Genomic DNA, 45,505 nt, shown 5'->3' on the forward strand with positions numbered 1-45,505 from the left:
GGGGGAGCATCGTTGTTGATGCGGGAGCCCAGCCGGATGGTGTTCGGCGCAAAGGCCGAGGAATCATCGTCGAAGGTACTAGTGGGGAAAGCTCCGGGGTTAAAGCTGGCATCGCCAAAGCCACCGGCCCCATCAAGGTCAGCAAACTTGGTGAAGCGCCCGATAAACTTGAGCTGTACGGTTTCCAGGGAGCCGTTACGGTGCTTGGCAATAATTACCTCGCCGGTACCTGGGTGGGGTTGCCCATTTCATCCTCCGTAATCTTGTAGTACTCGGGGCGGTAGAGGAAGATTACCATATCGGCATCCTGCTCGATAGAACCCGATTCACGCAGGTCACTCAACTGGGGCTTCTTGTCGCCACCGCGGGTTTCCACCGAGCGGGAAAGCTGGGACAGAGCCAGCACCGGCACATTCAACTCCTTGGCAATGCCTTTCAGCGCCCGCGAAATCGAGGCAATTTCTTGTTCGCGGTTGCCGCCCCCCTTGCCGTCCGTGTTGCCCGTCATCAACTGCAGGTAGTCAATGATAATCATCTGGATATCGTGGTGGGCCTTGAGGCGGCGGCACTTGGTGCGCAACTCCCGGATGCTGAGTCCCGGCGTATCGTCGATGTAAATAGGCGCCGACGACAAAGCCGAAATTTTGTGGTTGAGCTGGGCCCACTCGTAGTCGGCCAGGTTGCCCTTCTTAATCTTCTCGGAATCTAGCTCGGCTTCAGCCGAAATCAAACGATTCACGAGCTGGAGCGAGGACATTTCCAAGGAGAAGATGGCCACCGGCTTCTTGAACTCCACCGCTGCGTTGCGCATGGCCGACACCACGAAGGCCGTTTTACCCATACCTGGGCGGGCTGCAATAATAACCAAGTCGGATGGCTGCCAGCCGCTGGTTACGCGGTCGAGGGCCGAGAAGCCCGAGGGCACGCCCGTGAGGCCGTCTTTCTGATCTTTCTTTTCTTCCAGCTCCTTGATGGCCTTTCCCATCAGGCTGCGCATGTCGTCGAAGTTCTTGCGGATGTTCGACTCCGACACTTCAAAAAGCGACTGCTCCGTGCTGTCTAGCAGGTTAAATACATCGGTAGTATCCTCGAAGGCGTCGCGCTGAATGTCGCTGGCAATGCGAATCAACTCGCGCTTAATGGCATTTTCGGTGATAATGCGGGCGTGGTACTCAATATTGGCCGCCGAGTTTACCTTAAACGTCAGGTTGGCTACATAATGAGCCCCACCGGCGGCTTCCAACTCGCCCATTTCCCGCAGCTCGTGCGTAACGGTCAGAATATCAATTGGCTCCGACTTGTCAAACAAATTCAGGATGCCCTTGAAGATGCGCTGATGCCCATCCTTGTAGAAGCTCTGGGGCTTGAGAATATCGATTACGGTGGTAAGAGCGTCCTTCTCGAGCATAAGGGCGCCCAGTACGGCAGCTTCCAGTTCCAGCGCCTGCGGGGGCAGTTTGCCGGCGGGGCCGCCCATGGGTATAGCAGGCGTGGGCCGACTATTCCAGGCAGCTTTGGCCCGCGAGGCCGAAAGTTTCAGGCGGTCATCCATCCGGTCGTTCATCAGCAGGTAAGCACTACAAGGTAAGCAGGTTTGAGCGGTTTGCCGTTTGGGCTAGGTAGGTTTCTTTCCACCTACTGTCCGGTTTTTCGGCAAAGGGGTACAAAGCTAACGGGTGAGGTTTACAATCCGCAGGTGGCACAAAAGGTTTCTTTTTTGTATGCTAATAAGGTGAAGAAACTGCACACAAAAAGGAAGAAATTAGATTCGGAACCTATACGCCGGTCTTCGGAAGCTCGTGTACGGCAGCTCTCACCCAATCAGCTTACCTTTGCCGCCCCGCATACCATCCTACCTGAATGGCCTCCACTCCTTCTTCGCTCCAACGTCTGCACCTGATTGCCATCGGGGGTAGCATCATGCATAACCTGGCCCTGGCCCTGCACAAGCGCGGCGCCCACGTAACGGGCTCCGACGACGAAATATTTGAGCCGGCTAAAAGCCGACTGGCGGCGGCTGGGCTCCTCCCCGTTCAGGAAGGCTGGTTTCCGGAGAAAGTATCCACTGACCTCGACGCTGTAATTGTGGGTATGCATGCCCGCCCTGATAACCCCGAGCTGCTGAAGGCCCAGGAGTTGGGGCTGCGCGTATATTCTTTCCCGGAATTTATTTACGAGGCCTCCAAGAATAAGCAGCGCGTAGTTATTGGCGGTTCGCACGGCAAGACCAGCATCACCTCGCTTATTCTGCACGTGCTACGCTACCATGGCCGCAAGTTCGACTACGCCGTGGGAGCTCAGCTGGAAGGCTTCGACCTGATGGTGCAGCTCACGGAAGATGCACCCATTATCATCATCGAAGGCGACGAGTATCTATCATCACCCATCGACCGGCGCCCGAAGTTCCACCTGTACCAGCACCACATTGGGGTGATTTCGGGCATCAGTTGGGACCACATCAATGTGTTCCCAACCGAGGAAATTTACCGGGAGCAGTTCAAGACTTTTGCCGACATGACGCCCAAGGCCGGCACGCTCATCTACGACCGGGACGACGAGCAAGTGCAGCTTGTAACGGTACCTTCCAGCCCCGATGTGAAGTACATCGGCTACGGTCCGCACGAGCACGTCATTCGCCAGGGTAAAACATTCTTGCTCAATAAGAAGGACGAGGAAGTACCCGTGCAGGTATTCGGAGAGCACAACCTGCGCAATATTTCGGCCGCCAAAGAGGTGTGCAAGTGCTTGGGCATTAAGGGCAAGGATTTCTACGAAGCTTTGGGCTCGTTTAAAGGTGCTGCCCGCCGCCTAGAGCTCGTGCGCGAAGGCCAGGAGTCCGTTGTGTACAAAGACTTTGCCCACGCGCCTAGCAAGCTCAAGGCCACTGCCACGGCGTTTAAAAAGCAGTATCCTCAGCGCAAATTGGTTGCCTGCTTGGAGCTACATACATTCAGCTCCCTGAATCCAGCCTTCCTGCCCCAGTACGCCCATACTTTCGATGCGCCCGACGTGGCCGTGGTGTACTTTAACCCGCACGTGCTGGAACACAAGCGCCTACCGCCGCTGCCCCCTGAGGCGGTACAGCAAGCCTTCCAGCGCCCCAACCTGCAGGTGTTCACGGACAGCCGGCAGCTAGCAGAATTTCTACGTAACCAAAACTGGCAGAACGCGAACCTGTTGATGATGACATCGGGCACGTTCGATGGGTTGGATCTGGTGCAGCTTGCAACGGACATTACCAAGTAGGAGCCCGGCACCTATCCCCTTTTTACCGGCGGATGCGGGTCTCGCGTCACTACTTTGCTATGAAACACACCATTCTCCTGTTGCACGGCGCGCTGGCCACGGAGGCGCAGTTAAAATTCCTGACGCGGGAGCTTCCCCCGTTCTATGAGGTGCACTCATTCTCGTTCGGCGGGCATGGCGGGCGTCCCCTGGTAGCATCAGAATTCACGATGAGACAGTTTGCCCAGGAGGTTAAGCAGTTCATCATGAAGAATGACTTGGCACCCGTGCACGCCTTCGGCTACAGCTTGGGAGGCTACGCGGCCCTTACGGCTGCCCTTACGGCCCCTGAGCTGTTCAGTAGCATCACGACCCTAGGCACCAAGCTCGACTGGTCGCCGGCACTGGCCGCCCTTGAAACGCGCTGGCTGAACCTGGAGAAAATGCAGGAAAAAGTACCCGAGTTCGTAGCAAAGCTAGAGCAACTGCACGCCCCTACCCCACTACCGGACCTGCTGGCCGCAACCGCCGCACTGCTGCGCAGCCTTGGCGAGTCACCTTTACTGACGCCCGAAACGCTGGGCACGCTGGAGGTGCCCGTGCAAGTGCTAGTAGGTGAACTAGACAAAACGGCCGACGTGGATGCTTCCCGCTACTTCGCCGACCACTTGCCTCGGGCTACGTTTGAAATCATCATGAACACCCCGCACCCCATAGAGAAAGTAAACCCCGATTTGCTAACAAACCGCATTGCCCGGTTTGTGGAAGCAGTGCAGGAAGACATGGTATAGCTTCCTTTCTCTTTGCTATCCAACACGCATAAAAAAGGGTCCGCCATACGGCGGACCCTTTTTTATGCGTGTTAATTGTCCTCGGGTTTCTTAGCGGGCGGGGCCGGCGTGGGCCGGCGCCGGTCGGTAGTGACCAGAAGGGCCAGGGCCGTGAGGGAAAGGCGAAGAATCCATTTGCGGCTGAGCATGGCTAGCGGCGGGGAAAAAAGGTATTGTGGTCTTCTACGCGCAAATCGCACCGGCTGCCCCCCGTATTTTCCTCGCATGTGGTGCCTACAATCTCGTTTTTCTCGAAGTTGAAGAAGCAGAACGTGCAGCCCACGCCCGTAATGATGTAGCGTGCAGCGGCCGAGCTTAGGTACAAGCTGTTATCGGAGGAGGTTTGCAAGGGCAAGGCCATGCCTCGGAACATGCCGTGGTGCAGGCCCAGGCCCACGAGGTAGTACACGGCCTTGTCTTTCGACGTTTCCTGCACTTTCCGAATCATAGTTTTATCGATAACGGTACCATCTCCGAATTGGCGAGTGAAGCCGCTGGCCAACTGCTCGCGGGGGATGATGTACTGAATTTTTCCATCCGACACCTGAGCAATCTGCTTACTGGTAGCTTCCAGCGTCCGCCGGGTTACCACATCGGGGTCATTGGTGGGCGAACTCATCTCGGGGAAGCCCCGCTTGGTAGTTTCGCAGGCTGCTAGCCCAACCAAGGTCAGCAGGCCACTCACAACCAGTGGAGAAAATACAGAACGCAGAGAATACTTCATTTAGGAATTGATAGTCACCTACTCTTAGCGAGCGGTATAGTATTTACGAGCCTCAGGCAGCTCTTTCTGAATGGCCGCAATGCGTGTACCATTGGAGGGGTGAGTAGAAAGAAACTCGGGTGGCGAAGCCGTGTTTTCGCGGGCATCCATCCGCTGCCAAAATGCCACCGCCCCGTCTGGATTGTAGCCAGCCATGGCCATAAAGATAAGGCCTAGGTGGTCAGCTTCCGACTCTTGGCTGCGACCGTACTTTAGTAGTCCTAGCTGCGAGCCAAGGCCTACGGCTTGCAGAAATACGTTTTGCGTAAGGGTGGGCGTTTGTCCTACGGCCGTTGAAACGGCTGCCCCTACCCCTTGCGCGGCATATTGCTGGCTGGCCCGCTCCGAGCTATGTTTGGCTACGGCGTGAGCTATTTCATGGCCCATTACTACGGCCAGGCCATTTTCATCCTGCGTGATGGGTAGGATGCCGCTGTATACGGCCACTTTGCCGCCGGGCATGCACCACGCATTTTCCTGTTTGTCTTCAATCAGATTAAACTCCCAGGCGTAGCCCTCCAACTGGCTGGATTGGTTTTGCTGCCGAAAATACGTTTCCACAGCTTGCTGAATACGCTGGCCTACCCGCTTCACCATGGCCGCTTGGGCGCCACTAGTAACAACTCGACTGGAATCCAGCACGGCGCGGTATTGGGTGGCAGCCATCTGGTTCATTTCCGTATCGGAAACGAGGCTGAGCTGACGGCGGCCCGTAATGGGAACGGTGGAGCAGGCGGCCGCCGTAAACAGGCAGCTGGCCAGAGCTAATTTCTTAAGCATCGGCAAGAGAGGGTTGAGGAAAGCGACGTAAACAGAACGGAACGACGCCGGCCAAGGCACCATGCCAGATGCCAGCCAACGTCGCGTTGCTATACGTGAGGCAGTAGGCAAAATGTTTGGCCGATCAGCGTAAGCTGCAAAAAGCCCCCTCGTTTGCGTTTCGGCCCGCGAATTAAACGCTATTTTTGGCCTTCACCCCCTCTAGCGGTCATCGTAAGAGGCTTTTTCCTAGAATCTACGCCTCTTGGCCTTTCAACTTCTTGAGCATGAAAATTCTTTGCATCGGCCGCAACTACGCCGAACATATTGCTGAACTCCAGAACGAAACGCCCGACGCTCCCGTCATTTTCTCCAAGCCGGACACGGCCCTGCTGCAACGCAACCAGCCCTTTTTCCTGCCCGATTTCTCCCAGGATATCCACCACGAGATTGAGCTGGTGCTGCGCATCTGCAAGAACGGCAAGAACATCGAAGAGAAGTTTGCTCCTACCTACTTCGACGCCATCGGCTTAGGTATCGACTTCACGGCCCGCGACCTGCAAAGCAAGCTTAAGAGCAAGGGCCTACCCTGGGAGCTGGCTAAAGGGTTTGACGGCTCGGCGCCCATTTCTCAAGAGTTTAAGCCCGTGGCCGATTTTGCCGATCTGAAGAACATCGACTTCCACCTGGAAGTAAATGGCGAGGTGCGCCAGCAGGGCAACTCTAGCATGATGCTCCACGATTTCAACAAGATCATCAGCTACATCTCGCAGTTCATCACCCTCAAGATGGGCGACCTCATTTTTACGGGTACTCCCAGCGGGGTGGGCCCTGTGCAAGTGGGCGACCAACTCACGGGATACCTAGCCGGCGAAAAGCTTCTGGACTTGGCCATAAAGTAAGCCTCAGCCCTTCCTACCGGTAGTAGCCCTGCCGGTAGGAGGCCATATTTCACCATAATCCATCTGGCCCTGGAGGCACGATAATGGCTTGTGCAGGCGTTGCAGTGGTGCCGCCTTCTTTTTCTTGCTGCTGATTCTCCTTTTTTGAATGTCCTTTTTTGCACAACACCAGCCCTGGCGGCTGCTTGGCGTAGCGTTGCCCTTTGGGTTGCTACTGGGGTTGCAGCCCGCTGCTTGCGGCGGGCAGGAGCCTGATTCTACTGAGCCCGCCCGGTCTACTCTTCCTACCCCAACGGCCAATTCCCGGCCTGAGGTACCCAACGGCTACTTCTTGTTTCCTATTAAGCCCGGCCAGCAAAATTTTCTAGCGGCCAGCATGGGCGAGCTGCGTCCCAATCACTTCCACGGAGGCCTCGATATTAAAACCGATGGCCGCGTTGACTTGCCGGTACACGCTTCTCAGGATGGCTACATCTCGCGCCTCAAGCAAAGCAGCTTTGGCTACGGCAACGTGCTCTATATCACCCACCCCAACGGGCTAACGACGGTATATGGGCACTTAAACCACTTTAAAGGTCCCGTGGCCGAGGAGTTGCGGCGACGTCAATACGAAAAGCAAACCTATGAGCTAGAGTTGTTCTTCAAACCCGGCCAGTTTCCCGTGAAGCGCGGCGACATTGTGGCGTTGTCGGGCAATACGGGTGGGTCGGCGGGCCCCCACGTGCACTGGGAAGTCCGCGACCAGCAGGACAACCAGCTCAATCCTTTGCAGTGGGGTGGCTTCCAAGAGATTCAGGACCACGTGGCCCCCTCCTTGCAGGCCTTTGCGGTGGAGGCCCTCAGCATTGACGCCCGCGTGCAAAACCGCTTCGGTAAGGCGGTGTTTGTTCCCAAAACGCCACCTCTCCTCAACGGCGGAGGCTACGTGTGGGCTGATACCATTGCCGCTAACGGCACGGTGGGCCTGCTGGTGCAAGGTTTCGACCGGTTCGACCAGGCGTGGAATAAAAACGGCTTTCAGAAGGTAGACGTGCTAGTGAATGGGCAGCCCCTGTACTCGCACGTGGTTGACAATATTCCGTTTCCGGAGGCTCCCGCCAGGTAAACCAGCACATGGACTACGAGTGGCGCGCCACCCAAGGCAGGCAACTGGAAAAGCTGTTTGTAGACGATGGCAATGAGCTCAGCATCTATACCACGGGCGCAGCAAGGGCCGGTTGCGCGTGGTGCCGGGCCGCATCTACAGCGTAGAAATTCGGATGGCCGACTCTTACGGCAACATGACGCCGCTGCGCTTTGTGCTGCGCGGTGAGGAAGCGGGCTACTACAAAACGCGCTCGGCCGCCGTCAAAACACCCAGCCTGCGGTTCGATGTAAGCCGCAACCTACTGGTAGCCACGGCCGCCGACCCCGACACGGCCGCAGTAGGCGGTAATCTGACCTTGTTTAGCGGCAACCGCCGCCTGACGCTTAAGCCCAGCTACACGGCCCAGAGCCAGAACACCTACCTCTACGATTTGCGAGCTGGCCTACCCGATTCCATGCAGTTTGGGCGCATCACTAAGCGGTTCGACCGGCAGGCCATGATACCGGCGGGCCGGGAGTTCGGTTTCTCGACGGCCAGCATGAGTTTGGGGTTCAATCCCAAAACCTTGTTTGACACTCTGTACGTGCAGACCACCTACAAGCAAGGCCTCTGGACGGTACACTCGCCCCGCACGCCACTCTACCAGCCCCTGCGCCTCACCCTACGACCCGGTGGCCCTGTAGCAGACCCGCGCCGCACGGCCATCTACAGCGTTTCGGCGAAGGAGGGCGCGCCTACGTGGGTGGCAAATGGGATGCTACGGGCACCAGCGTTTCGGCCCCTATTAAAACCTTTGGTCAGTTTCGCCTCCTGACGGATACAATACCCCCCTCAGCCCGCCTTATTAGCCGGGGTGCAGGAGGCCTGGTGTTCAAAGTTGGCGACGACCTTTCGGGGGTAGCTAGCTATAAACTATTGGTAAACGGGCAATTCCGCCTGTTGCGCCACGAGTATAAAAATGCCACCCTGTTTACAGAGCACGACGACACGCTGGGCCCGGCCTTGCACGGTCCGGCTACCCTATACCTCACGGACCAAGCTGGTAACGAGAAAGTCATTAACCTGACTTTGTAGCACGCCCAGCAGCACCCACAACAAAAAGGCCCTCTTCCGTGGAAGAGGGCCTTTTTGTTGGCAGAATGAAGAACAGCGGGAAGCTTAATTGGCCGGTTGTCGGACAAATACTTCCCCCATTTTATCTTCCTCCTTGATTAAAGGCCGCACAATAATGCGGGCACCGCGCTGGTAGGTGAACAGGCGGTATACCCAGTTGGCCAACACAATCAGCTTGCTGCGGAAACCAATGAGGTAGTACACGTGTACAAACAACCACGCCACCCAGGCAATAAACCCGCGGAGAGTTTTGTTGCCGGGCAAATCGGCTACGGCCCGGGCCCGGCCTACAATGGCCAGGGAGCCTTTGTCGAAGTAGCTGAAGGGCTGCCACGCTTGGTTGCGGAGCTGGCGCACCAGGTTTTTACCGAGGTGAGCCCCCTGCTGCAAGGCGGGCTGCGCTACCTGTGGGTGGCCCTTGGGCCACTTATCGGTTTTCATCACGGCCACGTCGCCAATGGCGAAAATGTCTTCGTAGCCTTGCACTTGGTTGAAGGTGTTGACCAAATAGCGCCCGCGCTCTACTACCTCGGCGGGAAGTCCTTCAATGATGGCACCGGCTACGCCAGCGGCCCACACCATGGTCTGGCTGCGGATCTGTTCGCCATCCTTGAACTTCACCGTATGTCCGTCGTACGAATCGACCAGCTTGTTGAGCTTGATGATGACGCCTAGCTCCTCCAAGTACTCGTGGGTATTCTTGCTCGACTCTGGTGACAAAGGCGGCAGAACCCTATCCAAGCCATCTACCAGGTAGATGTTCATTTGCTTGAAGTCCAGCCCAGGGTAGTCTCGGGGCAGAATGTGGCGGCGCATTTCAGCCAGGGAGCCAGCCAGCTCCACGCCCGTGGGGCCCGCCCCCGCAATAACAATGTTGAGCAGGGCCTGACGCGTTTCGGGGTCGCGCGTCATGCTGGCTTGCTCAAAGCTTTGCAGCAGCTGGCTTCGCAGGTTTACGGCATCATCCAAGGTCTTTAGACCAAAAGCATGCTGCTTAATCTGCTGATTGCCAAAGTAGTTAGACGTAGTACCCGTAGCAATTACCAGGTAATCGTAGCGGATAGACCCAATAAGGGTAGTCACCGTTTTGGCGGCTGGGTCAATGTTGGTCACCCGCACAAAGCGGAAGTGGAAGTCCTTGCGGTCGTCAAAAATTTTCCGAACAGGTTCGGCAATGGATTCGGGCTCCAAGCCGGCCGTGGCCACCTGATACAACAGGGGCCAGAAGCCGTAGTAGTTCAGCTTACTTAGCATCACTACCTGAAAGTCCTTATCAGGCAGATCTTTTGTCAGATTAACCGCCCCAAAGCCGCCGCCAATAATGACCACGCGGGGTTTGTTCGTATCTGGTATGTTAAGCGAGAGATGTTCCAGGTGCAGCATGAGCAGAAAGGAATGAGAAGTAGTACCTATACGAGCAACAATAAAAAACCGGCCGAAACTGCTTACTACCTGCGGTTGAGCTTGTTAGCTCACGGCTTATAAGTTAGCAGCTTCAGCCGGCCCACCGCGTTATTTAGTCGCGTGGTCAGGCCGTTGAATTTCTAGCGCGCCAGGTAGCCCCCATCTATTGGATAGTAAGAACCCGTCACAAAGGAGGCCTTATCCGAGCTGAGCCATAGCACCAACTCGGCAATTTCCTCAGCCCGTCCTAGTCGCCCAAGAGGATGCAAAGCTACTAATTGTTGCTTTTGTGTGACAGGAAGATCTTTAAGTAAAGGCGTTTCAATGTAGCCCGGCCCTACCGCATTGATCCTAATGCCCTGGGTAGCATACTCCAACGCGGCTGATTGCGTGAGCCCTACAACAGCATGTTTGGCCGCCGCATAGGCTGCCGAATTGGGCGTACCTACCTGCCCGAGGATGGAAGCCATGTTGATAATGCTACCTCCCGCCTGCATTACAGCCAGCTCGTACTTCAGGCAAAAGAACACACTGTTGAGGTTAACGTCGATAACCTTTTTCCAGCCTTCTAGGCTGTACTTACCCACTGGGTTTAGCTCGCCCCCAATACCGGCATTGTTGCAGGCAATATCCAACTGCCCGAAAGCTGAAACTGCTTTTTGCACTAGGGCTTCGCACTGGGTGGGGTCACTCACGTCGGTGCGCTGAAACTGAGCCTGTCCGCCAGCCTGGGTTATTTCGGCCACCAGTTGCTGCCCCTTCTCAGCATCCACATCCGATACCAGCACGCTGGCTCCTTGTTGGGCGTAGAGTTCGGCAATAGCTTTACCAATACCGGATGCGGCGCCCGTTACGAGGGCTACTTTGCCTGCAAGTTGCTTTTCCATACTACATGTGGTTTTTGAGTACGCTGAGGTATCTACTCACACCCTTGATACATATACCTACATTCGTTAGCTTAACCAAGGCAGGCTACTTTCTTTTCTACTAGCCCCTGAGCACCAACTGGCAACTAGGGTATATCCTGGCACGCCGATACCGCGTACAGGTAGCATCCTTTCTTCTCCTCGACCATGTCCAACGACTTACTTAAACGCCGCCGGCCCGTTTTGTTTACGGCTATTGCTGCTACTGTTGCCACGGGCGTAGCAGCTTATTCGTACGCGCGCCGCAAGCTGCAGGCGCCCTTGGCTACGGTAGCCCACGTTGATCTGCACAAGTATGCGGGCCTTTGGTACGAAGTTGCCCGGCTACCTACGCGGTATGAAAAGGGATGCCAGCACGTTACGGCGCACTACAAGCTGCAGCCCGACGGCAAAGTGAAGGTGCTCAACACCTGCCACAAGAATGGACTGGAAGGCCCCGTAGAAACGGCTACGGGCACGGCACGGGTAGTAGACCCAGTGACGAATGCCAAGCTGAAAGTCAGCTTTTTCTGGCCTTTCGAGGGCGACTACTGGATCCTGGAGCTAGACCACGCCGACTACCGCTACGCGCTGGTGGGCGAGCCTAGCCGCAAAAGCCTGTGGATCTTAAGCCGCACGCCACACCTAGAGCGCAGCATCCGCGACCGGCTAGTGGCTTATGGCCGTGGCCTGGGTTTCCCCGTGGAAAAGCTAGTCTACACTCCCCAACCCATAGAGGAAGCAGGCGCATAGCCGTTCCCACGCTTGGGGCGGCTTGCTAGGCGCCAAGGGGGTAGCAGGCTGCCCTCCGTTGGGAGAAGCCGTACTTCCGTTCTACCTTCGTGGCATGTCTATTCCTCAATCTGGCGAGCTGGCACCGGCTTTTGAAGCCCACGACCAAGATGGTAACCTGCTCCGCCTCTCCGACTTTCAGGGCCGCAAAGTAGCCCTCTACTTCTACCCCAAAGACGATACCAGCGGCTGCACGGCCCAGGCCTGCGACCTGCGCGACAACTACCAGCAGTTGCTGGGCGCCGGTATTCAAGTGCTTGGCGTCAGCATCGACTCTGAGAAGTCGCACAAGAAGTTTGCAACCAAGCACGAGCTGCCCTTTCCGCTGCTAGTAGACGAGGACAAGAAGATTGTGCAAGACTACGGCGTATGGCAGGAAAAATCCATGTACGGCCGCAAGTACATGGGCACTATGCGCTACACCTTCCTCATCGACGAGGAGGGCAAGATTGAAAAGGTCATCACCAAAGTGGATACCAAAAACCACGCGGCTCAGCTGCTATAATTTTCAAGAGCCCTGCCCCTCTGGCAGGGCTTTTTTGCTTGCGGCGGGAGCTTCTGCAACGCATTCAGCGGAGAGGCCGGTCTTTTTTTACTAGTACGGTTTCCTCTACCTTCCCCTCTCGCCCAACTTTCTACCTTTGCTTTCCCATCAACCCTAACTGTTATTATGGCCCAGGAAACGTCATTCGCCGCTTCTTCCGAGACGCACGCGCCCAAGCCAACCCGCTCGGTAGCGGAGTTGAAACAGATTGCCGCCCAAGTGCGGCGCGACATCGTGCGCATGGTGCACGGGGTAAACTCGGGCCACCCCGGCGGCTCGTTGGGTTGCACCGATTTGCTGGTGGCGCTCTACTTCAAAGTAATGGAGCACACGCCCGAGCCCTTCGATATGAACGGCACGGGGCAGGACTTGTTTTTCCTTTCCAATGGTCACATTTCGCCGGTATTTTACTCAGTGCTAGCGCGCTCGGGCTACTTTCCGGTAGCTGAACTGGCTACTTTCCGTAAGCTGAACTCGCGCTTGCAGGGCCACCCCGCTACGCACGAGCACCTGCCCGGCATTCGTATTGCTTCGGGCTCGTTGGGCCAGGGCTTGAGCGTGGCCATTGGGGCCGCCCAGGCGAAGAAATTAAACGGCGACGCTCGGCAGGTATTTGTGCTGATGGGCGACGGGGAGCTAGAGGAAGGCCAGATTTGGGAAGCCGCCATGTACGCCCCCCACCACAAAGTAGACAACCTGATTGCTTTCGTAGACCGCAACGGCCAGCAGATTGATGGCCCCACCGAGAAAATTGGTGGCCTAGGCGACCTGCGCGCCAAGTTTGAATCGTTCAACTGGCGCGTACTGGAAACCGACGGCAACGACCTCGAAAAGCTACTTCCCACCATCGAAGAAGCTCAGCGCCTCAGCGGGCAGGGCCAGCCCATTATGGTGCTGATGGATACGCAAATGGGCTTCGGCGTTGATTTCATGATGGGCTCGCATAAGTGGCACGGCGTGGCTCCGAACGACGAGCAGCTCGAGAAAGCCCTGCAGCAACTGCTGGTAGAAGAAGCCGGCGACTACTAACCCCGCACCGCAGGAAGATGGGCGCCACGTTTTGGGTACGCTACGCACTGTTACTAGCTATACTCTGGCTGGCGCTGCCGTGTCGTGCTCAAAATGTGGCCCCGGCTTCTACCCGCACCACGCGCATCCTGTTCGTGCTGGATGCGTCGGGCTCTATGCGGGCGCCTTGGGAAGGACAGCAACGCTGGGATGTAGCCAAGAATCTACTTTCCAAGATGGTAGACTCACTGAATGCGTATCCGCACTTGGAGTTGGCGCTACGGGCCTACGGGCACCAGCACGAAAACAAGGAGCAGAACTGCGAGGACTCCAAGCTGGAAGTACCCTTTGCGCCCAAAAACGCGGGGGCTATTAAAGCTCGCCTCAAAACCATTCAGCCCAAGGGAAACACGCCCATTACCTATTCCTTGCTGCAATCGGCCAATGACTTTCCGGCGGATAAATCGGCGCGCAACGTGTTGATTTTAATTACCGATGGCCTGGAATCCTGCAAGGGAGACCCGTGCGCCACGGCGGTAGCTTTGCAGCGAAAACGGGTGTTTCTCAAGCCCTTCGTGATTGGCATCGGAGCCGAGCGGGAGTTTGGGAAGCAGCTGGAGTGCCTGGGCCAGTACTACAACGCGGCCGATGTGCAAACCTTTCGTACCATCCTCAACGATGTAGTAGCCCAAACCCTGGCTAAGACCACCGTTGCAGTGAACCTCACCGACGAGCAGGGCCGCCCCGTGGAATCGAACGTGAACATGACGTTTCAGAACAACGTGACGGACCAGCCGGAGTACAACTACGTGCACTACCGCGACGCCCAGGGCAAACCCGACGTGCTCGACATTGACGCCTTGCAGAGCTACGACTTGGTGATTAACACGGTGCCGCCCGTGCGCCAGCAGAACCTGCCCATCCGCCCCGGTCGGGCCAACGTGCTAACGTACAAAACGCCCCAGGGTACGCTCTGGCTTCAGAACCCCAACCTGTCGCCGAATCCCTATGGCACGGTGCAGGCGGTAGTACGGGCCCAGGGCAGCCCCGCCACGGTGGTAGCTTTATCCTTTGGCGCACGGCAGAAACTACTGGCCGGCAACTACGAAGTGGAGCTCCTGACCCTACCCCGCCAGGTGCGCCGCATCGCGGTGAAGCAGGGCCAGGAAACGGCCGTAACCTACGAAGCGCCCGGCATCCTGAACATTGTGACGGACTTGAAAGGGTACGGCAGCATTTACAAGCTCAACAACGACGAGTCGCAGACCTGGGTGCACAACTTGCCCGATGGCGGGAGCAGCAAAGTGAATGTAACCATGCAGCCCGGAGTATACCGGCTGGTGTTTCGCACCAAAACGGCTACCGGCAGCAAGTTTACTGACGTACGCAACTTCACTATCCGGCCGGGTCAAACCACTTCGGTGAGCATTTTCGGCCGATGAAGAGCACAACCGGTAGGCAGCACCGCCAGCCCATACCCCTATACCTCATGTCCTCTTCTGTTTTGCAAAACCTTATAAGCCAGAGCGCAACCGCCCTAGCCCAAAACGGTTACGCCATCCTAGCGGGCATCTACACTCCCGAAGAACTAGCAGGCTTGCTTCGCACTATCGAAAGAGCCGAAACTTCCTCGCCTAATTTTCGACGGAGCCAGGACGTATTTGCCATCCGCAACCTGCTGGGCGAGATTCCGGCCTTGCGTGAGCAGCTACTGACGCCCCGGCTGCGGGAAGTGCTGTCCGGGCTCTTTCCCGATAGCCAACCCTACTTGGTGAAGGCTATCTACTTCGACAAGCCCGCTGGCTCCAACTGGCTGGTGGCGTGGCATCAGGATGTGATGATACGGGTAAACCACCGGGCCGATTTGCCGGATTATGGTCCCTGGACCAGCAAAGGCGACGAGGTAACTGTACTACCGCCGCCTTCCGTTCTGGAAAGCATCATTACGGTGCGCCTCCACCTAGACGACTGTGACGAAACTAATGGTGCGTTGCGTGTAGTACCCGGTTCTCATCGTCACGGCGTCATTGCCAATGATCAGCATCCCCACTACACGCCGCGGGCCGTACGTTGCCCGGTGCCGGCCGGGGGCCTGATGCTTATGCAGCCGCTTACGCTGCACGCTTCTAACCGCAGCACTAGTAGCCGCCCGCGCCGCGTGATTCACTTGGAGTTTAGCGCCGCTGAGCTGCCCGGTGACTTACAGTGGCGAGAGCTGCTAGCAGTGACAACTGAGGGACTGTCTTGCTGAACGTGCAACTGCAGAACGACTAACTAACACCACAAACCTCTCTAAGAACCCTACATCTTCACATATGAAAGACTTTCCCTACACCGAATCAAAAGACACCCGCAGCGGCTTTGGCGCGGGCTTGCACGAGCTGGGCAAAACCAACCCGAACGTTGTAGCCTTATGCGCCGACCTTATTGGCTCGCTCAAGATGGATGCTTTCATCAAAGACAATCCCGAGCGGTTTTTCCAAGTAGGTATTGCCGAGGCCAACATGATGGGCCTGGCCGCGGGCCTTACTATTGGGGGTAAAATTCCATTCACGGGTACCTTCGCGAACTTCAGCACAGGCCGCGTGTACGACCAGATTCGGCAGAGCATTGCCTACTCCAACAAAAACGTAAAAATCTGCGCTTCGCACGCGGGCCTCACGCTGGGCGAGGATGGTGCTACCCACCAGATTCTGGAAGACATCGGGATGATGAAGATGCTCCCGCACATGACGGTCATTAACCCCTGCGACTTCAACCAAACCAAAGCCGCTACCCTGGCCATTGCCGACTACGAAGGCCCCGTGTACCTGCGCTTTGGCCGCCCGGTAGTGCCCAATTTCACCCCCGCCGACCAGAAGTTTGAAATCGGCAAGGGCATTGTGCTGAACGAAGGTACCGATGTGAGCATCTTCGCTACCGGCCATTTGGTATGGAAAGCTATTCTGGCGGGTAAGCTATTGGCTGATAAAGGCATCAACGCGGAAATCATCAACATCCACACCATTAAGCCGCTGGACGCGGAGTTGGTGCTGGCCTCGGCACGCAAAACGCGCTGCGTGGTAACGGCGGAGGAACACCAGATGAACGGCGGCTTGGGCGACTCCATTGCCCAACTGCTGATCCGCGAGGAGCCCCTACCCCTGGAAATGGTAGCCGTAAACGACTCTTTCGGCGAGTCTGGCACCCCCGACCAGTTGATGGAGAAATATGGCCTCAATGAGCAAGCCATTGTGGCGGCCGTAGAGAAAGTAATGGCCCGCCGCAAGTAAGCTCACGTCATCAAACTGCACAAAAACTCCTGCTACCCCAGTGTAGCGGGAGTTTTTTTGTTTACTGGTAATCCGTTGGCTCCTAGCATTTATCCTCACGTTAGCTGTGTAGGTTGGCCAAGCGTTGCTCTAGCGCCGCATCCAGATATAGCCACTCGGCGCGGTTGGCAAAAGTATAGTCGTGGTAGCACGCCAGAAAGGCTTCCGTTTCGCGGTACACGTCCCGCAGCGCCTCCGCCGACTCCTGGGAGCTATGCTCGTAGTCAGCAGCCAGCCCGTATATCCAGCCAATTTCCCGGTCGGAAGTAACCAGCAGGCGGAGGCGGTACAGGGCGCTTATGGTTTGCCCCAAAGACCAGGAGCCCGCACTTAGGTGTTGCTGCAGCCAAGCCAGCGCCGGACGCACCGAAAAGCTTTCGGGCGGAAAAGCCAAGCTTAGGTACGCGAGTACCTCGTCTTTGCCGGTGCGCAGATAGCGGTAGAGCTCTAGATAAAACAGCTCCGGCTCTGGCTCCTGCAACAGCACGTCATCAACCCACTCGCTTACGTCGGCCAAGGTTGCTACCCCTAATTGCAGGCCCAACCTTGCGTAGAAGGCTGCCTCCGACGCCGACAACTGGTGCAGTTCCTCTCGTAAGTTCGTGGCCATGCCGTGCGGGTTCAGTAGCCTACGCTTGCTTGGTTCCGCAATCGGCGCAAAAGTGTTGCCCGGGCTTGAGCGAGGCGCCGCAGCTGGTGCAAAACTTTTCCTTCGCCTGAGCCGCGACGCTAGGGGTACCGCACTGCGGGCAAAACTTTTGGCTTGGCTCTAGCTTGTTCTGGCAGCTTTTGCAGTGCACAATGGTCCCGGTACCCAAGAAATCAAGTTGGCTTGTATAGTCGTGCTGGCGGGTTTTGGTTTGAATTTGCTCCCGCGCTGCTTGCCGCTGCTGGGCCGCTAGCTCCTCGTGCTCATCGGGGGCGCAGCTTTCGCAAAGACCGGCCGTGTGGTTCCAGCATACAGTAGGGCACACCCAGTGCCCACAGCGGGTACACTGCTTGAAGTATTCTTTACCCTCCTGCACTGCTTTTTCCAAGGCGGCATCGTGGGCTTTGCCCCCAATGGCCCGCTGCACGTGGTAGGCGGCATTTCCGGCATCGTAGAAGCTGCCCCCGAACAGGCTACCTGCTGCCCGCATCAGTTCCCCAGCAATACCGATGCTGTTGGGATGAAACCGCGACATGTGCCCGTTTCGGCATTTGTCGCAGTAGAATTTGAATTGAAAGCCTTTGTCAGTAGATAAATCGTCGTGGTTGGCCACAAACTGAATTAGGTTGCTCATAGCAGGCAAGTCGGTCAGGTGAACGGCTAAAAGTAGTTATATCCGAATAGTACTCTACTCCTGCTCAGGGCCAGCCGAAAAAAATCTGCCCGTATACTTGCACACACTCTGGGGCTTGCGGCCCCGCTATTTATGCGCTTACTCTACTTTCTTCTCTGCTGCTTTTTGGTTGTGGGTGCTGCACCTGCTTTGCACGCGCAAAACCAGCAGCAGCGCGACACCACCCTCATCGTATATAGCGGGCAGCTAACGGGCGCCTACAGCCGCGGCGGCGTGAGCCGGGCCTTGCTTTCCACTTCCCACTCCCTCACATTTACGCGGGGCCAGCACTACGGCCTACCTCTGAGCGGAAGCTTTATTTACGGCAAGCAAGATGGGTTTCTGAAGGAGCGGGAGCTGCTGCTCAATGCTACCCCCTACTACTACAAGGGCAGGTTTAGGGCCTACGCGCTGGGCGGATTCGAAATCAGTAACCTGCGCGGCATTACGAGCCGGGTGCAGTTGGGAGCCGGGCCCGGGTGGGCCTTCTACTCCGACACGCTGGGACGGGAAGTTTCGGTGAGCAACCTGCTGATCCGGGAGAAAACAAACTTTCGCGACGGCACTTCCCGTCTTACTACCCGCAACTCTGCCCGCCTGAAAGTATCCTACTCGCGGAGCGTTGTAACGCTGAGCTCCATTACGTTCTACCAGCCTTCCGTACTAGATTTCGGCGACTACCGCTTCAGCAACCTGACCACGCTGGCGCTCAAGCTTCCGCGTAAATTTTCCGTCAACTTCAGCTACAACTACACCCACGAAAGCCGTGTTATCGAGGGCCGCTTCCCGGATAACACCAACGTAACCGTGGGAGTAGCGTACAGCACCACCCGTTAGGTAGGGCCCGCGCTTACTGCGTGGTGAACGTGGCTACGTAGGCCAGCCCGGCGGAAGCACTAGTGATAGAGGAGCCCGCGAGGTAGCTCAGAAGTGGGTACAGCGGCTGCTTTAACACACTAAGTTCCGCATGCTGTCCTTGCAGAATTTCTCGGATAGTAGTGGAGCCCTGAGTCATGAGTTGCTGCGCATACTGGCGCGGCACTTTGTGCTCGTAGAGAAAGGCGGACAGTCCTGCCACCATAGTTGGGTCGGGGGCGTTGAGCGCCTGCACGTAGTCGGGTAGTACCTGGGGCCAGTCCTGGAGGGCAATGGGGTGGTAGCGAAAAAAACCCTGAACGAGTTGCAGGGTAGCTATGCCTAGATTAGGGTCGCGTAGGAAAGGCAGCAGTTGGTACACTTCCGTGGCGGTGTGCGCCCGGGAACCCGCCTGCACCAGCGCCTTTTCACGCACTGAGTCGGGCGCGGCGCTATGCAGCACAGCTACGCACTGCGCCACCGTAAGCGGGCTGGGCGCCTGAAGCAGCCGCAGAGACGCTGCGTAGCGGGCTGCTTGGTGGCGTGGGTATTTGCGCCGGATGGCCGCAACCGCCGCCGTATCCTGAGCCCGGACGGCAAACAGCATCTTCCTGGCCATCTGAAACTCTGGGTTATGTAGCTGCTGTATGTGCATGGCTGCATTAAGCTGAGCAACTACGCTGGGCGCGGGAGCTGCTGTGGTCCGGTAGGGCTTGCCTGTGTCGGAGCGTAGCGTCACAAGCCACTGATCATCGGCCAGCCATATTACCTGCGCGTCCTTGTAGCCCATGGGCCGGATAGCGGCCATGCATACCGTGGCTTTCTTCTCGTTGAGGGCTGCTACGAAGCTTTCCCGGGTGAGGCCAGTAGGCAGGCCCCATATCTCCACCTCGCTCGATTTGATTTGGGCGGCTGCAGGCGTTATCTGGCTGAAAAGACCAACCAACAGCGCAAGAAAATACTTCTTCATAAGGCACGCGTATATAGTTGACTAGTTGCTCTTTCACTTCTTTTCTACCCCATCAGTCAAGATAGTCGTTCAAGTGAAATTAAACTAATAGCCAGCGTATCATTCTAAGGCTTACACCCGCCGCCCTAACCCGCTCCCCTGCGCTTGGAAGACCAGGAGATACTCGTCAAGTTTGATGACCCCGCCACCCGCAATGTGGCTTTCAACCAGCTGGTGCGCAAGTACCAGCAGAAGGTGTATTGGCACGTACGCAAAATGGTTATCGACCACGATGACGCCGACGACCTCACGCAAGACGTGTTTGTGAAGGTGTGGAACCACTTAGCTTCCTTTCGGCGCGATGCTTCGCTCTACACGTGGATTTACCGCATTGCTACCAATGAGTGCCTGAGCTTTCTGGCCAGCAAGCGACGGAAGTTCTTTCTACCTCTGCATGATGTGGGAGCAGAACTGACCGCTAAAGTAGAAGCTGATGCCAGCCTGGCCGGCGACGAGGTGGAGCGCACGTTGCAGAAAGCCATTCTGCGCCTTCCCGACAAACAGCGCTTGGTGTTTAACCTGCGCTACTACGATGAAATGCCCTATGAGCAAATGGCCGAGGTAACGGGCACCTCCGTGGGTGCCCTCAAAGCCTCCTACCACCATGCCGTGAAAAAAATTGAGCAGTACGTTACGGAAGCGTCCCTAAATAATTAAACCCGAGAGCTTCGACCACTTCTAAGCAGTATGAATACTCCCTTTCGTTTGGACAACCACCCGCGCCGCTCGCAGCCTCCGCTGGCTTCCCCGCCAGACCGCTACTTCGAGCAACTCCCTACGCGGGTGATGGAGCGCGTGACTAGCGAGGTGAACAGCCCGGTGCGCTGGCTTGGGTTGCTACCCGCACCCTTGCGTACGGCACTGGCATCAGTGGTACTGCTAGGTGGGTTTGCTACTACCTATGTCCTTATTCAGCATCCCCCCACCCCACCAGCCGATAGTTTAGCCTCGGTGCCCCAACAAGAGCTGGTAGACTACCTCCTAGCCAGCGACCAACGCGTGACGCTCACTGACCTGGCAGAGCTACCAGCCACGGCCCAGCCCCTTCCTGAAACGTACCTGCAAGCTTCTCCTAGCGAAGTGCAGGATGTGCTAGACGCTCAGCCTTTGGAGGATACCTACCTCTAGGGTGTATGTTTACTTTCCCATGTTGCCCTTCTTCTTATGAATCATCTTCTTCGTAGTCTACTGGTGCTTATGCTGCTAGCGGTAGTACCGGCTGCTTCTTTTGCCCAAGCCGATCGGCAGGCCCGGCTGAATCAGTTGGAAAACGCCAAGATTGCCTACATCACCGATAAGATTTCGCTTACCCAGGACCAGGCTCAGAAATTCTGGCCCGTTTACAACGACTTCACCAACAAGCGCCGCGACATCAACCGCCGCATGCGCCTGCTGCGTTCTACCAACCCCGATGCCCTCACCGACCAGCAAATCAAGGACAACTTAACCCAGGCCATGGACCTGCGCCAACAGGAGGTGAAGCTGGAAAAGGAGTATTTCGAACGGTTTCAGAAGTTGCTCAGCATCCGGCAGGTAGGAAAGCTGTACACGGCCGAGCGAGATTTCACTCGTGAAGTCATCAAGCGCGTTGCCGACCGGCGCGGGCCACGCGGTTCCCACGCCACAGACCAACCAAACAACTAACCCATTCGGCGCACACATTACTCGATGTGCGTCAGTCAATTGAGTATTATGCTACTATAGAAAAGCGGCTGGTCAACCAGCCGCTTTTTTATGGCCTTCTCGCAGGCGTACATGCGCTAGTGAAAATTTGGCGACCCTTCCGCCGTACTTTTGCGGCCCGAATTTGTTTTGCCTAGTATGCTTACGCCCCGCCAGCTTTTCCTGCGCCATCAGGCCCAGACTTCCGATTTTCCCCTTCTGCTTGAGATTGAGCGCGCCGAGGGCGTGTACATGTACAGTCCGGAGGGCCACCGCTACCTCGATTTGATTTCGGGTATTGGTGTGAGCAACGTGGGGCACCGCCACCCCCGGGTGCTAGCTGCTATTCAGGATCAGCTAGACAAGTACCTGCACCTGATGGTTTATGGTGAGGTAGTGCAGGCCCCCCCTGCCCGGCTTGCCCAAGCCCTGCACGAAACCCTACCGAGCCACCTCGACAATGTATATTTCACAAACTCGGGTGCCGAAGCGGTGGAAGGGGCCCTCAAGCTGGCGAAGCGCCACACGGGCCGCACGGGCTTGCTATCCAGCTTCAATGCCTACCACGGCTCTACGCACGGGGCCCTTAGCATTACAGGTTCCGAGGGTTTCAAAAACGCCTTCCGGCCCTTGCTCCCCGATGTACGCCACTTCCGGCACAACAATTTCGAGGACCTAGAGCTGATTGATGAGCACACAGCCGCCGTAGTGATTGAAACTGTGCAGGGCGAAGCGGGCGTGCGGGTGCCGGCCCCGGGCTACCTACCCGCCCTACGCCAACGCTGCACGGAAGTAGGCGCCCTGCTCATCCTCGATGAAATTCAGTGCGGATTTGGCCGAACCGGTACTTTCTGGGCTTTCCAGCAGTTTGGCATTGAACCTGATATTCTGCTTACGGCCAAGGGCATGGGCGGCGGTATGCCCATCGGGGCCTTTATCTCATCTCAGGAAATCATGGCCGGATTTAAAACCAATCCCATTCTTGGCCATTGCACCACGTTTGGGGGCCATCCGGTATCCTGCGCGGCGGCGCTGGCTACGCTACGCGTCATTCAAGAGGAAAACTTGCTGGCCGGCGTGGCCGAGAAAGGGGCGCGCTTCCGGCGGCAGCTTGTGCACCCGGCCATTCGCGACGTGCGGGGCTGTGGCCTGCTACTAGCCGTGGAGTTCGACTCTTTCGACGTGCTTAAGCCCATCATCGACCGGGCCCTGTGGCATGAGCACCTGCTAACCGACTGGTTTCTGTTCTGCGACAACTCCTTGCGGATTGCTCCGCCCCTCACCATCACCGACGAGCAAATTGATGCAGCCTGTGCGGCACTGCTGCGCGCCATAGAAGAAACAGCAGGGCACTAAAATACCACGGCCGCCTCGCACAGTAGTGCAGGCGGCCCGTAGTGGCTTGCTTGTAGCAGTGTTTACTGTTTACCTTGCAAGTCGTTGTAGTTTAGAAAAGCTTGGGTTTCCTCCTTGATTTGTTCACGAGGCAGGCCGTCTTTCACGCCCATAGAGATCTTGCGGACGAGTACACCTACAATGGCTTTGCGGAAGCCGAGTTTTTCGGCCATATCAATGCAGAAATCCATTTCGTGGTCGTCTACTACGCCATCGGCCAGCATCATGTCCACAAGGTCGAATATCTGGTCGAAGCGCTCCGAGTCGTTTTCGGGGAGCACCATTGCTACTCGCCCAGCGTTGCCTACTATGGTGCGCACCTCATCGGCACGCATGCCATTTTTCTTTCCTACGGCTACAATGAAGTTCATTTCCCGTTCGTCAATATGACCATCGGCTTTGGCCAGTGCTGCTAGGTTGATGAGGTGGCTTTTGACTTTCTTGGTCTGCTCGTTTTCAAAAAAACCAAACATACTGGCGGGGCTTAAGTAGACGGTGGGTTGGAGGAGTGTGGAGCGCGTGCCGCCGGGTTAGAGAATTACCCAAGAGGCAGGTGGGTAATATACCGGAAAGGGCACGCAGTTGCAACAGCTCTGTTTACGAGGTTGGGAAAAAAAAGGCTGTTTGGGTGCTTCATTTTGAGATTACATCACTAGAAGGCTTTACTTTCCCGTAGGATTTGCCACCTTTGCCGGCTCCGGCCTTCGGGCTTTTGTTTGAGTACTGAGAGTTATGATGAAACGAATAGCGGTTTTCACCAGCGGAGGCGACGCCCCAGGCATGAATGCCTGCATCCGGGCAGTAGTACGTACGGCCGTTTACCACGGCATCGAAGTATATGGCATCATGCGCGGCTACAGCGGCATGATCAAGGGCGAGTTTGTGAAGCTAGATTCTGCATCTGTGGCCAACACGATTCAGAAGGGCGGCACCATTCTTAAATCTGCTCGCAGCCAGAAGTTTCTCACCAAGGAAGGCCGACAGGAAGCCTTCGATCAGCTCGTCAACCACGGCATTGATGGCCTGGTAGCTATTGGTGGCAACGGTACGTTTACGGGTGCTACCATCTTCGAGCAGGAATTTGGTATTCCCACGGTGGGCGCCCTGGTACCATCGACAATGACCTCTACGGCACCGATTATACCATTGGCTACGACACGGCCGTAAACACCGCCCTAGAGGCTATCGACAAAATTCGGGATACGGCTGATTCCCACGACCGGTGCTTCTTCGTGGAAGTGATGGGCCGCGACTCGGGCTATATTGCCATTCCGTGCGCTATTGGCGGCGGGGCCGAAATCGTGATGATCCCGGAAACGCAAATGTCAACGGAGGCAGTAATTGCGAACCTGAAAACCAGCTGGGAACGGTCTAAAACCTCTTTCCTAGTAGTCATAGCAGAAGGTGAGGAAGAAGGCAATGTACACGCCGTGGCCCAGCAGGTAAAGGCCGCTATTCCGCAGCTTGATACCCGCGTAACCATCATTGGGCACATCCAGCGCGGGGGCTCCCCTTCCGCCTCCGACCGGATGCTAGCCTCGCAAATCGGTATTGCCGCGGTAGAAGGTTTGATGAACGGCATGCGCAACGTGATGGCCGGTATCGTAGACCGCAAGCTGGTTTATACCCCCTTCGCCGACACTATTCATAAAAAGAAAATGATCAACCAAAGCTTCATGCGCATGGTTGAAATCTTGAGTGTGTAGCTTTTAGGCAAGCTCAACAAAAGAGGCGGCAACTTACCCAAGTGGTAATTGTCGCCTCTTTTGCTATTATAGCCCTCCGAAAGCCATCTTTATAATCCCTTAGTCCGTCTTGATAGCCTTATTATGAAACACTTGTATCAAAGAATCCTTTTTTCCACGCTGCTGGCTCCCCTTGCCCTTCCCGTACTAGCGCAGTCTGCCACCGAAGCCCCCTCTACTCGCGCCAGCTGGCACTTGGGGGTTGGGTCAGCAGGCGTAGGTACTGGTGATTACATGGCCCTGAAAGCCACCTAGAGTACGCACCGCTACTGGGCCGGCACTTGGCACGGGCACCCGGCTCGCTTTTATCGGAGGCAGCCGCGAATCTTACAGCACCGTGTTTAACCCAGATGTAGTAGCGGGTACCGGCGTGACAGTGCCCTACGCCATGTCGTACGAGGCCGTGAATCTAGAGCAGGAGGTATACATCTACCCCTTCGGCAACGACAAACAGGTGTTGTTTGCGCTGGGTGGCGGCGGCTATGTGGGCTACTCCAACCGCTACGGCGCTCCGGCAACACGCCTTGACTTCACTACGGGCGTCAAAACGCTTACCCTCGACCACGAAAATGGCTTGCACGCAGGCTATATGTTTTCTCTTAACCTCGATGTAGCACTCGGGGCTTCTCGCAACTGGCTGGCCGGCGGCAAGGCTTCATTTCAAAATGACACCTTTGGTAACTCCCTGGCTACCCTTCAACTGAAAGTGGGCCGCCGGTTTTAGCTAAGCGCGCAGTCTCTGGTCAAATATGACTACTTATTCCAAGCCCCGCCTCCCTTGTCCGGAAGCGGGGCTTTTTGGCATTATTGCGCTACTTATGGCGGTGCTAGTACCCCATACCTTACCACTTCACTTCGTCCGGATGAAACCACTGGTAGGCGGGGTCCCGGCGGAGCCAAGTGAGTTGGCGCTTGGCATAGCGCCGAGAATTGCGCTTGAGTAAGCGCACTGCCTCATTGTAATCGTACTGGCCCTCGAAATAGCTAAATAGCTCCTGGTAACCTACTGTTTGGAGGGCATTGTGGTGGCGAAACGGATATAGGCGCCGGGCTTCATCCTCCAGGCCAGCCGCCAGCATCTGGTCCATGCGCTGATCAATGCGCTGGTAAAGTTCTTCCCGCTCCCGGGTCAGGGCTATTTTGACGATGCGAAAAGGCCGCTCGGTTGTTTTGCGGGTGCCGTGGAAGGAGCTAAAAGGCTGCCCCGTGGCACGCGTGATTTCCAGGGCCCGCAGAACCCGCTGCGGGTTCTGGCGGTCGATGCGGGCGTACGTGACGGGGTCAAGCCGCTCGAGCTCTTGTGATAGCACATGTAGCCCTTGCGCCATTAGTTCTTGCTGCAACTGCTCACGCACGGCGGGCGGAGCCGCAGGCAGGTCGTCGAACCCTTCCGTAACGGCTTGCAGGTACAGCCCCGAGCCGCCCGTAAGGAGCACCACCTGATGCCGCTGGAACAACTCGGCCAGTAAAGCCAAGGCATCTTGCTCAAAGCGGCCTGCGTTATATTCCTCCCGAATGCTATGCGAGTCAATAAAATGATGCGGCACGCCTTGCATTTCGGCGAGCGTGGGCTTGGCCGTACCAATGGTTAGTTCCCGAAAGAACTGCCGTGAGTCGGCCGACACGACTTCGGTGTGCAGGTGTTGAGCCAAGCGTACGCACAGGTCGGTTTTGCCTACCGCAGTGGGGCCTGTAACAACGAGTAGCGTGGGCTCAGTAGTAGCAATCAGGTCAGAAATCAACTTCATAGGGAAGCAGCAACAGGAACAGAAACGGGTAGAGCACACCCTGGCAGGGTGGCGTACAGGGCGAGCAGGCGAGCTTCTTCACTCTGCCAGTTCAGTGCTTGCCGGGCGTGGCGGCAGTTTCGGCGAAGCTGCTGATACCGGGCCACATTACCACCGGGCAAAAGGCGGTTGAGAGCCGCCGCCACTGCCGCTGAGCTAAGCGGGGCAGCTACCAGCTCTGCTACCTCATACTGGTCGTTGAGGGCGCGGTACTCAGGAAAGTCCACTACTACTTGCGGAATACCGGCGTGTAAGTAGTCGAAGAACTTGTTGGCTAGGGAGTAATAGTAGCTCAGTCCTTGATTTTCGAGTAGCATGACGCCTACCGCGGCCCGGCGTGTAATGGCCCTAAGCTCGAGTGGCAGCACAAAGCCACGAAATTCTACCTGCCCACTGGCTAGCAAGCCCAGCCGTTCGGCCTGCGCCCGCAACGCCCCGGATAAGTCGCCCTCCCCGCATACTACTAAGCGCCCGTGCACGTGGGGCATGGCATCCAACAGCACTTCCATGCCCCGGCCGGCATTCAGAGCGCCTTGGTACAGGATGTAGCCTTCGGTAGGCTCCTCCGCATGTGGCTCCAAACGGCTGATATTGCGAATCACGTGAAAGGGACAGCCGTAGCGCTGCGCAAATACGTGGGCCAGCGCCGGGCCTACTGTATAGGCAAGGTGGGCACGAGGCACCACAAAGGCTTCTACTCGTCGCCAGAGGCGCTGCACGGCAGGACGGGCGACTACCTCGGGTACCTCCGTAAATAGCTCGTGGGCATCGTACACAAACGGCTGCCCGCCCAAACGGGCGCGCAGCCACACCGGCAGGGCCGTATCCAAATCGATAGCGCACCAGGCGGATGCCCTCTTGCGCAACAGAAATAGCAGCAGCCGCAGATTGTACTCCAGGTAAAATAATTTTCCCCGGGTATTCCAGCACCGCAGCCGATGTTGCTGGTAGGGCTGCGCCGTGAGCGGACGTGAGGTGGGCCACTCCCGCCCTATCAGCAATACGGCGTAGCCGGCAGCCGCAAGGGAGCCACAAATGCGCTGCATCCGCTGGTCGTAGTTGAGGTCGGTAGTGACGGTGAAGACGAGGCGGGGCGGCATGAGGACACAACAGACAACGGGGTCTGGGATATTTTCTTCAAATTTAGGAAGTAAAACGTGTGCAGACTGCCTTCCCACTACTTGGGAGCCCGTAGTCAGCCCTTCTTCTACCGAGAATGTCTATTCGTCCTCATCTCACGCCAGAATCAACGCCACCCGCGGCGGCTGGCCCTGATCTATTCCGCGCTTTTTTTGATCAGGCCTACGATGCCCAGTTGTTATATGATGAACATGGTGCCCTTATTGAATGTAACCAAACAGCCCTAAAGCTGTTGGGCATCTCCCGGGAGATGCTACTGGCCTCGGGGCTCATGTCCTTCACAGTACCCTCCGAAAAGGAATGGCCCGAACACTGGGAGTCAGAAACCCAGCTGCGCGAGGCGGTACTGCACACGGCACGCACCGGGGAAGGGTACTCCCGCTGGTGGAACGGCCAGCGCGTGGACCGCACCCCGCTGCATGGGTGGGTGACCCTGCACCGGGTAGATACCCCCGTTGGCACGCGCGTGCAGCTTACCTTACGCGACGTAACCCGCGGCCAGCGCAAGCACGAAGAGCCGATGCTGCAAGGCATGGTGGAGCGTACCCAAACGCAGATTCGGGACCTGCTCTCGCGCACTAACATGAGCTACGTGCTCATGGACCGGGAAGGCGTGATTCAAGATGTCAACGAGTACTTCCTGGATTTCACGGAGTACCGCCGCGAGGAAGTGGTAGGACAAAGCTACCACGAGCTATTTGCCTCGCCCCTGGAGGTGCAGTCCCAGCGCATGACCTACCGCCGGGCCATTGAGGATAACCATCTGCATGACTTCTACGAGCGCGCTTTACTTACAAAGTCGGGGCAGCACCGCTTGGTGCACTGGCACGCCGAGTTCATGCGCAACTTCGACGGAGCCATTACGGGTATATTCGTGGTAGGCCGCGACCTAACGGACCGCCACGTGACGGCCCGCGCCCTCACCGACAACCGGAACCGGCTCCAGGACTTTCTCGACAATGCCCACGACCTCATTCAGAACCTGAGCATTGACAACCGCTTCCTGTTCGTGAATAAGGCGTGGAAGGAAAAGCTAGGGTACGAGGACGAGGATCTGCCCCACCTTACCCTATCCGATGTGGTGCACCCCTACTACAAGGCCAAGCTTCTCTACCAACTGCGCAACCTGTACAAGGGCGAGAAAGTGAATAAGCTGGAAACGGTGTTTCTCACTAAAACTGGCAAGCCCGTTCACCTCATTGGCTCCATCTCCTGCTCCTGGCAAGACGACGAGCCCGTGAGCACGCGCGCCATTCTGCACGACATTACGGACCGCATCAAGGCCGAGCGCCTGCAGAAAGTTTACTACAGCATTGCCAACCTGGCTATCAGTTCCAAAGATTTGCATTCCCTGTACGGGGCCATTCATCGGGAGCTGAGCAAGATTATTGAAACCAACAACTTCTACATCGCCCTCTGCGATGAAGCCCGCACCCAGTTGCAGTTTGCGTATTACGTAGACCAAAACAGCCAAAGCGACCAGCCGATGATGGCCCGCCCGTTTTCGTCGGGAGTATCAGAATATATTATCCGGACCGGGCGGCCGCAGTTTCTACTGCGCCAAGAGCTGCAGGACCTCATTAGCAGTGGCACCATCACGGCATATGGACTAATGCCAGAAGTAATGCTGTGCTCACCCCTGAGCATTGGCGAACGGATCATTGGCGTAATTGCCGTGCAGGACTACCAAAAGGCCGATGCCTACGCGGCAGCCGATATTGAGATTCTGCACTTTATCTCGAACCAGGTGGCCTTGGCCATTGAGCGTAAGCGCAATGAAGTTCAGATTCAAAAGCAAAACGCCCGTCTGAACGCAATTTTCGAGAGTGGCTCCCACTTGATGTGGTCCGTAGATACTCACTCCCGTTTATCATCCTTCAACCGCAATTACGCGGCCTATTTCCTGCGCCGCAACGGGGTATACCCTGCTCTCAACATCAACCTCTGGCAGGCCGACTTGGCCTTGATGGAGAAAGAAGCGCGCGATGCTTTCGTAGAAAACTACCGGCGGGCCTTCCAGGGTCATCCGCAACGCTTTGAGGTGCGCCTGCGCGACGCGCGGGGTCAGGATAGCTGGCGCGAGATTTATCTTAACCCCATTTACCTCGACGATGGCTCATTCGAGGAAATATCGGGCATTGCGCACGACGTGACCGATAAGAAACGCTCCCAGCTGGAGCTGGCGGCGCAAGAAGAGAAGTTCCGGGCCATCTTTGAGTCGTTCCAGGATGTGTACTACCGCACCGATGAAAAGGGCCTGCTAACCTTGGTGAGCCCGTCGGTACAGGAAATGCTAGGCTACGAGCCCGACGAAATTACGGGCACCGCCATTACCGACTACTACCTCTACCCGCATGAGCTGAACGCTTTGCTGGAGAGCTTACAAAATACCCGGGAGGCGCGCAACTTTGAGCTAGCCATGCGCCACAAAGACGGGCACGCGGTAAGTGTGCTGGTAAATGCCCGGCATGTGAAAAACGGCGGCGGTACCGAAGGCATCGGGCGCGACATCACCGAGCTGAAAAAGATGCAGGACGACCTGCGGGCCGCCAAAGATGAAGCTGAAGCAGCCCTGCACGCCAAAACGCAATTCCTGGCCAACATGAGCCACGAATTGCGCACGCCGATGAATGGCATCATTGGCATGATTGACCTGCTGCACCAGACGGTAGCATCGGAGGAGCAGGAAGAATACGTTGACACCCTGCGTAAATCGTCGGATGCGCTGCTGGCCATTTTGAACGACATTCTGGACCTTTCCAAAATTCAGGCGGGCAAGCTGCAGCTCAGCGAGGCGGGCATCGACTTGCACTATACCCTCGACAAAATTCACTCTTTGTTTGCTAATCGGGCCAACCAGAAAGAGCTGCACTTCACCTACCACATTGCTCCGAATACGCCGCGCTTCATCATTACCGATGAAACACGCTTGCTACAGATTCTGAGCAACCTCACGTCTAACGCCATTAAGTTTACGGCCCAGGGCTCGGTGAGCATTCAGGTTTCTTCGGTGGCAGTAACTGGCTCAGAGCATACCCTGCGCTTTGCCGTCTCAGACTCGGGTATCGGCATCTCGGAGGAAAACGAGAAGCTCCTGTTCACCAACTTCACCCAACTGGATACCACGCCCACGAAAGCCTTCGGGGGTACGGGCCTGGGGTTAGCCATCAGCAAACAGCTAGCCGAGCTGCTGGGAGGCGAAATTGGCGTAACCTCAAACGTAGGGCAGGGCTCCACGTTCTGGTTTACCATGTGCTGCCAGGTAGCCTACAACGAGGAGGAAATTGTGCAGGAGCGCCTCACGGCCCGGGAAAAAGCCCAGGAGGTAGTTCGCTTCGATACTGCGCCGCGCGTACTGCTCGTCGATGACAATCCTATCAACCAGCAAGTAGCATCTCGACTACTGGATAAGCTGGGCTGCGACGTGGATGTGGCTCACGACGGCTTTGAAGCCATCAGCAAGGCTACCCACCAGAACCGCTACGAATTGATCTTCATGGACATCCAGATGCCGGAAATGGATGGCGTAACGGCCATGCGTGAAATTCGGCAGCGCTTAGGAGACCAATGTCCGCCGGTTGTAGCCATGACGGCCTACTCCATGAAGGAGGACGCCGAGCGGTTTGTGCAACAAGGCATGGACGACTACGTGTCGAAGCCAGTGAAAAGCCAGGACCTGTATACGGTGCTCCGTCGCTGGACTACGGGCCGCAGTAGCGTACTGCTGGCCACTACTCCCGTAGACATTGCCGACGACAGCCCCGCCCAGGAGCCCCTAGAGGCCCCAGCACCACCTGCGCCCGAGGGCATTGACTTGGCCATTCTGGAACAATTGCGCCAGTTGGGCGGCGGCGAGTTTGCGGCCCAACTCTACCAAGATTTCGAGCAGGAAGCCGGCCAGCTCCTCGATGAAGCTGCCGTATTAGTGAACGACGGGCAGTATCAGCAGATCTTGCCTCACCTTCACCAACTAAAAGGCACTGGCTTTACTTTGGGCATTAACTCACTGGCGGAGTGCGCTAAAAACTTGGAACATGATCTGAAGAATGGCCGTTTTGAAGGGATAACCCAGGATTTCCAAACCTTGCTGCGTTATTTTGCACAATTTGCCGCCGAATATCCGGGTGTCACTCAAGCGCCTTGATTTGCGTAGGTAAAGAACTTGCTTGTCCTGTACTCCCTTCTCACAATCCAACCCTAATTACCTGCTACTATGGCTGATCCTAAAACGATCCTGATTGCGGAGGATAGCTCCGTTATCCTGAACCTAACCAAAAAAATTCTCGAAGGACAAAAGTACCGGATTGTATCGGCAAAGAACGGCGGCGAGGTCCTGAAACAAGTTGAAGGACAACCAATTGACTGTGTTCTAATGGACATCAACATTCCGGTGAAAGACGGAATGGAATGCACCCGTGAAATTCGTCGCCACTCGGACCCACGCATCGCTCAGATTCCGGTAATTGCTATTACGGGCAATGCCAACAACTATTCCATGGAGCAATTCCGCGAGGCGGGTGTTACGGACTACTTACCTAAACCTCTGGATTTTGACGCCTTGGTGCGGGTAGTAAAACAGTACGTAGCTAAGCCAGAAGCTGGATATGAGAAGTGAGCGGTGAGCTTTCTCCCCTAGTACCCACGTATTGTATACCTCACTTTTCGCTGCTCAGCTCTACCTTCTGAACATGGATATTACCTTCCTCGGTACGGGCACCTCGCAGGGGGTGCCCGTGATAGGGTGCTCTTGCGCGGTGTGCCGCTCAGTAGATTACCGCGACAAGCGCCTGCGCGTGTCGGTGCATTTGCAGGTACAAGGCAAAAGCATCATCATCGATTCTGGACCTGATTTCCGCCAGCAGGCATTGCGCGAGCAAATTGATCATTTAGATGCGCTGGTGTTCACGCATGAGCATAAAGATCATACGGGAGGGCTTGATGATATTCGTGCGTACAACTTCCGCCAGCAGCAGGATATGCCGGTGCACGCCGAACCACGCGTGCTTGATCAACTTCGGCGTGAGTACTCCTACATCTTCGCGGAGCACAAGTACCCTGGCGTTCCGCAGGTCGAGGTTCACCCTATCATAAGCGACGATAGTAGCTTCTGGGTTGAAGGAGTAGAGTTTCAGCCCATTCGGGCACTCCACTATAAGCTACCCGTCCTGGGCTTCCGCGTGGAGAATTTCTGCTACGTAACGGATGCCAACTACCTTTCGCCCGAGGCGCTGGAACGCATGCGTGGCTCCGAAGTGATTGTGTTGAACGCATTGCGACACGAGGAGCATATTTCGCACTTCACGCTGGCAGAAGCTGTTGCTATCCTCGAAGACTTAGCGCCTTCCCGGGCGTACCTTACGCACATTAGCCATCAGCTAGGCCGCCACCGGGAAGTAGAAGCTGAGCTGCCCAGCTTTATTCGGCTGGCGTATGATGGGCTACGGATTTCGTTATAGCCTATAAACGGGTTGCTGCTTCCGTACTAGTTAGGCTTTGTGATGCGGATAGTGACCGTAATATCTTCCTTCTGGGGCTCCTCCCGAGAATACTCGTCTAAGTTGTAGCGCGTGTACTGCACAACGTAGCGGCGGCCGTTGGCCCGCACACTGGCCGTATCAGTCCACGCCGGGTTGTAGGTATGCACAACTTTGCCTAGTTGGCGTAGCTCCTGAACTTGGCCTTGCGCGTCAGTAATCTTTACAGTGGGCCACACGAAATCGGCTATGAAACAGCGCACATTCTTTGGGCAAAAACTGTAGCTCAAATCAGTCAGCTGCACCGTTAGCTCTGGCTGATTTGCGGTGGGTACTAGTGCCTGCTGGCGGTAGCGCAAATCTACGTCCTGGTCGAAGGCCGCCGTCACGGTTTCGGGTATGCGAGGTTCCTCCTCCCCTTTCTTACAGGTTATCAGGCTTAAACCCAGGAGTGGCAGTAGTATATACTTCTTCATAGCACGCGGCTGACATCTTACCAATAGGAGGCTGTGTTGGAGAGGATGCTGCATAGCGAAAAGGTTGCATACAGCAGCAGTACGCTAGTCCCTTCTGACTGAACATGGCAGTTGCCCGTACGTGCTACTTTTATCCTTTTCCTTCGTTTGCTTTTCACAGAGCAGGCTAGTCTTGATTTATCACGCATGCATACCAACTATTACTTTCTGCGGCAACTAGCACCAGCCCTTACACACCACCTGGTTGGCTACCGGGTCGTTACGTGTTTCTCGCAGGAAAAAGATGAACTGGTAGTTGGCCTGACGAACGGTGCAGCTGAGTTTTGGCTGAAAATGCACTTATCGGCGGCAATGCCTATGCTGATGCTGCCAGAATCGTTTCACCGGGCCCGGCAAAACTCCGTAGATCTGCTCCCAGACCTGCTGGGTCAGGAAGTAGCCCAGGTTGATCCTTTCCCCCAGGACAGGGTTCTGCAATTTCGGTTTCAAAGCGGCGCTACGCTGCTGCTGAAGCTGTATAGTACCCGGCCTAATGCTGTATTTCGGCTCACGCCCGAAGCTCCGGCCGAGCTGTTTCACCAGCGCTATACCGCCGATGCCGAACTGCACGCCTTGCCAGCAGAGCAGATAGCCCATGCATCTGGCACTGCTGCCACACCACCTGCACCTGATCCGCTCAAAGCCTACCCTGCTCTTGGCGACGTACCGCTCCGCTACTTACGCGCCCACGGCTACGACCCCGCTCCCGAGGAGGTGAAGCGGCGCCTTATACACAATGTAATAGCCCAATTAGAGAAGCCCGAGGCATTCTATATTACAAAGCTAGATGGCCGAACTCGCCTGACACTCCTACCCGTGGGGGAAGTGGAGGCTACGCTTCCCGCTACGGATCCAATCGGGGCCCTACGTCGGTTTGTGCCACTGCTGCTGGGTAGGAAGGCTTATGAGTTGGAACTGCGCCAACTGCGTCAGACGCTAGAAAAACGGGCCGACGAAGCGGCAATCAGTGCCCAGATGGCTCGTCGCCGTTTGCACGCGCTGGAAAACACGGTGGCTACCGCCAAACAGCAGACCTAATCATGGCCCACCTGACCCAAATTCCGGCCGGGGCTACCCAAGTAGAGGTAGTAGATTTTTACCAGGACAGCCAACCACGCATTATTAAGCTGAAGGCCACGGAAACCCCGCAGCGCACAGCCCAGAACCTGTATCGGAAGGCGAAAAATCAGCAAATAGAAACTACCGAACTCGCGGCCCGGGCTGAACGGCGCGAAGCAGAAGCCTTCTGGTGCTTGGAGCGGCTAGAGGAACTAGCCGAACTCCCCCCCGAACTCCGTGCGCTCCGACAGTGGCGTAAGCAGCACGCCCTTGACCCAGTTACGACTGCAAAAGCCGCGCAAGAGTTGCCTTTTAAGGTGTTTGAGGATAGTGGCTTCACTATTCTGGTAGGCCGCAACGCTCAAAACAACGACCTGCTTACTCAACGTTACGCCCACAAAGATGACCTGTGGCTGCACGCCAAGGATGTTACGGGCTCCCATGTGGTCATTCGGCACCGGGCTGGGCAAGCCGTACCCGCACCCGTGTTGGAACGCGCGGCTCAGTTAGCCGCCTGGTATTCGCGCCGCAAAAACGATTCACTCTGCCCAGTTACCTACACGCCCAAGAAATTTGTGCGCAAGCCTAAGGGCGCCATTGCGGGCCAAGTAGTAGTGGAACGGGAAAATGTGGTATTAGTGGTTCCAAACAACCCCTTCGAGAAGAATGGCTAGCCATAGCTTGGGTAGCTAAGCAAAACAGCCGGCTTCCTACGTAGGAAGTCGGCTGTTTTGCTTAGAGTGCGCGCGGGAGATTCGAACTCCCACACCCGAAGGCACCACCCCCTCAAGATGGCGTGTCTACCAGTTTCACCACGTGCGCAGATGACGGCAAGCACTCTTTCTATTCAAGCGAAAACCAAGGCTTTCGGATTCACTGAGGCGGCGAATCGAGGACAAAAGTAGGGGGCTACTAGGTGCTACGCAAGTAGCAGCAGGTATTTTTTCTCCTCTCCTGCCCGTCTGCGCGGTACCACAATCTGTTTCCGGCTCAGTATCAGCCTACCAGACAATCTGTGCTGGCTTAATAGAAGTGAAAATATTTTTCAACGGGTATGCTTTCTTCTACCCATCGCGCCTTTTCTGAGCTAACTCATGCCAAACGACTAAGTGAACTGCTGCTTGCTACTATTATAGCCTGCCGAATAAGTGCCGCGGGGTTATCGTACTTGCACAAAACACAAAACGGCCTTTCCTAGTGAGGAAAGACCGTTTTGTGTTTTGTATAAGCTGGGTTGCTTACTCGGCGCGGGCTAGCGGGGTATCCACCACGTGCTCCGACACGAACCATACTTGCAGTTCGTTTGTGCGCATCACATTGCTCACTACGAGGTCGTTGGTGCCGTCGTCGCCGGCATCGTCCGCCTTCTTGGCGTAATCGTGGCAGTTTTTCAGGATAATTTGGTGGGCTTCCAACAGGCGCGATACCTGTACAGGCGCCTCCTCCCGGTCGCGGGGTGGACGGGGAATGATGGTAGTTTCGGCAATATCGGCTGCCATGGCTAGGGCCACACCACCCAGGATCTGAATGCGCTCGGCAATCATGTCAATCAGGGCGTCCTGTTCTTCATAGTGCTTGTCGAAGAGCAGGTGCAGTTGGTAGAAGGTGGGGCCTACTACCTGCCAGTGGTGCTTTTTGTACATGTCGCGGATGGAGCACGTGTCAGCTAGTAGCTGGTTTAGCATTTCCACGCTTTTCTGGCGGGTATCAGCATCCAGCCCGATGGGCAAGCGCTGCGACACAGTGCCATATTTCTGCAAGGGCGCAGGAGCATCAAACTGCTGGTTCATGATGGGCTGAACGCTAACAGCAGACTTTTCTTCAGAAGCTTGTTTAGGCGCTTTGGTAGCGGCCGGAGCGGTTTTGGCGGTGGTCTTAGCCATAACAGGAAAGAGGAGGTGTATGTAGCAGGTAAGGGCACTACCGGAAGTAGTTGCCTGGCATTTCATACGTACAATACCGGCTCAGGTTAGCTTGTATTGTTGCACTCACTAGTACTGGTGCGCCAGTGGCTAGTATGTTACTAGGGGGCGCTGGGCAGCGCGGCAGCTAACCGCACCCGCAGAATCCCGTTATTGCTGTCATAGTTCTCACCTCTCTTCTCTACAACTATGCCTTTCCCTTTTTTCGGCGACGATAAATCTACCGTGGCCCGGCTACTGGGCACACTGCCCCAGACGGGCCGCTTGGAATGGATTGGGCTACGTCCGGCACGACGGGAACCGCTGGTTTCAGTGGCAGAGGCTACCGTGGCTACCGACCGCAACTTAGTGGGCGACCATGCCCGTGTAAAAGCGGGTGGCAAACGGCAAATAACCTTGCTACAACATGAATACTTGGCGGCGGTAGCTAATTTTATGGGTTTTGCGGACCCCGTAGACCCAGGGCGCTTGCGCCGCAACTTGATAGTTAGCGGCGTAAATTTATTGGCCCTCAAAAACCGCCGTATTGCTATTGGCGATGAGGTGGTACTGGATATTACGGGTGAGTGTCATCCCTGCTCACGCATGGAGGAAGAACTAGGTCCAGGTGGCTATAACGCCATGCGCGGACACGGTGCTTAACCGCCAGAATAGTACAGGGGGGCATTATTCGCGTGGGAGACACAATACGGGCGCTACCCTCAGAAGATTAATCTGCTACCTCTGGCTTAGCAAGTAGAGTAGCTTCGCACTTGATAGCTGTATTCAGCAGCTTTGAAACCGGGCAGTTTTGCTGAGCATCGGCGACCAAATTCTCAAACGTACTGGCATCTAAACCAGGCACAACGGCTTCCAATTTAAGGTTGGATTGTGCAATGAGGCCTTCATGCAGTACAATTTCGCAACTGGTACTAATATGGCTGGCCGCGTAGCCAGCTACCTGCAGGTTGAAGGCCATTTTCATGGCTAGGCACCCTGCATGAGCGGCAGCAATAAGCTCTTCTGGGTTAGTGCCAATACCATCGGCAAAGCGGGTAGCGTACGAGTAGGAAGTATCAGTAAGAACTGTACTAGGTGTGGTTAACACGCCGTGTCCATCCGTGCCTTTTCCCTCCCAACGAGCAATGGCCGTGCGCTTTATAGACATAGGACAAAGTATAGTGTATTGTTCAGTTGAAAACACTACGCTTAGGAAAAATGTTCAAAAGCGGGTACTCACTACAAATAGCACACTTTTTATTTACATTATCTACCACTCCAGATGGCCTTTCCTTAATAACCTCCACCCCTTATCTGTGTGCAGGTAAGGCTACCCAACAAAACCTCACCACAACTACTTACTATCTAGCAACTTACTTGATGCAGTAACTAAATTTTCATTTTTTGCACTTCTATTCGAACCGTTCACTTTTCTAATTTCGTAAGCACAAAGTAAAGCGTCCTGCTGTGCTCCTTTACTAGCATTCTGTGTCGGCAGTCAACAGGACGTGACATGCGCAATTATACCTATCTCGCTTACCCTGCGGCTTGCACCGGCCCAGGACCCACTAACAGTGTTTTTAGCCTAAATTCTGATTTGTATGGAGCCTAAACCCACATCGGCTTTGCCGGCTACTACGGTAGCACTTCTGTTGCTTTCCGGAGGACTACTCACCCTGCCTGCTTTTGGCTTGGCTATGCACCACAAGCGCACGTCTCGCACGGCCGTGGGGTGCTCATCTGATGCTTACAATACGTTTGCAAATCCTTTTTTACGGCACCGACGACACCGACCATAGGACGACGAAGCTAACGAGCAGAAAAAAGGGACGGTGAAGTGCGAGGCTTCACCGTCCCTTTTTTCTGCTCGTTAAATGCCCTGCTACGCACCATCCATACGCACAATGCGAGGCGTAAACGTGCCGAGTACATCCACTAGGTTAGTCTGGCTCTGCATCACAGCGTGGATGTCTTTGTATGCCTGAGGGGCCTCATCCACGCCCCCACCAATGAGCTCTATGCGGTGCTCCTGCAAGTAGCGCCGCACCTCCGCTTCGCCCAGTTCCTGCTTGGCCCGGGTGCGCGACATGGCGCGGCCCGCTCCGTGTGAAGCCGAGGCTAGCGACGTAGCCTCCCCACGCCCGCGCACAATAAAGCCGGGAGCCGTCATGGAGCCGGGAATGATACCAAGAATCCCCGCCCCCGCCGGAGTAGCGCCCTTCCGGTGCACTACTACCTCCCGACCATCGGCTAAGCGTTCTTTCCAGGCGAAATTATGGTGGTTTTCCACTTTTGCCAGGGGCCGCTCACCCAAGGCTTTGGCTAAGCGCTGGTGAATTTGGTGGTGGCAGGCCGAGGCGTAGTCACCGGCTAAGTTCATGGCGGCCCAGTACTCTTGGCCAGCTTCGCTTTCCAGCGAAAGCCACGCCAGGTGCTGCGCTTCGGCGGGTAGTTGACATACATCCTTGGCCAGCTTGGTATAATGGTTGGCCACGCTAGCACCAAGCCCTCGGGAGCCGGAGTGCGAAAGCAGTCCAACGTACTGCCCCACAGGAACACCAAGCTCGTTTTGAGGGTCTAGAATATCTACAATACCCCATTCTACGAAGTGGTTGCCCGAGCCGGAGGTGCCAATCTGCTCGGCGGCGGTTACCTGCTTGTTGCGCAGAAAGCCGATATCCTGAAACTCGGCGCGTTCTAGCACCGCGTGGTCTAGCTTCTGGCCACGCTGAAAACCTTGGCGGTTGCCAAAACGGGTATTGTCGAGCAAGAGCTTGCGCAATTCTGCTATCCGCTGCTCTAAGTGCTTAGGCGGCAATGCAAACACGGATAAAGCCATTCGGCACCCAATGTCTACGCCCACGGCATAAGGAATAACAGCGTTGTCGGTGGCTAGTACGCCGCCAATGGGCAAGCCGTAGCCGTGGTGGGCATCGGGCATCAGGCCCCGGCTACCGTCACGGGTAGCTTCATGGCCGTTTCCATTTGGTGGATGGCGCCTTGGTCAATGTACTCGGGGCCAAAGACAGCGTAGGGCTTGCGCTCCGCCAAGGCAATGTGCCGACTAGGTGGCGGTAGTAAGGCCGCGGCCGTATGGCTCCAGTCGAGGTGAGTAAGGAAATTGGATGGATCAGCCAGCAGGCTTTGCAAAAGCGCAAGCTGGTCGGTTTGAGACATTTTTTTGAGGTGCTTGCGCTGCAATTGCGCTAGCGCAAGTCCAATGGCACGGCCTTCTGGGAAACCCAATTGACGAAGGTCGTTGCCGCGTAATTGATTGGCCATAAAGATGGTTTTTGACGTTAATAGTGGGGTTGCGCACGACTTTGGAGCAATAAGTGCCCCGCGCAAGCGGTGCAGCTACGCACCCAGCGAACCAAAATCGAAGGAGCGCGGGCCGACGGCATCCAAAGCAGGCGAAACAAGAAAACGGAGCGATACCAGACAGGCTGCCACGTGGGCTTTTCAGACGAAGCATAGCAGCTCTCGACCACTCTTTCCGCTTTCAACTCTTGAAACTCTTTATCTAACGGGGCAACACACGCACAGCCTCCTGTGTGCTCTAACCGCCTGATCTACTGCCCTAAGGCAGGTAGGACTCGAACCCACGACCCCACGGTATCTGACGAAATATGGCAGTGCTACGGCACCCATTAGAAAAAGACAAACTGCGTGGGGCAACAGGCGCCGAACCAAGCCTGCTCTACCACCTGAGCTAAGGCAGCCACCGAAGCAGCCACCAGTGGGATTCGAACCCACGACCGGGGCATAACGTGCGAAGTAGGGCCTGCCTACGGGACCCACGCAGAAATCACGATAATCAGGGTAAAAAACAAAGGGTATAGTAGCTAGCGCGACTATCCATTTCGCCACCAGCCGCCGTAGCAGCCGGGCGGGGCTCGAACCCGCAACCTATTTAGGACTAGAACCGAAGTACTACCCTGCTACGACACCTGATTCTATGGAAGTACGTAGGAAACACTCCTTGCCGAGGCAACATATGCTAGCGGTAACCACCACCTGGTATGCTACCACATTCATGAAAGGGGCAGACTGATACGATTCAAACGTACAACACGAAGGAACGCGTAGCGACGACACCCGGCAGCGTAGTATTTCCAGCTGAACTCACCTTGATGGGGCAACGGGCGGTGGGCGTATCAGCCACAGCAAAGGCTGTAGCTGGGGAATCGAACCCTAGGAAAAACACGTGTTTTTCTTCAACCAAGCGAAGTAGCGCCTACCTACGGCACCGAATCAGGTGAGTCAGCTGGGGTTGGAACGGCTGCCGGAGCTCAATTGCCCCGGCGGTAGGCCGTTCCGGCCGACGGCTGCCAGTAGGGGTCAGCCGCCTTCCCAAAGTCTACAACGAAAAATTAGTCATGGTATTGAGTTGTAAAGACGCAAAAAATGCTTTTTAGTTACGGTAGAGGTAGTTTTCTTTTACTACTTAGGCGTTCAGGTCACCTATACCACCAGCGCGGAGGCTAGGGCATCCTGGAAAGCCTGTAGCACCCCGTGGGGCGGCTTCGGGTCGAAGATGGCGAAGTCGAGGCGGCTGAAACGGCCACGAATGGTTGGTTCGGCCAACGCCTCGGCAAACAGTTCGGCCACTTGAACGGGGTCATTGGCGAAGACTCCGCATCCCCAGGCGCCTAATAACAAGGCCTCTATACCATGGCGGGCGGCCGTAGCCAGCACCAACCGCAACCGATGACGCATCACGGGCACTAGTTGAGGTAGCAAGTGCGGGGAGTTCCGGCGTAGTGCCCCGGCGTTTACGGCTGGCGCCGTAATGATGTCGAGCAGAAAGGGCTGGGGCAGCCACTCTCCCGCTTCGCCCCGGAAAACGGGCACTCCGGGCGAGTACACGAGGTAGTCGCTGTAGAGACCAGTGCTATCGGGGCGGGCATTGTACGTGTACATCTCCGGGAACTGGGTCAGACAGGGATACAAACCCGACGACCGAGCCAGGCTTTCTTCCTGGGCCTGACTTCCCCCCAAAAAGCCTCCGCCGGGGTTGCGGGCCGAGGCAAAGTTCAGGCAGCCCACGCGCCCATATTCCTTGCTCAGGGCTGCCGCTGCTTCTAGGGTAGTAGCCTGGTACACGCGCACTTCCGCCGGGCGGGTGGTTGCCGCCCCATCAAGCTCTTGCAGCAAGGAAGGCACATCATTGGGGCGGTAGAGGTAGCTGCCGGTTTGGGCAGCACGCTGAATTGCAGCTAGCACCACGGGCGGGCCAGCAGCAGTTTCATAGAGACCTTGCGCCAATGCCGCTAGGGTGCTGTGGGCAATGCGCTGGCGTATTTCACGGTTCATGGTGGGATTAGTAGGTAGGACAGTTGCCCGGAAGTGGCAGTAGCTTTTCTGGTTTCAGGCCACTTCCGGGGCCGCTTTATATGGGTTACAAATCAATTGCTTCAATGTGCATGAGGGCAGCGCCACCGTTTTCCAGGGCGGCCAGCACATCAAAAACTTTATCCGACCAGCCGGCACTCAGAGCCACGCCCTGCCAGCACCAGGGGTACCGAGCGTAAGTGGAGCTGCTCCCGGGCGTACACGGCTAGGCGGGCCACAAACTGCGGGTCGTTTTGGGCAACCAACTCCCGCAAGCGCGACAAACGGGTATCGGCAGTTTCATACCACTGATTTTGCAAAGCCGCCGTGGCTACTGCGGTGTATAGCTCCAAGGCAGGCGTGAGGGTATAAGCCGCCGCGCCAGCGTGGTTTACAGTATTGGGTTGCGGAATGGATGAAGTAGTATTGAAGCGCATAACAGGATTTCGTTTTGGGCAGGAGGATGGCAGGCTAGTTACACGTACTTCGACAGCATCAGCCGGGCTTCTGACTGCCAGCGGTTCACCCAAAACCGCTCGTCGTCGGCTAAGGGGCGGTTATATTTGCCGCGTGCTTGTATCACTACCCGCTCCGGTGTTACCTCCAGGGTAATGGCTCGAACGCCATCCATGGTGAGGGAAAAGATGCCACAACGACCTCGCAGGCAGGAGTGCAGGTAGGATGCTACGCAGTGCTTGAGCGCCTCTCCCTCGTCTATTAGCTGTCCGAAAGTGGTTAGCTGAGTAATACGAATTCGGTCTTTGTCGCCCCCCCTAAAGTTGGGCAAGGGCAACCCAGGCCAGGTGGTAGTTAGGGCCGGCCCCGTGTTCTGGTGGCGACGCAAGCGGGCTAAGCCGCGGTGCCAACGCTCCGTTTGGGCTAGCACGCTATGCATGGAGCGACCTTTGAGCGAGAAGTTCGGTTGGGCGGGCTCCTGCCCCACTCCTACCGTGCGCTTGGCGTGAATCCAGTCGCAGACGGGGCCGAAGTGGTGGGGGTCAACAAGGGGCGTTGCGGTGAAAAAGTCCACTACTCCCAGCCAGAAGTTATCATCGGGCAGTAGCTCCCGCCCCAAGCGCGACTCCAGCACCGGCCCAAACCACTCCAAGGCACCACGAGCGGCAAGCTGAGCGTAGCGTAATGCTTCCAAAACGCTGCACCCATCGGGTGCTTGGCGCATTTCGTGCTCCAGTTTCTTGGTGAGCAGCACGGGGAGGCCGCTAAAGCTGCGCAGGGAACGACCACTGCCTAGGTGTACGGCCAGCGCCGGAATGTTCAGGTCACTGTCTTGCAGTTTACCAGCTACCCAGGCGCTCAGCACCCAGGCGGGCACATCGCCATATTCATCGAAGAGGTGACGCAGCAGGCTTTCTAGCTGCCGGTACACATTCTTAGATTTTGGTTGCCACTCAGCCAAGTCACGGCGGCGGTACGCGTAGTGCTCCACCAGCGCGCCAAGGGCTTTAGCTACTTCGGGGCGCCCTAGTAGCTCCGTGCGTTTCTGGGCCAAGGTTACCAGTATGTGGTAAGCTTGTTGTCGGGCTTCTGCTGACTGGTTGACGGCGCAGGCTTCGTATAGCTGCGACAAGCTGGCGTTCGGGCCAAAGAAGCTGTAGACCTCCGCCGGCGTAGGCTGATTGAACAGGTATTCTACCTGCCGAACCTGGGACCATTTGCGCCAGTCGACGTGCTGGGCTAATGAGACTGCACTTCGGGGGGTGTGTTCTCCCTCCCAGCAAAGAGATTTATTTCGGTTTGACATAGTACAGGGCTCCCGCCCGTTGCGGGCAGCCGGGGAAGTGAAGGATAAGGAGTGCCCGCCTTATATTCTGCGGGCTGATAACTGTCGGATGTTGCTTTAGCTAGCAATAAATCCTGCGGCTGCGCATAGGCAGCACTGTAAGTAGATAGACGGAACATGTCGTACATTTTTCTCGATTTTAAATGTGTGCAAAGCATAATAATTAATTAACAGAGCATAGTTTTTCCTCTACGAATAAATTTATTTTTATTCGAATAACGAATAATAAAAAAGCCCGACTCGTTTTCGGAGACGGGCTTTTTCAGGATAGGTCACGAAGAATTATCTACGTGAATTGTCCAACGAAAAATCCCGGTCACAGCCCTCCTCCTCACGGCGAATACGCCGCTTGTCTTGGAGCTGGAATAAGATGCTATTCAGGTGCGAATGCATGACCGTGGGATGCGTAAGGGGGTTGAAAACAAACGCCCCGAACCGTGCGGGGTTCGGGGCGTGGAAGTTTCAGGAGAAAAAGCCTGCTACTACTTAGCTATACCGAACCACGGAAGAAACCCACGGTTTCATCGCGTATTGGCAAATTGAAAAGTTAGTGTGGTCTAGCATGGCTTGTGTTGTTTAGTGGGACAAATATGAAAGGAGTTTTTTGACCTTCCAAATTATTTATAAAATTTTCTGAATATTTTTTTCAACACGCATTAATTTCTCAATTCTACCACCTCTTCTATACTGCTCACCCTACCACGTAGTTTCCTCTAGCATGTTATTTAATTTAATCTCATCGTAATAATAGAAATAGATAAGAGAGCAGTATTTTTAATTATGGCCGTTTCTCTTATGCCACTGCACCTATTCCCGAATAGCCGCACCGCAACTAGGCCTAGCCACCCAGGGCGGGCAGCTGGTACGCTTGCGTGCAGCATCTACTGGCGGGCCCATAGAGCTGGTTCCTCGGCTAAGGCTGGTACGGGAAGACGAATGCGGTCTGACGTCGACGTTTCAAGCGCGTTGGCCGATAACTTTTTCCAAGCCCTACCTGGTAGAATAGGTTTGTATTCGGTGGCTCCCAGTGGTGGGCCTCATAGATACTTCTCATCTCCCTTTTACTTACCATGCGCAGTTTGAACGCCAGCACCGATGCTAAGCTGAAAGGCGTGCTGACTCCGCAGCAATTCAAGCCCTACCAAACTAGAATGCATGCGCAACCGCCGCCCGCCCGGTGAGCAGTCTGGCCGCCCCCGCCCCACAGGCCGCGGCTAGTAGCCCGCGCTACGGTAAGTAGTCCCACCCGAAGAACCTGCGCACGAAGAATTCTGTAGTTGCTACGGCAGCCATTTTTTCGCGGGCAGGTCCTTTTGCCGATCTTGCCATCTAGTTCAGCTCACCGTTTTGCAGGGTAACCACGCGCCCTGCCTCTTTTCTCTTTCTAGTAGTCCTAGAATTTAGTGCATGTTACAGAAGGACAGAACCACCTGGCAGCGCATTTTACGCGTGATTATTCACGTGGCTACCTGGGTAGCGGTGGCGTGCATACCCCGCCTGCTGAGCACGAACCCACCCCCATTTCGGCTGACTAACTTGCTTCCAACAATAGAGCTGGCGGGTTTTTTCTACTTGAACTACTACGTGCTGATTCCGCGCCTATTTACCCGGCGCAAGATGGCAACGTACTTCGCCATTGCCTTGCTGCTGTTGGGGGTAGTGTACACTCCCTTTCTGCTGCACCGCCTCGCGTTTAACCGCCCCGAGCGCCCCCCACGGCCGCCGAACGGCGTCCCCCATTCGCGCCCCCCCCAAGGAATGTGATGATTGGGATTCTGGTGTGGATTATCAGCAGCGGCCTACGCATTACTAGCGAGCTGTTTGAAACCGAGCGGGCCAAGCGTGAATTGGAAAACAACCACT

Annotated in this window: 44 protein-coding genes, 1 tRNA gene and 4 pseudogenes; 29 read left to right on the top strand and 20 right to left on the bottom strand. The window is 56.0% G+C overall.

From position 1 onward, the window contains the following. Nucleotides 1–1,477, bottom strand: a pseudogene (dnaB, locus tag VI25_RS17240) (replicative DNA helicase); the annotation flags it as partial. Nucleotides 1,478–1,860: 383 nt separating this feature from the next. Between dnaB and VI25_RS17245 the strand changes: the two are divergent. Together VI25_RS17245 and VI25_RS17250 are read left to right on the top strand one after the other, a co-directional pair. Next, the gene (locus VI25_RS17245; RefSeq protein WP_045687291.1) at nucleotides 1,861–3,246 is read left to right on the top strand and encodes a UDP-N-acetylmuramate--L-alanine ligase; all 1,386 of its coding nucleotides are present in this window, start codon (nucleotides 1,861–1,863) and stop codon (nucleotides 3,244–3,246) included. Between the two features lie 59 nt (nucleotides 3,247–3,305). Next, on the top strand, nucleotides 3,306–4,016 hold the full coding sequence (locus VI25_RS17250) for an alpha/beta fold hydrolase (protein WP_045687298.1): 711 nt from the start codon (nucleotides 3,306–3,308) through the stop codon (nucleotides 4,014–4,016). Nucleotides 4,017–4,206: 190 nt separating this feature from the next. On the opposite strand, the gene VI25_RS17255 is transcribed toward VI25_RS17250, so the two are convergent. Continuing rightward, nucleotides 4,207–4,779, bottom strand: coding sequence for a hypothetical protein (locus VI25_RS17255; protein WP_045687290.1), 573 nt, complete (start codon nucleotides 4,777–4,779; stop codon nucleotides 4,207–4,209). Nucleotides 4,780–4,803: 24 nt separating this feature from the next. Beyond that, nucleotides 4,804–5,598 (bottom strand): M48 family metallopeptidase, encoded by a 795-nt coding sequence (locus VI25_RS17260; RefSeq protein ID WP_045687289.1) that lies wholly within the window; start codon nucleotides 5,596–5,598, stop codon nucleotides 4,804–4,806. Between the two features lie 266 nt (nucleotides 5,599–5,864). Here VI25_RS17260 and VI25_RS17265 point away from each other — a divergent pair, with 266 nt between their 5' ends. The 4 genes from VI25_RS17265 to VI25_RS17280 all read left to right on the top strand — a co-directional run bounded on the left by VI25_RS17265 (nucleotide 5,865) and on the right by VI25_RS17280 (nucleotide 8,640). Further along, nucleotides 5,865–6,479, top strand: coding sequence for a fumarylacetoacetate hydrolase family protein (locus VI25_RS17265; protein ID WP_045687288.1), 615 nt, complete (start codon nucleotides 5,865–5,867; stop codon nucleotides 6,477–6,479). 148 nt (nucleotides 6,480–6,627) lie between these two features. Next, nucleotides 6,628–7,584, top strand: coding sequence for a M23 family metallopeptidase (locus VI25_RS17270; protein WP_052694962.1), 957 nt, complete (start codon nucleotides 6,628–6,630; stop codon nucleotides 7,582–7,584). Nucleotides 7,585–7,705: 121 nt separating this feature from the next. Then, on the top strand, nucleotides 7,706–8,380 hold the full coding sequence (locus VI25_RS17275) for a hypothetical protein (protein WP_152981679.1): 675 nt from the start codon (nucleotides 7,706–7,708) through the stop codon (nucleotides 8,378–8,380). A 53-nt stretch (nucleotides 8,381–8,433) separates the two neighbouring features. Beyond that, nucleotides 8,434–8,640 carry a hypothetical protein gene (locus tag VI25_RS17280; RefSeq protein ID WP_045687286.1) on the top strand — a complete coding sequence of 69 codons (207 nt, stop codon included), beginning with the start codon at nucleotides 8,434–8,436 and terminating at the stop codon, nucleotides 8,638–8,640. Between the two features lie 84 nt (nucleotides 8,641–8,724). On the opposite strand, the gene VI25_RS17285 is transcribed toward VI25_RS17280, so the two are convergent. Both VI25_RS17285 and VI25_RS17290 read right to left on the bottom strand, forming a co-directional pair. Then, nucleotides 8,725–10,062, bottom strand: a complete 1,338-nt coding sequence (locus VI25_RS17285; RefSeq protein WP_055562691.1) for an NAD(P)/FAD-dependent oxidoreductase — start codon at nucleotides 10,060–10,062, stop codon at nucleotides 8,725–8,727. A gap of 161 nt (nucleotides 10,063–10,223) precedes the next feature. Beyond that, entirely contained in the window at nucleotides 10,224–10,970 is a 747-nt protein-coding gene (locus VI25_RS17290; protein WP_045687285.1) for an SDR family NAD(P)-dependent oxidoreductase, read from the bottom strand. A 186-nt stretch (nucleotides 10,971–11,156) separates the two neighbouring features. Here VI25_RS17290 and VI25_RS17295 point away from each other — a divergent pair, with 186 nt between their 5' ends. The 6 genes from VI25_RS17295 to VI25_RS17320 all read left to right on the top strand — a co-directional run bounded on the left by VI25_RS17295 (nucleotide 11,157) and on the right by VI25_RS17320 (nucleotide 16,604). After that, on the top strand, nucleotides 11,157–11,741 hold the full coding sequence (locus tag VI25_RS17295; RefSeq protein ID WP_045687284.1) for a lipocalin family protein: 585 nt from the start codon (nucleotides 11,157–11,159) through the stop codon (nucleotides 11,739–11,741). A 94-nt stretch (nucleotides 11,742–11,835) separates the two neighbouring features. Continuing rightward, nucleotides 11,836–12,285, top strand: coding sequence for a thioredoxin-dependent thiol peroxidase (gene bcp, locus VI25_RS17300; RefSeq protein ID WP_045687296.1), 450 nt, complete (start codon nucleotides 11,836–11,838; stop codon nucleotides 12,283–12,285). A gap of 165 nt (nucleotides 12,286–12,450) precedes the next feature. Then, nucleotides 12,451–13,353, top strand: coding sequence for a transketolase (locus VI25_RS17305; protein WP_045687283.1), 903 nt, complete (start codon nucleotides 12,451–12,453; stop codon nucleotides 13,351–13,353). A gap of 17 nt (nucleotides 13,354–13,370) precedes the next feature. Continuing rightward, the gene (locus VI25_RS17310; RefSeq protein ID WP_055562692.1) at nucleotides 13,371–14,774 is read left to right on the top strand and encodes a vWA domain-containing protein; all 1,404 of its coding nucleotides are present in this window, start codon (nucleotides 13,371–13,373) and stop codon (nucleotides 14,772–14,774) included. A gap of 47 nt (nucleotides 14,775–14,821) precedes the next feature. Next, the gene (locus tag VI25_RS17315) at nucleotides 14,822–15,583 is read left to right on the top strand and encodes a phytanoyl-CoA dioxygenase family protein (protein ID WP_045687295.1); all 762 of its coding nucleotides are present in this window, start codon (nucleotides 14,822–14,824) and stop codon (nucleotides 15,581–15,583) included. 64 nt (nucleotides 15,584–15,647) lie between these two features. Beyond that, nucleotides 15,648–16,604 carry a transketolase family protein gene (locus VI25_RS17320; protein ID WP_045687282.1) on the top strand — a complete coding sequence of 319 codons (957 nt, stop codon included), beginning with the start codon at nucleotides 15,648–15,650 and terminating at the stop codon, nucleotides 16,602–16,604. Between the two features lie 100 nt (nucleotides 16,605–16,704). Here VI25_RS17320 and VI25_RS17325 read toward each other — a convergent pair whose 3' ends face one another. Both VI25_RS17325 and VI25_RS17330 read right to left on the bottom strand, forming a co-directional pair. Beyond that, nucleotides 16,705–17,253, bottom strand: a complete 549-nt coding sequence (locus VI25_RS17325; RefSeq protein ID WP_045687281.1) for a hypothetical protein — start codon at nucleotides 17,251–17,253, stop codon at nucleotides 16,705–16,707. Between the two features lie 19 nt (nucleotides 17,254–17,272). Beyond that, entirely contained in the window at nucleotides 17,273–17,926 is a 654-nt protein-coding gene (locus VI25_RS17330; protein WP_045687280.1) for a zinc ribbon domain-containing protein, read from the bottom strand. A gap of 132 nt (nucleotides 17,927–18,058) precedes the next feature. Between VI25_RS17330 and VI25_RS17335 the strand changes: the two genes are divergently transcribed. After that, nucleotides 18,059–18,802: a DUF481 domain-containing protein gene (locus VI25_RS17335; protein ID WP_045687279.1), complete on the top strand. Its 744-nt coding sequence runs from the start codon at nucleotides 18,059–18,061 to the stop codon at nucleotides 18,800–18,802. A gap of 13 nt (nucleotides 18,803–18,815) precedes the next feature. Here the strand turns inward: VI25_RS17335 and VI25_RS17340 are convergent, their stop codons facing one another. After that, complete coding sequence (locus tag VI25_RS17340) at nucleotides 18,816–19,790, bottom strand: hypothetical protein (protein WP_045687278.1); 975 nt, start codon at nucleotides 19,788–19,790, stop codon at nucleotides 18,816–18,818. A gap of 144 nt (nucleotides 19,791–19,934) precedes the next feature. On the opposite strand from VI25_RS17340, the gene VI25_RS17345 reads away from it, so the two are divergent. From VI25_RS17345 to VI25_RS17360, 4 genes are all read left to right on the top strand, one after another. Continuing rightward, entirely contained in the window at nucleotides 19,935–20,486 is a 552-nt protein-coding gene (locus VI25_RS17345) for an RNA polymerase sigma factor (protein ID WP_045687277.1), read from the top strand. Nucleotides 20,487–20,516: 30 nt separating this feature from the next. Next, a complete protein-coding gene (locus VI25_RS17350) occupies nucleotides 20,517–20,957 on the top strand; it encodes a hypothetical protein (protein WP_045687276.1) in 441 nt (146 codons plus the stop codon). 36 nt (nucleotides 20,958–20,993) lie between these two features. Next, complete coding sequence (locus tag VI25_RS17355; protein ID WP_143437117.1) at nucleotides 20,994–21,473, top strand: hypothetical protein; 480 nt, start codon at nucleotides 20,994–20,996, stop codon at nucleotides 21,471–21,473. 177 nt (nucleotides 21,474–21,650) lie between these two features. Then, on the top strand, nucleotides 21,651–22,847 hold the full coding sequence (locus VI25_RS17360; RefSeq protein ID WP_045687274.1) for an aspartate aminotransferase family protein: 1,197 nt from the start codon (nucleotides 21,651–21,653) through the stop codon (nucleotides 22,845–22,847). A 62-nt stretch (nucleotides 22,848–22,909) separates the two neighbouring features. Here VI25_RS17360 and VI25_RS17365 read toward each other — a convergent pair whose 3' ends face one another. Then, nucleotides 22,910–23,359 carry a TerB family tellurite resistance protein gene (locus VI25_RS17365; protein ID WP_045687273.1) on the bottom strand — a complete coding sequence of 150 codons (450 nt, stop codon included), beginning with the start codon at nucleotides 23,357–23,359 and terminating at the stop codon, nucleotides 22,910–22,912. A gap of 262 nt (nucleotides 23,360–23,621) precedes the next feature. Between VI25_RS17365 and pfkA the strand changes: the two are divergent. From pfkA to VI25_RS17375, 3 genes and pseudogenes are all read left to right on the top strand, one after another. Further along, nucleotides 23,622–24,592, top strand: a pseudogene (gene pfkA, locus VI25_RS17370) (6-phosphofructokinase). 123 nt (nucleotides 24,593–24,715) lie between these two features. Next, nucleotides 24,716–24,886 (top strand): hypothetical protein, encoded by a 171-nt coding sequence (locus VI25_RS27120; protein ID WP_236705104.1) that lies wholly within the window; start codon nucleotides 24,716–24,718, stop codon nucleotides 24,884–24,886. A gap of 82 nt (nucleotides 24,887–24,968) precedes the next feature. Continuing rightward, complete coding sequence (locus VI25_RS17375; protein WP_055562695.1) at nucleotides 24,969–25,355, top strand: hypothetical protein; 387 nt, start codon at nucleotides 24,969–24,971, stop codon at nucleotides 25,353–25,355. A gap of 118 nt (nucleotides 25,356–25,473) precedes the next feature. Here VI25_RS17375 and miaA read toward each other — a convergent pair whose 3' ends face one another. Together miaA and VI25_RS17385 are read right to left on the bottom strand one after the other, a co-directional pair. Beyond that, entirely contained in the window at nucleotides 25,474–26,379 is a 906-nt protein-coding gene (gene miaA, locus VI25_RS17380) for a tRNA (adenosine(37)-N6)-dimethylallyltransferase MiaA (protein WP_045687271.1), read from the bottom strand. Next, on the bottom strand, nucleotides 26,376–27,518 hold the full coding sequence (locus tag VI25_RS17385) for a glycosyltransferase (RefSeq protein WP_052694959.1): 1,143 nt from the start codon (nucleotides 27,516–27,518) through the stop codon (nucleotides 26,376–26,378). The genes miaA and VI25_RS17385 overlap by 4 nt, the downstream gene beginning before the upstream one ends. 116 nt (nucleotides 27,519–27,634) lie before the next feature. Between VI25_RS17385 and VI25_RS28990 the strand changes: the two are divergent. The 4 genes and pseudogenes from VI25_RS28990 to VI25_RS17400 all read left to right on the top strand — a co-directional run. After that, nucleotides 27,635–28,837 (top strand): annotated as a pseudogene (locus VI25_RS28990) (PAS domain S-box protein); the annotation flags it as partial. A gap of 117 nt (nucleotides 28,838–28,954) precedes the next feature. Continuing rightward, nucleotides 28,955–31,702, top strand: a pseudogene (locus VI25_RS17390) (PAS domain S-box protein); the annotation flags it as partial. Nucleotides 31,703–31,771: 69 nt separating this feature from the next. Further along, nucleotides 31,772–32,173, top strand: coding sequence for a response regulator (locus VI25_RS17395; RefSeq protein WP_045687270.1), 402 nt, complete (start codon nucleotides 31,772–31,774; stop codon nucleotides 32,171–32,173). Between the two features lie 73 nt (nucleotides 32,174–32,246). Next, entirely contained in the window at nucleotides 32,247–33,014 is a 768-nt protein-coding gene (locus VI25_RS17400) for an MBL fold metallo-hydrolase (RefSeq protein ID WP_045687292.1), read from the top strand. 26 nt (nucleotides 33,015–33,040) lie between these two features. On the opposite strand, the gene VI25_RS17405 is transcribed toward VI25_RS17400, so the two are convergent. Further along, a complete protein-coding gene (locus VI25_RS17405) occupies nucleotides 33,041–33,508 on the bottom strand; it encodes a hypothetical protein (protein ID WP_045687269.1) in 468 nt (155 codons plus the stop codon). Nucleotides 33,509–33,694: 186 nt separating this feature from the next. Here VI25_RS17405 and VI25_RS24205 point away from each other — a divergent pair, with 186 nt between their 5' ends. Together VI25_RS24205 and VI25_RS24210 are read left to right on the top strand one after the other, a co-directional pair. Further along, nucleotides 33,695–34,585: a hypothetical protein gene (locus VI25_RS24205; protein ID WP_052694957.1), complete on the top strand. Its 891-nt coding sequence runs from the start codon at nucleotides 33,695–33,697 to the stop codon at nucleotides 34,583–34,585. Nucleotides 34,586–34,587: 2 nt separating this feature from the next. Next, a complete protein-coding gene (locus tag VI25_RS24210) occupies nucleotides 34,588–35,280 on the top strand; it encodes an NFACT RNA binding domain-containing protein (protein WP_052694956.1) in 693 nt (230 codons plus the stop codon). A gap of 67 nt (nucleotides 35,281–35,347) precedes the next feature. Here the strand turns inward: VI25_RS24210 and VI25_RS17420 are convergent. Beyond that, nucleotides 35,348–35,428, bottom strand: a tRNA-Leu gene (locus VI25_RS17420). A 416-nt stretch (nucleotides 35,429–35,844) separates the two neighbouring features. Then, entirely contained in the window at nucleotides 35,845–36,489 is a 645-nt protein-coding gene (locus VI25_RS17425; RefSeq protein WP_082455634.1) for a Dps family protein, read from the bottom strand. Nucleotides 36,490–36,717: 228 nt separating this feature from the next. Here VI25_RS17425 and VI25_RS17430 point away from each other — a divergent pair, with 228 nt between their 5' ends. After that, nucleotides 36,718–37,170 (top strand): MOSC domain-containing protein, encoded by a 453-nt coding sequence (locus VI25_RS17430; protein WP_316934354.1) that lies wholly within the window; start codon nucleotides 36,718–36,720, stop codon nucleotides 37,168–37,170. 67 nt (nucleotides 37,171–37,237) lie between these two features. Here the strand turns inward: VI25_RS17430 and VI25_RS17435 are convergent, their stop codons facing one another. Then, a complete protein-coding gene (locus VI25_RS17435) occupies nucleotides 37,238–37,675 on the bottom strand; it encodes an OsmC family peroxiredoxin (RefSeq protein WP_045687268.1) in 438 nt (145 codons plus the stop codon). 433 nt (nucleotides 37,676–38,108) lie between these two features. Here VI25_RS17435 and VI25_RS24815 point away from each other — a divergent pair, with 433 nt between their 5' ends. Next, the gene (locus VI25_RS24815) at nucleotides 38,109–38,306 is read left to right on the top strand and encodes a hypothetical protein (RefSeq protein ID WP_143437118.1); all 198 of its coding nucleotides are present in this window, start codon (nucleotides 38,109–38,111) and stop codon (nucleotides 38,304–38,306) included. An 83-nt stretch (nucleotides 38,307–38,389) separates the two neighbouring features. On the opposite strand, the gene VI25_RS17440 is transcribed toward VI25_RS24815, so the two are convergent. The 5 genes from VI25_RS17440 to VI25_RS17455 all read right to left on the bottom strand — a co-directional run bounded on the left by VI25_RS17440 (nucleotide 38,390) and on the right by VI25_RS17455 (nucleotide 43,429). Beyond that, nucleotides 38,390–39,448, bottom strand: a complete 1,059-nt coding sequence (locus VI25_RS17440; RefSeq protein ID WP_236705105.1) for an RtcB family protein — start codon at nucleotides 39,446–39,448, stop codon at nucleotides 38,390–38,392. Then, nucleotides 39,448–39,789, bottom strand: coding sequence for a hypothetical protein (locus VI25_RS27125; protein WP_236705106.1), 342 nt, complete (start codon nucleotides 39,787–39,789; stop codon nucleotides 39,448–39,450). The genes VI25_RS17440 and VI25_RS27125 overlap by 1 nt, the downstream gene beginning before the upstream one ends. A gap of 1,182 nt (nucleotides 39,790–40,971) precedes the next feature. Next, the gene (locus VI25_RS17445; protein ID WP_045687267.1) at nucleotides 40,972–41,823 is read right to left on the bottom strand and encodes a TIGR02452 family protein; all 852 of its coding nucleotides are present in this window, start codon (nucleotides 41,821–41,823) and stop codon (nucleotides 40,972–40,974) included. 158 nt (nucleotides 41,824–41,981) lie between these two features. Next, nucleotides 41,982–42,278 (bottom strand): hypothetical protein, encoded by a 297-nt coding sequence (locus tag VI25_RS17450; protein ID WP_045687266.1) that lies wholly within the window; start codon nucleotides 42,276–42,278, stop codon nucleotides 41,982–41,984. Between the two features lie 38 nt (nucleotides 42,279–42,316). Then, on the bottom strand, nucleotides 42,317–43,429 hold the full coding sequence (locus VI25_RS17455) for a PcfJ domain-containing protein (protein WP_045687265.1): 1,113 nt from the start codon (nucleotides 43,427–43,429) through the stop codon (nucleotides 42,317–42,319). A 1,620-nt stretch (nucleotides 43,430–45,049) separates the two neighbouring features. Between VI25_RS17455 and VI25_RS17460 the strand changes: the two genes are divergently transcribed. Continuing rightward, nucleotides 45,050–45,406, top strand: a complete 357-nt coding sequence (locus tag VI25_RS17460) for a hypothetical protein (protein WP_055562696.1) — start codon at nucleotides 45,050–45,052, stop codon at nucleotides 45,404–45,406. The last annotated feature ends 99 nt before the right edge of the window (nucleotides 45,407–45,505 follow it).

Origin of the sequence: Hymenobacter sp. AT01-02, assembly GCF_000961955.2 — a bacterium.
GTDB classification, from domain to species: Bacteria; Bacteroidota; Bacteroidia; order Cytophagales; family Hymenobacteraceae; genus Hymenobacter; species Hymenobacter mucosus.

Bases quoted from the DNA above. Each gene is read 5' to 3' on its own strand.
- VI25_RS17325 (WP_045687281.1), bottom strand. From the start codon at position 17,253: ATGGCCACGAACTTACGAGAGGAACTGCACCAGTTGTCGGCGTCGGAG.
- VI25_RS24210 (WP_052694956.1), top strand. From the start codon at position 34,588: ATGGCCCACCTGACCCAAATTCCGGCCGGGGCTACCCAAGTAGAGGTA.
- VI25_RS17350 (WP_045687276.1), top strand. From the start codon at position 20,517: ATGAATACTCCCTTTCGTTTGGACAACCACCCGCGCCGCTCGCAGCCT.
- VI25_RS17335 (WP_045687279.1), top strand. From the start codon at position 18,059: ATGCGCTTACTCTACTTTCTTCTCTGCTGCTTTTTGGTTGTGGGTGCT.
- VI25_RS17270 (WP_052694962.1), top strand. From the start codon at position 6,628: ATGTCCTTTTTTGCACAACACCAGCCCTGGCGGCTGCTTGGCGTAGCG.
- VI25_RS17360 (WP_045687274.1), top strand. From the start codon at position 21,651: ATGCTTACGCCCCGCCAGCTTTTCCTGCGCCATCAGGCCCAGACTTCC.
- VI25_RS17365 (WP_045687273.1), bottom strand. From the start codon at position 23,359: ATGTTTGGTTTTTTTGAAAACGAGCAGACCAAGAAAGTCAAAAGCCAC.
- VI25_RS17355 (WP_143437117.1), top strand. From the start codon at position 20,994: ATGAATCATCTTCTTCGTAGTCTACTGGTGCTTATGCTGCTAGCGGTA.
- VI25_RS17340 (WP_045687278.1), bottom strand. From the start codon at position 19,790: ATGAAGAAGTATTTTCTTGCGCTGTTGGTTGGTCTTTTCAGCCAGATA.
- VI25_RS24815 (WP_143437118.1), top strand. From the start codon at position 38,109: ATGGAGCCTAAACCCACATCGGCTTTGCCGGCTACTACGGTAGCACTT.
- VI25_RS17265 (WP_045687288.1), top strand. From the start codon at position 5,865: ATGAAAATTCTTTGCATCGGCCGCAACTACGCCGAACATATTGCTGAA.
- VI25_RS17255 (WP_045687290.1), bottom strand. From the start codon at position 4,779: ATGAAGTATTCTCTGCGTTCTGTATTTTCTCCACTGGTTGTGAGTGGC.
- VI25_RS17305 (WP_045687283.1), top strand. From the start codon at position 12,451: ATGGCCCAGGAAACGTCATTCGCCGCTTCTTCCGAGACGCACGCGCCC.
- VI25_RS17405 (WP_045687269.1), bottom strand. From the start codon at position 33,508: ATGAAGAAGTATATACTACTGCCACTCCTGGGTTTAAGCCTGATAACC.
- VI25_RS17430 (WP_316934354.1), top strand. From the start codon at position 36,718: ATGCCTTTCCCTTTTTTCGGCGACGATAAATCTACCGTGGCCCGGCTA.
- VI25_RS17295 (WP_045687284.1), top strand. From the start codon at position 11,157: ATGTCCAACGACTTACTTAAACGCCGCCGGCCCGTTTTGTTTACGGCT.
- VI25_RS17425 (WP_082455634.1), bottom strand. From the start codon at position 36,489: ATGGCTAAGACCACCGCCAAAACCGCTCCGGCCGCTACCAAAGCGCCT.
- VI25_RS17330 (WP_045687280.1), bottom strand. From the start codon at position 17,926: ATGAGCAACCTAATTCAGTTTGTGGCCAACCACGACGATTTATCTACT.
- VI25_RS17445 (WP_045687267.1), bottom strand. From the start codon at position 41,823: ATGAACCGTGAAATACGCCAGCGCATTGCCCACAGCACCCTAGCGGCA.
- VI25_RS27125 (WP_236705106.1), bottom strand. From the start codon at position 39,789: ATGGCCAATCAATTACGCGGCAACGACCTTCGTCAATTGGGTTTCCCA.
- VI25_RS17250 (WP_045687298.1), top strand. From the start codon at position 3,306: ATGAAACACACCATTCTCCTGTTGCACGGCGCGCTGGCCACGGAGGCG.
- VI25_RS17285 (WP_055562691.1), bottom strand. From the start codon at position 10,062: ATGCTGCACCTGGAACATCTCTCGCTTAACATACCAGATACGAACAAA.
- VI25_RS17400 (WP_045687292.1), top strand. From the start codon at position 32,247: ATGGATATTACCTTCCTCGGTACGGGCACCTCGCAGGGGGTGCCCGTG.
- VI25_RS17395 (WP_045687270.1), top strand. From the start codon at position 31,772: ATGGCTGATCCTAAAACGATCCTGATTGCGGAGGATAGCTCCGTTATC.
- VI25_RS17315 (WP_045687295.1), top strand. From the start codon at position 14,822: ATGTCCTCTTCTGTTTTGCAAAACCTTATAAGCCAGAGCGCAACCGCC.
- VI25_RS17245 (WP_045687291.1), top strand. From the start codon at position 1,861: ATGGCCTCCACTCCTTCTTCGCTCCAACGTCTGCACCTGATTGCCATC.
- VI25_RS17385 (WP_052694959.1), bottom strand. From the start codon at position 27,518: ATGCCGCCCCGCCTCGTCTTCACCGTCACTACCGACCTCAACTACGAC.
- VI25_RS17260 (WP_045687289.1), bottom strand. From the start codon at position 5,598: ATGCTTAAGAAATTAGCTCTGGCCAGCTGCCTGTTTACGGCGGCCGCC.
- bcp (WP_045687296.1), top strand. From the start codon at position 11,836: ATGTCTATTCCTCAATCTGGCGAGCTGGCACCGGCTTTTGAAGCCCAC.
- VI25_RS27120 (WP_236705104.1), top strand. From the start codon at position 24,716: ATGAAACACTTGTATCAAAGAATCCTTTTTTCCACGCTGCTGGCTCCC.
- VI25_RS17460 (WP_055562696.1), top strand. From the start codon at position 45,050: ATGTTACAGAAGGACAGAACCACCTGGCAGCGCATTTTACGCGTGATT.
- VI25_RS17435 (WP_045687268.1), bottom strand. From the start codon at position 37,675: ATGTCTATAAAGCGCACGGCCATTGCTCGTTGGGAGGGAAAAGGCACG.
- VI25_RS17290 (WP_045687285.1), bottom strand. From the start codon at position 10,970: ATGGAAAAGCAACTTGCAGGCAAAGTAGCCCTCGTAACGGGCGCCGCA.
- miaA (WP_045687271.1), bottom strand. From the start codon at position 26,379: ATGAAGTTGATTTCTGACCTGATTGCTACTACTGAGCCCACGCTACTC.
- VI25_RS17440 (WP_236705105.1), bottom strand. From the start codon at position 39,448: ATGCCCGATGCCCACCACGGCTACGGCTTGCCCATTGGCGGCGTACTA.
- VI25_RS17320 (WP_045687282.1), top strand. From the start codon at position 15,648: ATGAAAGACTTTCCCTACACCGAATCAAAAGACACCCGCAGCGGCTTT.
- VI25_RS24205 (WP_052694957.1), top strand. From the start codon at position 33,695: ATGCATACCAACTATTACTTTCTGCGGCAACTAGCACCAGCCCTTACA.
- VI25_RS17310 (WP_055562692.1), top strand. From the start codon at position 13,371: ATGGGCGCCACGTTTTGGGTACGCTACGCACTGTTACTAGCTATACTC.
- VI25_RS17450 (WP_045687266.1), bottom strand. From the start codon at position 42,278: ATGCGCTTCAATACTACTTCATCCATTCCGCAACCCAATACTGTAAAC.